The following is a 57,671-nucleotide window of genomic DNA, read 5'->3' as shown; positions in this document are numbered from 1 at the left end:
CAGACTCCAAGCCATGCTCCCAATGCAGCGAGCAGCTTGAAGTCTCCATTGCCCATACCATCTTTGCCCGTAACCAGCTTGAAAAGCAAGCAAACAGACCATAGTGACAAGTAACCCACGATGGCACCGAGAACGGATTGTGCAAGAGGCACATTAATGACGCCTAGCCAAGCTGCCAAAATGCCTGCCCAAAGCAAGGGCAGGGTCATGTCATCAGGCAATAAGGTCGTGTCCCAGTCAATCATGACTAAGGCAATGATGACAGCGCAAAAGCCGGCCCACGCGGCACCTGTATAACTAAGCCCCCAGCGGTGCCCACAGTATGCGAATGCCAAACCTGTAACGATTTCGACCAAGGGGTAACGCATCCCAATGGGGGTGCCACAGCCTCGGCATTTTCCACGCAGCACGAGGTAGCTGAGCACGGGAATGTTCTCAATGGCTGAAATGGCATGTCCGCACTGACGGCAACGGGATCGTGGAACCATCAGGTTAAAGCGCGGCACTTCTTCTTGCGATACCTCTTCGAGCTGAAGCCCTTGTTCTCGCAGGAATGCGATGCTGTCGCGCTTCCAAGCACGCTGCATGATGACCGGAAGGCGGTAGATCACAACATTGAGAAAGCTGCCGACCAGTAAGCCCAATAAGCCCAGCAGTGTGGGCTCAAACCATGTATCGATGACCATTTAGACTACTTGTCCCAACTTGAAGATTGGCAAATACATGGAAACCACAATGCCGCCAATCAATGTGCCCAAGACCACGATGATGATGGGCTCCATTAAAGAGGATAGGCCCTCAACTTTTGTATCCACTTCAGATTCGTAATAGTCAGCTGCTTTGGAGAGCATGTGGTCTAAAGAGCCAGACTCCTCGCCAATAGCTGCCATTTGCAAGACCATGGAGGGGAATGCGTTGGTGTTGCCCATGGCGGCAGTTAAGGCTGTTCCTGTCGCAACCTCTTTTTGAATGTCATCGGTTGCTTTTTTGAATTTGTAGTTACCAGCAGCCCCGCCCACCGCATCTAAGGATTCAACCAAAGGCACTCCAGCTGCAAACATGGTGGACAAGGTCCGTGTCCAGCGCGCGACGCTCGACATTTCGACCAATTCACCAAAAACCGGCAGATTGAGCATCATTTTGTCGACAAAAATCTGAAATTTTTCATTTCGACGCCATGCTTGCAGCAAGAAGTAGCTGCCCGCGCCAAGCACGATCGCGATCAACCAAAACCATTGCACCACAAAGTCGCTGATACCCATCACGATCAGGGTTGGCGCAGGCAATTCTGCACCGAAGTTCATGAACACTTCTTTGAATGCCGGAATCACCCAGAGCATGATCACTGTCAGTACCACTGCCGCCACGACGATCACTGCGACTGGATACATCAAGGCTGATTTCACCTTGGATTTGATGGCCTCGACTTTTTCCATATATGTGGCCAAGCGGTCAAGCAAGTCTTCCAAGATCCCGGCGGCCTCACCCGCTTCTACCAAGTTGCAATACAAGTTGTCAAAGTACAGCGGGTATTTCCTGAAGGCGCCACTGAGTGATGTGCCGGTCTCTACGTCTGCACGGATATTGGCAAGCAACTTGGTAACGCTAGGGTTGGGGTTGCCGCGGCCCACAATATCAAAGGCCTGCAGCAATGGCACGCCTGCGCGCATCATGGTGGCCAATTGGCGGGTGAAGATGGCAATATCACGGCCTTTGATTTTTTTGCCCGCTTTGATGCGGTTTTTCTTGATTTTGGTGGCGTAAATGCCTTGGCGGCGCAGTGTGGCGCGTACCTGGTTTTCGCCCGCAGCAGACATTTCTCCACGCACAATGCGGGCGTTGCGGTCTTTGCCTTCCCAAGAGAAAACGGACAGCTTCGTCCCTTTATTGGATGATTTGGTACTTGCAGTGGAGGTGGCCATAGAAAACTCTTGAAATTATTTAAATGGATTTATTCGTTGGTGACCGCTAACACTTCTTCTAATGAGGTCACGCCGATTTTGACTTTTTGAAGTCCTGATTGACGCAGAGTGCGAACACCCTCACGCTGGGCTTGCTCTTGAATCTCAAGCGCAGAGCCATCGCTGAGGATGATGCGCTGGATTTCTTCGCTGATGGGCATCACTTGGTAAATCCCAACTCGACCTTTATAACCATTGTTGCATGCAGCGCAGCCAACAGGTTTGTAGGGTGTCCATGATCCATCCAAATCATCGTAGGTGAAGCCAGCCTCGATCAGGGCGTCAACAGGAACATCAGCCGGCTCTTTACAGGTATTGCACAAACGCCGTGCCAAACGTTGGGCGGTGATCAAAATCACGCTGGAGGCAATATTGAATGGGGCAATGCCCATATTGCGCAAACGCGTCAGCGTTGTGGGGGCGTCATTGGTGTGCAGTGTTGAGAGCACCATGTGCCCTGTCTGGGCGGCCTTAATTGCAATGTCGGCTGTTTCCAAATCGCGAATCTCACCGACCATGATGATGTCGGGATCTTGACGCAGGAAGGATTTCAGGGCTGCTGAAAAAGTCAAACCCGCTTTGTCATTGACGTTGACCTGATTGACACCTGGCAAATTGATTTCGGATGGGTCTTCTGCTGTTGAGATGTTGACGCCAGGCTTGTTGAGCAGGTTCAGGCAGGAATAAAGCGAGACGGTCTTACCTGAGCCTGTTGGTCCTGTCACCAGTACCATGCCATAAGGCCGCTCAATGGCAGTCAGCAGGCGCTCTTTTTCGATAGGTTCATAACCCAAGGCATCAATACCAACCTTGGCGTTGCTGGAGTCCAGAATACGGATAACGATCTTTTCGCCAAATAGCGTGGGCAGCGTGCTAACGCGAAAGTCAATGGACTTGCCAGCGATCCGCATTTTGGTGCGGCCATCTTGTGGAATGCGCTTTTCCGCAATGTCCAGACGAGAGATCACTTTGATGCGAGAGGCCAGTTTTTCTTTGATTGCGGCTGGTGGCGAGGCAATCTCACGTAATTCACCATCAATGCGAAACCGTACGCGGTAGTTGAACTCATAGGGTTCGAAATGCAAATCTGATGCACCCATGCGGTAGGCATCAATGATCATTTTTTGCAGAAACTTGACGACTGGCGCGTCATCCGGCTCGTTTGTGCTGGCGGTGGAATTGCTCTCTTCTTCAGAAATTTCCTCCAGTTCACCAAACTCGAAATCCGAAGATCCTGTGTCTAAAGAGTTGGATTTCGCAATGTTTTCCAGAATGGTGGAAATTTGGTCACTTTTAGCGACCACCCATTCGACAGGAGCTTGCGTTGCAAATTTAATTTTTTCTGCAATATCGCGATTGCTGGGGTCTGCGCTGACAATCAGCAGCCGATTCTGGCGCTTGCCCAGAACGATGACTTTATAGGTGATGCACAGTTTCAGATCCAAAAGATTCTGAGGCAAACGCATGGCATCAATGGCATCAAGGTCCACGTAGGGGACGGCAAACACCTCCGATAGCGTTTGCGCCACTGCTGCGCTGGAGACCACCTTGGTCTCTAACGCAACCTCCAGAAACTCACGCCCTTCTGTCTTGCCTTTTTGTAGAACGGTGTCAACTTGTTCTGCTGTCAACAGCTTGGCGGCCACTAATGCACGAGCAACAGTGGGAATGGGCAGAGCTGTGGAGGCTTTTTTAGCAATATCTTCGGTGGCCATGGACGTTTTCTAGCGGGAAAGCAGTACTTTAAATGCCGGTGCCTGCGCGGCTTAGTGCGTGGTTGCAAGCTGGCATGCGATTTTTAGCATGTGTAGCATAGGAGATACCGCTTGGTGTTGACTGCAATGCAGAGATGTCTGAGTGGGCTGCTTGGTCGCTTCTCGTATTTAGCAATCAGTGGTTATTCATTATGCCTCTGTCGCAAGGGAGATTCTATACATGTGGTTACGAATATCGCTCTAACGCGTTACTTGATCGTCAACGATGATCAAGTAACGTGGCGCATCACATATTGCATGTCGCCCCCAACCAGGGAGGGACGTCAACGTTATTGGCCTTTGCATGTGGGCTGTCATGCACGAGAACAGGATTTGAAGTGGTCAAAAGATGCGGTCTCTAGTGTGCAAATTTGCCCGGCTGTGTCAACTACCTTCATATCAAGGCTGGCCAGCACTTCTCCGATGCGGGTAATGCCAACACCTAACTCCTGTCCCAATTCCGTCAAGTAGGCGCGAAAACCTGGGTGGGCAGTAAACAGCAATTCATAGTCATCGCCTCCGGCCATGGCAAAGGCGATTTTTTGGGTTTCGGTCCATGCACTGGTCTCCGCGCTCATCCATAAACGTGGGGCGGTGCTGAGTAGGGCGTTGCCATTAATACGGGCCCCCACCTGAGATGCTTTGAGCAAGTGACCCAAATCACCTCGCAGACCATCACTGAGGTCCATGGCACTGCTGGCGACGCCGCGCAAATGGTGGCCAATCGCGAGGCGTGGTGTAGGGGCTTCCAGCCTGCGAATCAGATGGTCGCGCAAAGGCTTGTTGTTGCATTCCCAACGCTTTTCCAGCAGATGCAGGCCTGCACGGGCTTCCCCAATGGCTCCGGTGACATAAATGTCGTGTCCGACTTTGGCGCCACTGCGCAGCAATGCTTGGTCTTGTGGGATTTGTCCGAAGACCGTGATGCTGATGGTCAGTGGCCCACTCGTGGTGTCGCCTCCAACGAGTGGGCATGCACTGTGCTGTGCTAGGGCGAGCATGCCTTTGGAAAAGGGGTCGAGCCAACTCTCGTCAACCTTGGGCAGTGCCAATGCCAGGGTAAAGCCAAGTGGGGTAGCGCCACAGGCGGCTAAATCACTCAGATTGGTGGCCAGTGCTTTGTGGCCCAGCCGGTAGGGATCGGTGTCCGCAAAAAAGTGGCGGCCTTCTACCATCATGTCGCTAGAAACCAGCAACTGGGCATTGGGTGCAGGTTGTAAAACGGCGCAGTCATCACCAATGCCTACATGGACGGCGGGTGTGTAAAGCGCCTTGGCAGGTTGCGTGAAGAAGCGGTCAATCAGGTCAAATTCACCCATGTCAAGCTCGTGGTGTTGAAGAGTCAAATCTGTATGTCTTGATAAGGCGTTCCGCCTAGACCGCAATGCGGTTGCGCGCGCCTTCACTAATGCAGCACGCGTGCTTCTTGGTTGGGGCTGTGGATTTCAGCTACGTTGTCTTGCGCCGTGGTGTTGAATTCAAATGGGGCGATTGCGCACTCGAAGACATCCCCTTCGTCGGTGACGCAGAGATAGTGCCCACGCATTTGACCCTGCGGTGTTTGCAAGGCGCAGCCGCTGGTGTATTCGTAGGTTTCTCCAGGCTCCAGCAGCGGTTGTTCGCCAACGATGCCCAGCCCTCGCACTTGTTCTGTGCGGTTGTTGGCATCTTCAATCCACCAGTGGCGGGCGATGATTTGCGCCGCTTGTGCGCCTTGGTTGGTAATGCGCACCGTATAGGCAAAGCGATATTGACTTTGGGCCGGGCTCGATTGGTGCGGCAAATAGTGGGTGTGCACGTCAACGTGAAGTGTGGGGTGTTGCATGGTCTGCATGGTAGCGCGTCTCACGAATCAGGATGGGCGGCTGTCGGTTGATTCTGGCATTTTTTGCGACAATGGCGCCCTATGAGCCAAAACCAACGCCCCCACTACCGCATTGCCCCTTCGATCTTGTCCGCCGACTTTGCCCGCTTGGGTGAAGAGGTGAAAAGCGTCATTGACGCTGGAGCCGACTGGATTCACTTCGACGTGATGGACAACCATTACGTGCCCAACCTAACTTTCGGGCCCATGGTTTGTAAAGCACTACGCCCTTACGCCAAAAAGGCGGATGGTACGGCTGTTCCCATTGATGTGCATTTGATGATATCGCCTGTGGATGCATTGGCTGCTGAGTTTGCCGATGCAGGTGCGGATTTGATCAGCTTTCACCCAGATGCCAGCGCCCATGTGCACCGCAGCGTTCAGGCTATCAAGGCCAAAGGCTGTCAGGTGGGCTTGGTGTTCAATCCGGCGACACCGTTGGATGTGCTCGATTGGGTAATTGATGATTTGGATTTGATTCTGATCATGAGCGTCAATCCTGGCTTTGGCGGACAGAGTTTCATTGACTCCGCTCTACGCAAACTCGAGCAGGCCCGCAAACGCATTGATGCGACAGGCAAAGACATTCGTTTGGAGATCGATGGCGGCGTCAAAGTCGGCAATATCCGCCAAATTGCTGATGCAGGCGCAGATACTTTTGTGGCAGGCAGCGCTATTTTCAATACACCAGACTACCAAGCCGTGATTGCACAAATGCGCGCAGAATTGGCGTGATCTTTGGGGGCAGGGCTGTCTGAGGCGCCCCTCAAAAGAGGTTTTACGGCATTTTGGGGCTATTCAGCAGTGGCTTTTGAGCCAGCTGCACAAGGGGCTGGTCGGGCTTTCAAAACCATGGATGGCGCTGAAATGGTTTTCCTCGTTCTGGCGCAGCAGCGTGCCGGTATTGCCTGCAGATTGCCATTGCGACAAAAACGAGGTCGATTGGCGCTCAAACTCGCTGCTTTCCAATCCGCCCCATGTCAGCAGCACTGGTGCTGTGCATGGACGGCAGCCAAACATCGGCGAGTTGCGCTGAATCACGCCTTCATTGAGTTGCAGCATGGGCTGTAAATAGCTAAAGCGCAGTGGGGCAATGTCGAAAATACCGCTGACCAGCAGCCCAGCATGCAGGGGCTGTGCTTTCAGGCCGTAGTCCGCTTTCCAATCGGTTTGCAGGCACATGGCGGCCAGATGCGCCCCGGCGGAATGCCCTGCAATGGTGATGCGGTTGGCGTCGCCGTTGTATTGTGCAATGTTGCGCACTACCCAGGCTACGGCGGCTCGGGCTTGTCGGGTGATTTCGTCAATGGTGACTTTGGGGCATAACGAGTAGTCGATGGACACGACCGTCATGCCCAACGCACAGGGCCCTAGGGCAATGCCACTGAAATCAGCCGCACTCAAGGCGCGCCAGTAGCCGCCGTGAATGAACACCAGCACAGGTGCGCCCGGCTGCTGCGCAGGAAAGATATCTAGCGTTTCATCCAGTGTTGGGCCATAAGGCACCTTCGCGATGTAGTCTAGGCTGGCGCGTGCGTGTTGCGCTTGCTTGGTGTAATGCTCCATGATGGCGTTGTTGTCCAGGCCAAGGGATGGGTTGTATGCCTCATCAATGGCCGCCTGCGTGGTGAAGTTTCTGTACAAAGTGGGCATGCTGTCAGTAATGCAGTTAGACAAGAGGAAGAGCTTTTATACGCCAACGTAGCGTTGCCATAGCGCAGGCTGTTGTGCCAAGGTCTGCGATGGGCCTTGCCAGACGACTTGACCGCGCTCAATGATCGAGTGCTGGTCGGCCAGTGCAATGAGGCGCTGTACGTACTTGTCTATCACCAAGATGGTTTGCCCGTGGGCGCGCAAGTTGCTCAGGCATTGCCAGATTTCTTCTCGGATTAAGGGTGCCAAGCCTTCTGTGGCTTCATCCAGAATCAGCAGGTAAGGGTTGGTCATCAATGCTCGGCCTATCGCCAGCATTTGCTGCTCTCCACCCGACAGTTGGTTGCCCATGTGCCGGTGGCGCTCTTGCAGACGCGGGAATAAGGTGTAAACACGTTCCAGCGTCCAAGGCTGTGGATGTTGGTTGCGGTTGGCGGAAAACGCGAGCAGGTTCTCGCGCACGCTGAGGTTGGGAAAGATCTGTCGGCCTTCAGGAACAACGGCCATGCCCATACGGGCAATGCGATCCGGGCGGAGATGTTCAATGCGTTCTCCGCGAAAACGGATGCTGCCATTGCGTGCCGGGGTCAGACCCAAGATGGAGCGCACGGTGGTGGTTTTGCCCATTCCATTGCGGCCGAGCAACGTGGCAACTTGTCCTGCTGTGATGTGCAAGTCCATTCCGAACAGCACTTGGCTGGCGCCATAGGCCGTATCAAGCTGTTGCACTTCGAGCAAGCTGCTCATGCCGTAGCTCCTTGCTGGTGCACGTTCTGAGTTTCGTTTCCCCCGTCGCTGTCGCCTAAGTAGGCTTGCTGCACATCAGGATGCTTGCGAATGGTGTCTGGCGTGCCTGTCGCAATGACTTTGCCAAAGACCAAAGCGGAAATGCGATCGGCGAGTTGGAAAACAGCATCCATATCATGCTCCACTAGCACCATGGTGGTGTGGCTTTTCAAGGTCAATAGCAATTGCACCATACGCTGAGATTCTTCAGCGCCCATGCCGGCCATGGGTTCATCCAGCAGCATCAAGCGAGGTCGCAAGGCCAGCACCATGCCGATTTCCAGTTGACGCTGCTCACCGTGTGACAGTGCGCCTGCTTGGGATTGAATTTTGGAGCTCAGCCCCACTTGGTCTGCCAGTGCCCTGGCTTGTTCGTACCGCGGCGCATCGGAGCGTGCCGAACGGAAGAACCGCATGCTGCTGCCGTTTTTGCTTTGCAACGCCAGTGCCAAGTTATCAAGTACAGACAGCCGCTGGAAGATACTGGTGATTTGGTAGGAGCGCGCCAAACCAGCACGGGCGCGTTGGTGCATGGGCATCGCGGTAATCTCTTGCCCGGCAAAAACAATGCGGCCAGCGTCGGGCGGCAATGCCCCTGACAATTGGTGAATCAGAGTGGTTTTACCTGCGCCGTTGGGGCCAATGAGTGCGTGCAGTTCACCTTGCTCAACCGACAAATTGGCGTGGTCGGTGGCCATCAACCCGCCAAACTGTTTAACAAGACCATGAACTTGGAGAATCGCTGTCATGTCCGCCCCTTGGTGGTACGCTGGTGCCAGCGTGTTGGCAAGCTCAAGATCCCATTGGGTGCGACCAGTACAACCGTCAGCAACACCGCTCCCAGATAGAACTGCCAATGGATGGTGTAGGCCACCAGTACCTCTTCCATCAACAAGAAAGCAGCAGCCCCCACCAAGCCCCCATACAAGTAACCAACGCCACCGAGAATCACCATGATCAGCAGCATGCCAGACTGACTCCACTGCATGGCCGCCGGACTGACGTAGCCCGATTGGTTGGCCAGTAGGGCTCCTGCTAGCGCAGCCAGTGCACCGGCCAGCACAAAGGCGGTGAGTTGGTAGCGGTAGACGGCGTAGCCCAGCGCCTGCATGCGCGTCTCATTTTCTCGAATACCTTGCAGGGCATGGCCAAAACGGGCATTGAGCAGCTTGGCCAGACCGGCAAACACCAGTGCAAACAATGCCACTACGACGTAGTAAAAGTGGATGTCGTTGCTCAAGTCCAGCCCTAAGCCGATGTTTGAGCGCTGCATCAGCGACAAGCCATCTTCTCCGCCATAGGGTTTGAGGGAGACCATAAGATAAAACAGCATTTGTGCGAAGGCCAGCGTGATCATGATGAAGTACACGCCGCGTGTGCGCAGGCTGATGGCGCCCATGAAGGCAGCGAAAATGGCTCCCATCAACATGGACAGGGGCCAACTGAGCCATGCAGACGTAATGCCCGATTGCATCAAGATGCCCACGGTGTAGGCGCCAATGCCGATGAATGCGGCATGCCCAAAACTGACCATGCCGCCAAACCCTAAGATCAAATTCAAACTGGTCGCCGCCAATGCAAAAATCAGGATACGACTGACCACGCCAATGTAGAAATCATGGCCCGTGGCTTGCAGCAACCAAGGCAGTACAAGCAAAGCGATCAGCGTCACGCAAGAGGGTATAACGCGTAACTGATGGTCAAGCAGGCTGTGGTGGGCAGACATGGCTTAGCCTTTTGCGGGGAAAAGCCCGTTGGGTTTGAAAAAAAGTACGGCGGCCATGAGCACGTAAATCATCAATGAGGCCACGGCTGGACCAGCATTGGCTGCCATGTCGGGGGCCATGATCTGGCGGAAAAAAACAGGAATGAGCGTGCGCCCAGCGGTATCTACCAACCCCACCAGCAAGGCGCCCAGCAGCGCGCCGCGAATGGAGCCAATGCCGCCAATGACAATCACCACAAAGGCCAGAATGAGAATGCTCTCGCCCATGCCGACTTGCACTGAGAGCAGTGGCCCCAGCATGCCTCCGGCTAAGGCGCACAGGGCCGCGCCAAACGCAAACAAGGCACTGAATAACCAACGGACATTGGCGCCCATGGCCAATGCCATCTCGCGGTTGGATGCACCTGCGCGCACCTGCATACCGAGGCGGGTGCGGGTGATCAGCAGGTACAGCAAACCGGCAACCAATAGCCCCACCGCAATAATAAACAGCCGGTAGGCAGGGTACGCAAAGCCGGGAAACAACTCGATCGGGCCAGCTAAAGCTGCAGGGGGGGAGAGTTGAATGGGCTGCGGGCCCCACACCATGCGGACCGCTTCATTGGCCATCAGCAAAATGGCAAAGGTGCCCATGACTTGAGATAGATGGTCACGTTTGTAGAGCCGAGCGATCACCGTGGCTTCCAGTACAAGACCAATCAGTGCTGTGGCCACTATGCCGCCTGCCAAACCCAGCCAAAAAGAACCTGAGGCCGTGGCGATGGAGGCGATCAAGTACGCCCCGATCATGTACAGCGAGCCGTGGGCGAGGTTGATCATGTCCATGATGCCAAAGACCAGAGTCAGGCCTGCGGCGAGCAAGAACAGCATCAGACCAAACTGCAATCCGTTGAGCAATTGCTCCAAGAGCAGGATCGTATTCATGGGGGGAGACGGAAACAATGAAAAAAAGAGGGTGTGCGCAAGAGGCCATCAAAATCGCACCTGCACAGGGTAAGCGCAGGCACATGCTCTGGTGTGTACTGCTGCAGCGGGGCATGGAAGCCGCGTGCAGCGTGTTATTTGGCGGCGCAGCAGCCCTTATGCAGGGCTGCTGCGAGGTATCACATCTTGCAGGCGCTGGCGTACGCGTCCGCATGGTTTTCAAACACCGTGCCAATGAGCTTGTTGGTCACACGGCCTTGGGCATCTTTGATCACTTCGCGCAGGTAGTAGTTTTGAATGGGGTAGTGGTTGGTGTTGAATTTGAAAGGCCCGCGTACCGATTCAAACTGCGCCGCTTGCAATGCCTGGCCAATCGCTTCTTTGTTTTTCAAGTCCCCTCCAACGGCCTGTACAGCAGAGCCAATGAGCTGGGCCGCGTCGTAGCCTTGCGCTGCGTATAGCGTTGGCAGGCGGCCATATTCTTTCTGGAAGTCGGCGACAAAACGCTGGTTAGCGGCATTGTCCAAATCGTGTGCCCACAACGAGGAGTTGAACATGCCCACCATTGGTTCGCCCACGGCGGTGATGACGTCTTCATCGGCAGAGAAACCGGGGCCAAACAAAGTCATGTCCTTGCCCAAACCAGCCCCGTTGAATTGCTTGATGAAGTTGATGCCCAGCCCGCCGGGCAGGAAGATATAAACCGCATCAGCGCCTGACGCACGCATTTGCGAGAGCTCTGCCCCGTAGTCCAACTGCTGCAGTGGTGTGTAAGCTTCCATCGCCACTTCGCCCTTGTAGTAGCGTTTGAAGCCTGCCAAAGCATCTTTGCCAGCTGGGTAGTTCGGGGCGAGCAGGGCGACTTTTTTGAAGCCCCTGTCTTGTACGGTTTGACCGACCGCTTCGTGCAGATTGTCGTTTTGGTACGAGGCACTGAAAAAGTAGGGGGTGCACTGCGCGCCAGCCAATTGGGAAGGTCCCGCGTTGGAGCTGATGTAGTAGGTTTTGTTGGCAAACACCGGTGGTGCAATAGCCAGCATGATGTTGGAAAACACCACGCCCGTCATGAAATCCACTTTGTCGCGTTTGAGCAGGCGGTCGGTGGTTTGTTTGGCCGCATCGGGGCTTTGCTGGTCATCCACCACAATGACGTTGGCTTTGATTCCGCCCAAAAGTCCGTTGTGTTGTTTGACGGCTAAATTGAATCCATCGCGCGTATCAATACCCAGTGCAGCACCGGGGCCCGATAAGGTGCTGAGCAGGCCAATCTTGACTTCGCTGGCGGCATGGACGGTTTGCGTTGCACACAGGGCGGCAACGGCTGCCAGCACGGCAGGGGCAAGGGCGCGGTGGAGGGGATGCATGCTCAAAGACTCCTTGTAGTGAAGAACAGTTGGATGGTGCGTGAGGCGGGAGATTACCAGCATGCAAGCAAATCGAGGGCCAATTTGCTTTGATTGCGCGTGAAAAGGACAAAAAATGCGTTGTTTATTGCGCAGCGGCAGGGTCAATGTGGCGCTGCGAGGCCTTCAGGCATGGGAATGCGCTGTAAGCCCAGTGCGGGGTGCAGGGACGCCAAACGTTGCACATGGGCCAGTAGCGATAACCGCGCCACAGGCCAAAGCGCTGGCGGTGTATCCGCGTAAGCGGTGGCCAGCCAATCCTCTACCGTGCCTTGAGGTGCTTGTTCAATTGCGCGCAGTACTTTGGTTTCGCGTCGCAAGCGGTGCGCTTTGAGCTGGGCGATTACTTCGGGGGCGCAGTCGAGCACGTGGCCATGAGCAGGCAGGATGAAGCTGATGTCCCATCGCTGGCATGCGAGAGAGAGTTGGTCAAGTGAATCCAGAAAGTCCTGCATGCCCCCGTCTGGCGGGATGACCACTGTTGTGGAACCACCCAGAATATGGTCGCCACTGAAGAGTAGGCCGTCTTCTTGCAAGACAAAGCACAGATGGTTTGCCGCGTGGCCTGGGGTGTGTAAGGCGTGCAGTGTATGGGTAATGGAGTCGCCATTGGCACGCTGCCCTTGCAGTTGCACCGTATCTCCGGTACGCAGTTCATGGTCGGGCGTGAACTGGCTGTCTTGCCGCGCAAAGGGGCCAGAGGACATGCCGTAAATACCGGGCACGGCATGCCCACAACCTTGCACCATCGCTTGCAAGGGCGCTGCGCCGGGTGAGTGGTCGGGGTGCGAGTGCGTGCAGACAATGTGGCGGATATCTCCTCCCGTGTGTTGCATGATGCGCTGCAGATGCTGGGGCTCTATTGGGCCGGGGTCCATCACGATGAAGCCGGTGCTGGGCTCACCAATCAAGTAAGTGTTGGTTCCAGGGCCGGTCATCATGCCAGCGTTGGGGGCCGTGAGGCGCTGGATATGGCGCAGCAATGGCACAGGCCGCTCGTGTTGCCATGCGATGTCGTGTGCGGGTTCACCGTTTGGGCACACCAGGTGCAATTCACCAAAGCCAGGCTCATGCTCCATCAGTCGGATTTCTTGTCCCTGCGAAAAGCCTACCCGTGGGCAACTGGGGGGCATGACTGGGCCGTTTTGGCACGCCTGCAATAGCGCATCTGCACTGCGATAGAGGGCCAGTTGCTCCAGTGTGCGAATGGTCGGGTACACCAGCAGCATGTGGCCTGCTGCATGCTGTTCCAGCGCTTGTGCGGGTGTCAGCCAGAGCGCATCGAACTGCTCCGCTCCATCGGCCACCGCTATTTGGTCTGATGGTGCGTGAGCAACCAAAAATGGTACGTCAAAGCGACGGGGGTAATCGCGATCGGTGATCCAGTGGGCAAAAGGGTAGATGCCATCCAGAGCCAAATGCCAGCCATGGTGGTGCAACTGCGCAAGCAATGGCCCACTGCGGTCAAGGTGGGCTTGTTCCAACATCGTGCGATTCACCATGTTGCCTTCGGTATCGCGTGCGAACAGCAGGCCTAACTCTTCAAAGCATTCACGGGCCGCCGCTGCGGCCAATGTGGCGTTGTTCAGCGAGGCTGCTGGGCGAAATTGCCCTTGTTGCGCCAGTGCGGCATCGTCTGTTTCCAGCCGGCCACCGGGAAAAACATACGCGTTGGGCACAAAGCGTGCTTGGGCTGAGCGGCGTGAAAGCAAGACTTCCATGCCGCCTTGTTCTCGATCACGCACCACAATCAAGGTCACGGCAGGTTCTGGCGTGACAGGCGATAGGCTTGGGTGGAGAAAGGTGTCAGGGCGAATCATGCAGGTGACCAAGGCTACAAAGGACTGACTCTTATACCAGCCTACGCGCAAGTATGCTGTCGTTTCTGGCACTGGCGCAAGATCCCAAACGAGCCAGTGGGCGCAGTCAACCACGTGCCTTGGGACTCCCCTAAAATGGTGCCATCTACGCTATCGAACAGAGGACCCTCGCCATGACTGAGCCATTACTGATTGCGAAAAATCAGGATACCGATTGTGTATTGTTACCTGCATTGGCTAACCGCCACGGGTTGATTACGGGGGCTACCGGAACGGGTAAAACGGTGACTTTGCAGGCCATGGCAGAACAGTTCTCGCGAATTGGCGTGCCTGTGTTTTTGGCTGATGTGAAGGGCGATCTCTCTGGTATCAGTCAGGCCGGCAGCATTGGCGAGAAGATGGCCGCCACTTTGGCCCAGCGCGGTATTGACCAGCCAGCCCCTTATGCCGCGCCAACCATGTTTTGGGATGTGTTTGGCAAAAGTGGGCACCCGGTGCGGGCGACAGTGTCTGACATGGGCCCTTTGTTGCTGGCGCGCATGATGGGCTTGAACGAGACCCAAAGCGGCATTCTTAATATCGTGTTCAAAGTGGCCGACGACAGTGGTCTGTTGATTCTCGATATGAAGGACTTGCGAGCCATGCTGCAGCACGTGGCAGACAATGCATCTGAATACCGTACCACGTACGGCAATATCAGTGCCGCCAGCGTTGGGGCGATTCAACGTGCGCTGTTGCAGATTGAGCAAGAGGGGGGCGACTTATTCTTTGGCGAGCCCATGTTGGACATTGCAGATTTCATGCAAACGGACGCCAATGGCCACGGCTATATCAATATTTTGGCGGCAGACCAGTTGATGAATGCACCGCGCTTGTATGCCACGTTCTTGCTGTGGATGCTTTCAGAGCTGTTTGAGCATCTGCCAGAAATTGGTGACCCTGAAAAACCCAAACTGGTGTTCTTTTTTGATGAGGCGCATTTGCTTTTCAATGATGCCCCTAAAGCCTTGCTTGAGCGTATTGAGCTGGTGGTGCGACTGATTCGCTCCAAAGGGGTCGGTGTCTATTTTGTGACGCAAAACCCTACCGATATTCCGGACACCGTCCTGGCGCAGTTGGGCAACCGTGTGCAGCACGCTTTGCGCGCTTTTACGCCCCGTGACCAAAAGGCGGTTAAGGCCACCGCGCAGACCATGCGACCCAAACCCGGTTTGGATATTGAGCAAGCCATTACCGAGTTGGCTGTGGGCGAAGCCCTCGTCAGCTTTTTGGATACCAAGGGCAGCCCTGGTATTACCGAGCGTGCTTTTGTGGCACCACCCGGCAGTCAGATTGGCCCCATCACTGCCGAGCAGCGCCAACAACTGATGCAAAAATCATTGGTTGCTGGCGTTTATGAGAAGGTGGTGGATCGCGAGTCCGCTTATGAAGTGTTGGCAGCGCGTGCCAATGACAAAATGGAGCAGGCGCAAACCCAGTCGCAAGAAAGCAGTGGACTGGGTGGTATGGTTAATGACTTTTTGTTTGGTACCACGGGCCCTCGCGGCGGCAAAAAAGATGGTTTGGTGCAATCGGTCCTCAAATCCACCGTACGCACGCAGGCTAACCGCATGGGGCGCGAGTTGCTGCGCGGTGTTTTAGGTGGATTGCTCGGTGGTGGTAAATCGCGCAAATAAATCGTCAACTCGGCTTGGTGCATTGGGCGCTCTTGCGTGGTCACTCGCGTGGTTTTTGTCGGTTCAGGCCTGAAAAACAACATTCTTCTGTCATGATGATGCCCCCGCTTGGCTCAATGCGTCCAACGTTGCCTTAGGCGAGGCTGGGCCAACACGACTGACTATTGAAAAATCCAAGGAGACGACTTCCCATGACGACATTCAATCGCCGTAAATGGCTGGGTTTGGGTTTGCAAACGGCTGCAGTTGCCGCTGCGGCTGCGCAATGGCCGATGGCGTTCGCACAATCGAGCCGACCAGTGAGCATTTTGGTGGGATTCCCCCCCGGAGGCGGCTCGGATGCGTTGGCACGTTTGTTGGCCGTGCATTTGCAAAAAGAAATGGGTATGAATTTTGTCGTGGACAACCGTCCTGGTGCTGGTGGGCAAATTGCAGCGCAAGCACTGAAAGCTGCTGCGCCTGACGGGAATACGGTTTTTTTCTCGCATGACCATACGGTCACTATCGTGCCCAAAGTGGTCAAAGTTCCGGGCTTTAACACGGAAGCTGACTTTCAGGCCGTTGCCGGTGTGGCCACGTTTGTCAACGCCTTTGCGGTCACCGCATCGCACCCGGCAAAAACCTTTCACGAGTATGTGGAGTGGGTTAAGGCGCAAACCAGTGCACCTATGCGTGCAATTGGCGTGCCCGCGCCCGCCTCGACCTTGGAGTTCATTGCCAAGGTGCTCGATAAGAAATACGACTTGGATATTGAGACCGTGCCATACCGCGGCAGCGGCCCCATGCTGGCGGACTTGATGGGCGCGCAAATTCAAGCAGGCTTTGCGACCTTGCCTGAGTTGATTGAGTTGAACAAGTCCGGCCGGGTGCGTATTTTGAATGTTTTGGGCAGCAAGCGCCAAGCGGTGCTGCCCGATGTGCCGACCTTTGCGGAGATTGGCGTGGCAGGATTTGAAGATCCTCCGTTCTATGGTTTTTTTGCTCCAAAAGGTATGCCCGCAGAAAAAATTGCGCAATGGGAGCAAGCCACGCAAAAAGTGCTTCAAATCCCAGAAGTGCGCAAACAACTTGAAGACTGGGGCATGACCGTGGATTACATGAACCACCAGCAATTGCACGATGCCGAAGCGGCATACAGCAAAACCTGGGGGCGCATCATCAACGATTTGGGCTATGTTCCGCAGTGACGGGGTGGCCCAGCCATTGGACTATTTGACTTGAAAGAACAGGCGGCTTTGACATGCTGATGTACCCCGAAATCAACCCGATAGCGCTACAAGTGGGCCCGCTGGCGGTCCATTGGTATGGATTGACTTATCTGGTGGGCTTCATCCTTTTCATGATTTTGGGGCGCCAGCGGCTCAAGCAGCCGCCTTATGACCGCTTGGTCCAGCAAGGGGTGTGGCATACGCGTGATGTAGAGGACTTGCTCTTCATTGGGGTCATTTGCATCATTTTAGGGGGGCGCCTAGGCTATGTGCTGTTTTACAAGCCTGGTTACTACTTGGCCAATCCGCTTGAAATCGTCATGATCAATAAAGGGGGCATGGCGTTTCATGGTGCCTTGATTGGCTCTATCGTGGCGATGGTGTGGTTTTGTGTCACGCGCAAGCGATCGTTTTGGCAGGTGGCCGATTTTGTTGCGCCGTGTGTGCCTTTGGGCTTTGCTGCTGGCCGCATAGGCAACTTCATCAATGGTGAGTTATGGGGCCGTTTTGCCCCATTGGATTTGCCTTGGGGCATGGTGTTTCCGCAAAGCGGTAGCTTGTTACCGCGCCATCCGTCACAGATTTACCAGTTTCTACTTGAAGGGGTTCTGCTTTTTATTATCTTGTGGCTGTTTGCCCGTAAGGAGCATGCCCAAGGCCGTGTGGCGGCTGTATTTTTGATGGGCTATGGCGCATTGCGTTTCATTGCAGAGTTTTTCCGTGAGCCGGATGACTTTCTTGGCCTGTTGTCGCTGGGCATGAGTATGGGGCAATGGCTGTGCGTTCCCATGGTGTTAGCCGGCGTGGCTGTTTGGGTATGGGCAGGCAAGCGTGCCACGATAGCACCATAACAAGCGATAAGCGCAAAACAAAAGCCCCGGTCAATAGACCGGGGCTTTTGTTTGGGGACTGTCAATATTGCCTGCGTGGCTGCAACTCCGTAATGGGCAATGGGCGTGGGCGGCCTTGTTCATCAATGGCGACATAGGTCAGTGTGGCTTCGGTCACTTTGACGTATTGATTGCCTAAGGCTCGGCGTTCGGCAAAAACTTCGACCAAGACCTGCACGGAGGTGCGCCCCAGTTTTGTGACTTTGGAGTAAAACGACAGCAAGTCACCAACCTGCACGGGTTGTTTGAAGATGAACTCATTGACCGCAACGGTGGCCATTCTCCCGCCTGTATAGCGTGCAGGTAGTACTGAGCCGGCTAGATCAACCTGGGCCATGACCCAACCGCCAAAAATGTCACCATTGCTGTTGCTGTCCTTGGGCATGGGAATGACTTTGAGGACCAGCTCCATATCAGTAGGAAGGGAGACGGTAGGAATGGAAGACATGTGCAAGACCTGTGCGTTGGTTCGTTTCAAAGGGGACTATTTTAGTGCGCAGACAGCTTGTGTTGCACCTGTGCACGTTGCCACGACCATTGACCTAAAATGGCCCACGCTCGCGCGCCGCGCAGTAAAACTGTTGCACCACGCATGACCACCAACTGACTGTAGGGAACACGCCATGGATCGTATTTTGAACCTTGTTCGAAACCAATTGATTGAAGTCATTGAATGGACAGATGACTCGCGAGATACCTTGTCTTTCCGTTGGCCTGATGAGGACAAGGAAATCAAAAATGGTGCGCAGTTGATTGTGCGTGAATCACAGCAAGTGCAATTTGTGGCAGCAGGCCAATTTGCAGACTTGTTCAATCCCGGCAAACACACGCTGAGTACAGAGAATATTCCGGTTCTGTCGACGATTTTGGGCTGGAAGTACGGTTTTCAATCGCCTTTCAAGTGCGATGTGTATTACCTCAATACGCGACTGTTCACGGGCAACAAGTGGGGCACATCGAATCCGGTGATGATGCGTGACCAGGATTTTGGCGTGGTGCGCCTGCGTGCTTTTGGGACGTATGACTTCCGTATCGTCGATGCACCAAAATTTTTAAAAGAGGTCGCAGGTACGGATCAGAATTTCCGTTTGGACGAGTTCAATGACACCATGCGCTCGCGCATTGTGAGTGTCTTTACCGAGGCGTTGGCCAAGGCGCACGTACCTGTGCTGGATATTGCCCAGCGTTACAGCGAATTGGGTGATGCGCTGCTGCCCATCATCAACCCGGTGATTCAAGACAAGTATGGACTGGAGGTCAGCAGCTTTATTCTCGAAAACGTCTCCGTCCCGCCTGAGGTGGAGCAAGCCATTGACAAGCGTTCGAGCATGGGGGTGATTGACAACCTCAACGATTACGTGAAATACCAAATGGGTGTTGCCATGGGACAAGGTGGTGAAGCTGGCGCTGCGGCCACGGTGCCAGCGCAAATGGCCATGGGTTTTGGCATGGCCCAAGAGATGATGAAGAGCATGCAGTCCCCTGCTTCTGGCGCACCTGCTGCAGGCACCTTAGGTGCGTCGGTGGCCCCTGCTGCGAGCTTGGACGTTTTGACTCCTGAACAGGTGGCACAGGCGTTGGGCGTATCGGTTGAGGATGTCATGGCCTCGATTGAGGCCGGCGATTTGAAGGCGCGCAAAATCGGTAGCGCTTGGCGCATTGCCAAGAGTGCATTGGAAGAATTTTTGCGGGGCTGAGTGCGGCTTGTCTGAGGTTAGGGGACGCGTTCGATTTCCCCAGAGATAGACCATGAATACACCAGCTTCTGACCCGGCCTCTTTGATGGCATCGCCCTCCAAACCGGCAGCGCAGCCCAGGCAGACACGCCAAACCCAGGCGGTAAGCAAGCATCCGTGTCCGGAGTGCGGTGCCAATTTGGAATGGAGTCCTGCCAAGCAGGCGCTGGTATGTCCCTATTGTGGAACGACGGCTGCGTGGAGTCCTTCAGATCTGTCTGCGGGTGATGGTAGTGAAGTTGCTGCGGTAGCCGAGCAAGACTTGGAAGCCGCTTTGCGCGATCCTCGCAACCAACGGGGCTGGACTGACCAGCGGCGTGAAGTTAAGTGCCAGAACTGCCATGCGATTTCGGTGTTTACCGATGGGCGAGTAGCACAGCGCTGTGATTTTTGTGGCTCACCAGCCATCGTGCCACATGAAGAATTTGAAGATGCCATCACTCCGCAAAGCATACTGCCGTTCAAAATAAGCGATACACAACTGCGCGATCGCGTGCGTAAGTGGTATGGCTCACGCTGGTTTGCACCCAACAAACTCAAGTCCGCGGCCCTGACAGACACCCTCAAGGGCGTGTATTTGCCATACTGGACGTTTGATGCCCATGCGAAGGCACGCTGGCGTGCCGATGCCGGGCATTATTACTACACCACGCAGACTTATCGCGATGCCAATGGCAACACACAAACGCGGCAAGTGCAGCAGGTGCGTTGGGTGCCCGCTGCTGGCGAGGTGGCCCATTTCTTTGATGATGAGTTGGTGCCAGGAACTGTGGGGGTGCATCCAGCGCTGATGCGCAAAATCGAGCCTTTTCCTACCGTGACCAACTTGGTGCCTTATTCGCCTGAATATGTGCGTGGCTGGACGGTGGAGCGCTACCAGGTGGACTTGCGCAAAGCCGCTGGTGTTGGCCAGCAACAAATGCAAGAGAAATTGAGGGCGCTGTGTGTTGCGCGAATTCCCGGCGATACCTACCGCAATTTGATGGTCGACGCGCAGTACACAGGGCGTACTTTCAAACATGTTCTGGTGCCCGTTTGGCTGATTAGTTACACCTATGGGCGGAAAAACTACCAAGTAGTGGCCAATGGGTATACCGGACAAATGGCTGGTGAGCAGCCCTACAGTTGGGTCAAAATCACGTTGGCAGTCATGGCGGTTTTGGTCTTGCTTGGGCTATTGCTGGCGTATTCTGGCCGGTGAGCCGTTGGCATTGTCGGCGACGCCCTGGCGAATGCCATTGACCTTGGTGAATGTATGCCGGGGGGCGCATGGACGGATGGCTCATGCGCTACGCGAGGGAGGCGTTTGTGCTTTTTAATGAACAATCCCGCTCATTGCGTAGATAATCATTTTTTCTGTGTGCGGAGACGGCGAGTGAGGGGCCGGCTGCGCAACAGCCTGAAGCACGTGTGCCGTTGGCACTTTGCTTTGTGTGCTACTGAACTTCATTTCAATTCTGTGAGCCTTGAGATCGCAATGGCATGAATAAGCGTTCCTACAGTCTGCAAACGCATCTGCTGGCTTTGCTGGCTGTTGCGCTATTGCCGGTTTTGTTGGTTGGGGCGGTGGCAACGGCTTTGGGCTCTAGGCAGTTGCATGAGTCGGCACTGCAGCAATTGCAAGACAATGCGAGCGCATTGACTGAATTGGTGGACCAGCGTTTTGTCAGTTATGCGCAAATTTTGCGTTTGATGAGTCGCGATAGGTCAGCGGCGATGGTTGGCAATGCTGCTGTCAGCCATGCAGATTTGACTTTGGTGGATCTGCGCAAACCTGAGCAGCGGATGATCTTGCCTTCTGCGTTTCTGGAAAAGCTCGATGCTGGTCAAGACATTGCCGTTTCAGATTTAATAACTTCGCGTGCGCCTGGGCCATTGCATGTGGCGATTGGTCTGGCCTCTGATGCTTCGGATGGTGCGGCATCTTTTGCAATGATGGTGCCTTCTACGGACATTATTGATTTTGCGAAGATTTCTATGCTGGAGGCTCCTAAAGCATCTCTGATTGCGGTGGTCGATAGCCAGGGGCGCATTGTCGCGCGTTCACGCGACCAAGCCCAGTGGCTTGGGCAAGAAGCGCCTGACTGGGGCACACTCCAAGTCATTGATGCAGATTACGGGATTTTTTCTGCATCTTCGGCTGAAGGTCGCTCGGTCAAAATGGCATTCAAACGGCTCAAGGTGGCAACGGGCTGGGCCTTGATTGTGGGTGAGGACGAGGACGTTCTCAATGCCTCTTGGCGCGTTCCATTGCGTGGTATGTTGCTGGGGGCTCTGGTGACAGCCATTGTTTCTTTGTTGCTTGCGCGTTGGGCAAGCCGCAGGATATTGCTGTCTTTGAAAACAGTGCAAGGAAGCAGCCGTGCAGTGGTTGCAGACAGTGAGGCGCCACGGGCACAGGATCAGCAAAGTGGCGCCACCATACGGGAGTTTGATGAGCTCAGTGATAACTGGCTGCAAGCGCAAGGCTTGTTGAAAGACCAAGCGTATCAAGCCAAAGCATTGGCAACGCGCTTACAGCGCAATGAGGCGCGCCATCGTGCTGTGGCAGAAGTGGGGGCTTTGGTTTTTTGGCAAGCCAGTCCGAACTGGGAAATCAAGCAGTTGACTGGTTGGCGAGAGTTGACGGGGCAATCAGAAGCACAGGCATTAGGCGGTGGTTGGCAAAGCAGGGTGCATCCTCGTGACTTGACCACCATGGAGGCCAACTGGCCTGAAGGTGACGATGTGGATCTTGAGTTTCGTGTGCTGGATGTGCACGAGCGATGGCATTGGGTTCGTGCGCGTGGCGCACGCATTGGTGACTCGTATAGTGGTGAAGCTGAATGGGCAGGGGTGTTGGAAGATGTGGATGCGCGTATGCGGGCGCAAGCGCGCATTGGCTACTTGGCTAAATATGATCCACTGACTGGACTGGCCAACCGCAGTTATTTTCATGATGTCTTGGCTGCTGCGTTATCGCGCGAGGAACCACGTTGGGCCGCAGTGTTGTGCATGGGACTTGATCGTTTCATTCAAATCAACGACACCCTTGGGCATTCAGTGGGAGATGAGCTTCTGCAACGTGTGACTGCGCGTCTGATGGGTTTATTGCCACAAGATGGCCTATTGGCGCGTTTTGGTGGGGATGAGTTTGCTTTGCTGTTCAAGACGGCGATGCCCTTGATTGACTCCCAGCAACTGGGGGAGCAGATTCTGACTGCATTTCAAGAGCCATTTCTGATTCATGACAACAGCATCAACGTCAATTTGAGTATTGGTATCGCGTTGAGCCAATCCGTGACAGACAGTGCAGAGCAGCTCATGCGCCATGCAGACATGGCCTTGCATCGGGCCAAGGCTGATGGACGGGGACGGTTGCGTTTTTTTGAACGTGCGATGGACCAGCAAATTCAACACCGTCGTGAGATGGAAGTGGATTTGCGAAAAGGCATTGAAAAAGCACAATTTCATTTGGTTTACCAACCCGTTGTCAATCTAAGCTCTTTGCAATTGGTTGGATTTGAGGCACTGCTGCGTTGGCAACACCCCTATATGGGAATGCTTGATCCTGGACGTTTTTTGCCTATTGCCGAGGACATCGGCTTGATGGAGCCATTGGGTGCGTGGGTGTTGAAGCAAGCCTGCCTTGATGCGTGCTGCTGGCCTGATGCTTCTTTGTCTGTAGCAGTCAATGTCGCGGCCAGTCAGCTCCATGGTGCATTGCTTCCTATGGTGGCAGGCGTGCTGGCGCAAACTCATTTAACGCCGCATCGTTTAGAACTTGAAGTTACAGAGAACGCATTGATGGCCCATATCGAAAGTGCCGCCAAAGGCTTGTTGGAGCTCAAAAGCCAGGGGGTGGCCATTGTGCTGGATGATTTTGGAACGGGCTATACCTCGCTGAGCCATCTGCGTGCGTTTCCTTTTGACAAAGTCAAAATAGACAAGGCTTTTGTGCAAGACCTTTCCAGTGCTGCGCATGAATACGATGGGGCAGCCATCATTGCTGCTATTGGTCTGCTGTGCAAACGTCTAGGGATTGTGGCGGTGGCCGAAGGGGTAGAAACCATCCAGCAAATGAACCAAGTGCTTGGCTACGAATGCCAGCAGGCGCAGGGTTTTTTGTTTGGTCGCCCGCTGCGCCAAGAGGAGGTTTGCCAACTGATCGTTGATTGGCCTGCTATTCGGCAACGCATTGCTTTGCTGCAAACCCCGCAGAACCTCCACTAGCGGTACACATTTTTAGATCACTTGCCTAGTCGTCTGGCAATTTGTCCGACCAGATCGGTTTGCATATCGGTGAATAGCATTTGCTCTTCAGCCTCTTTGGCAATGGCAAAGGTTTCGTCGTAGGTCAAGTCTCGTGTTTGCAGCAACTCCACGATTTCGCCTGGTGTTTGACTCAAGGTCGGGCGCAACCGGTAGCGAACGCGCAAACGCAGTTGCAATTCACGCACTCCCCCTGTGGCCGACTGGCTGATGACGGCGCGTTCATGCTGCTCTTGGAGCAGCTCAAACACCTGTTCTGTCAATTCTGGATTATTGGGTGCGCGCAGGACGGTGATGTTGGAGGCCTCGAGCGTGCGTTGCAGTTGACGCGCCAAAGGGGAGGCTTCTGCTGCTTGAATGAAGACCGACTTGAAAGGAAAGTTCGAAGAACCGCGTAAGGCAAAACCGCACCCTGTTAGGGCACTGGCGGCGATGGATGCAGGCAAAAGAGAAAGAAGGCGACGACGTTGCATGAGACAAAAGAGTAGGGGAGTGCAAAAAGGCGTTGAGAACTCGCCTCGATCAGACCCGAAAATCATACAGCCGTTCACGTCAAATGAAAAAAAGGCCGTATGACCCTAAATGTAGGATAAGGCCTGTGAATTGATAGGAGACAAAACCAACTCCAGTCATCGTGAAGAGGTTCTGGAATCATCAATGCGCACTAAAGGCGATGCCCCTTCTATGTCGAATGCAGACGGTATTCTGTTTACGTTGTGTGATAGAGCAGCGTTTGGCTGCACTATCAGGACGCTCGCGGTGCGCGCCGCCATGCAGCTAGGCCCAGCATGCTGATGGCTGCTAGCAAGCCAATGGGTGTGTTGACTGGGACAGGGTGCACCCCTGATGTGACCTCTGGTGGGTTGTTTCCACCAGTGCTCACAAACTGGCATAAGTTACGGAAGAGCTGTTGCTCGGCTAAGCTGGCATTCGAAAGCATGAAATTCACGTCGAACACAACGGTTAAAGAACCTTTTGGGGCTTGATTCAAGGAGCCTATCGCCCACGCTACCGCTGTGCCGCCATTGCTGTTGCTGGTTGCAAAGACACCTGTCCCAGCCGTGGTGGTGCCTCCTGCTGCAACAAATGCAAGGCTATTGAGTCCGCCGGTATCGAAGGGGGGGGTGATTGTTTGCGCTTCGTCGCCCATTGGATAGAAGTGCAAGCTGCCACCACCCAGCATATCAATCAATGTGAGCAGAGAATCGTTGCGTGGCGCAAAGCCGCTGTTTTCACCCATTAGAAACATGCGCCCACCGGCCTCTAAGTAGTCTCGGTATCTCTCTTGCGTTGCAGGCAGTAATGCGTCTTCATCGTCGTAACGGATATCCCAAATTTGGGCATACCCAGTCAGATCGGTCGGAGGCGTACCGACTACTGTGTATTGATGTTGTGTTCCGCAAGTTTGCGGCAATTGGGCGGTGATGTCGGCGCTCACCTCTGGCTCAGATGCCGTGCTTGCACTATTGATGACCAAAATGCTATCGGCTGCTGCAATAGTCGATAGGCTTAGAGCCAAGGCTATTGCAGCCATTTTGGCGCATGCTTTTACTGTCATGACAGACTCTCCTCTCGTTGATAACACTCTCTTCTTTTGAATTGAATGTAGTGTTGGAGAGAAGGCTTGTGGGGTGCGCTTTGTTAAGAAAGCTGCACTGCACCTTTCAGAAAGTTACTGCTTAGAGTGCTTAGCCATGGAGGAGGCAGGCAAAAAAATGTAAGCGATCTGTCGCATAATTTATTGATTTATTTGTTTTTTTTGACGTAGAAGCGTACTGGCCATGTTCAACATGGCATGCATAGGAATGCCATGACATCTTGATGTGGAGAGACAAAGGTTGACTTTGTGGTGCATGCCATGTCTCGTTTATGACGCACTGCGAAGAGCAACGATAAAGTCAAGGAAAAAAATGCGCCGCTAATTGATCAGTTAGCGGCGCACATGTAGGCGGGATGTAAGTTTTTTTTACACCACGATGTTGACAAGTTTTTTAGGAACCACAATGACCTTTTTCGGCGCAGCGCCTTCGGCTTGCTTGATGAAGGCATCGGTAGCTAGCGCCGCGGCCTCGATGGTGGCTTTGTCTGCCGAGGCGGGGACGGTGAATGAGCCGCGCAACTTGCCATTGATTTGCAGCATGTATTCGAGCTCGTCTTGCTCCAGCGCTTTGGCATCGACCTTGGGCCAAGGGGCGTCGAGCAGTTCGCCAAAGCCTTTCGCGTAGCCCAGCTCGTCCCATTGCGCATGGGTCAAGTGCGGGGTGGCAGGGTAAATGATGCGCAGCAAAATGCCAAAGCTTTCGGCCAGTGCCAAGTGGTCTTCAGCACTTTCCGGCTTGAAGGCTTCGAGCGCGTTGAGCATCTTCATCGCGCCAGACACCACGGTGTTGAATTGAAGGCGTTGGTAATCGAAATCCACTTGCTTGAGCACGCTGTGGATTTCCAAGCGCAAGGCCTTGGCGGTTTTGCCAAATGCGGCTGTGGGGGCGGCGGTTTTGTCTAGCTGGGCAATCGCGGCGGCGGCTGGGGAATCGGCCAGTTTTGCACCGAAATTCCACACGCGGCGCAGGAAGCGGTAGCTTCCCTCCACGGCGGAATCGTTCCACTCCAGCGTCAGCTCGGGCGGTGCGGTGAACATGGTGTAGAGGCGGGCGGTATCGGCACCGTATTGCTCGATCAGGTCTTGCGGGTCCACGCCATTGTTCTTCGACTTTGACATGGTGCCCACGCCTTCGTAGTCGATTGGCGTGCCCACAGGCAGCAGGCCGTCGGCGCTGTCCACGGCGTTTTTCAGCTTCGCACCGGTGATTTTGCCGCCCTCGTCAAAGGTGTTTTCCACATCCTTTGGCCAGAAGTATTCCTTACCGCCTTTGGCGGTGCGGCGGCTGTAGATGTGGTTGAGCACCATGCCTTGCGTGAGCAGCTTGGTGAAGGGCTCGTCGAATTTCACCAGTCCCAAGTCGCGCATGACCTTGGTCCAGAAGCGGGCGTACAGCAAGTGCAGGATGGCGTGTTCTACACCACCGATGTACTGGTCCATCGGCATCCAATAATCGGCACCGGTATCGACCATTTTTTCGGCGTTGGTCGGGTCGCAATAGCGCATGAAGTACCACGACGAATCGACGAAGGTGTCCATCGTGTCGGTCTCGCGGCGCGCAGGTTTGCCGCAGCATGGGCAGACCACTCCTGCGTGGAACACTTCCGATTTGACCAGCGGGTTGCCAGAACCATCGGGCACCAAATCTTCGGGCAGCACGACGGGCAGGTCTTTTTCAGGCACGGGCTGCGCGCCGCAATCCTCGCAATGGATGATCGGGATCGGCGTGCCCCAATAGCGTTGGCGGCTCACACCCCAATCGCGCAAACGCCAGGTGGTTTTCTTCTCGCCCAAGCCTTTGGCTTCGACCAATACCGCCACTTTTTCCAGCGCATCTTTGTAGCCGAGACCATCGAGATCGCCGGAGTTGACGCACACGCATTTTTGCTTGTCGGCAGACCATTCAGACCAAGCATCGGTGCTGAAGGTCTCACCTTCTACGGCAACCACTTGTTTGATAGGCAAGTTGTATTTCTTGGCAAACGCGAAGTCGCGTTCGTCGTGCGCGGGTACGCCCATCACGGCGCCATCGCCATAGCTCATCAGCACGTAGTTGCCGACCCAGACTTCCACTTGTGCGCCGGTCAACGGGTGGGTGACGAACAGGCCGGTGGGCAGGCCTTCTTTTTCTTTGGTGGCTAATTCCGCCTCGGTGTTACCGCCTTTTTTGCATTCTTCGATGAAGGCCGCGAGCTTTTCATTGCCAGCAGCCGCATGCGCAGCCAGTGGGTGCTCCGGCGCGACGGCGCAGAAGGTCACGCCATAAATCGTGTCTGGGCGGGTGGTGAAGACGTACATGCGGCCGTCTTGAATCAGCGAGCCGCTTGCATCTTTGATGTCGTGCGTGAAGGCAAAGCGCACCCCGCTGGATTTGCCAATCCAGTTCTCTTGCATCAAGCGCACTTTGTCGGGCCAGCCGGTTAGTGTGGCTTTGTCGTTGCCGATTTGCACGTGGTCGAGCAATTCTTGCGCGTAGTCGGTGATCTTCAAGTAATAGCCGGGGATTTCGCGCTTTTCCACCAGCGCGCCGGTGCGCCAGCCGCGTCCATCAATCACCTGCTCGTTGGCCAGCACGGTTTGGTCGACTGGGTCCCAGTTGACCACTTGGGTCTTGCGGTAGGCGATGCCTTTTTCCAGCATTTTCAAGAACAGCCACTGGTTCCATCGGTAGTACTCGGGCTGGCAGGTGGCTACTTCGCGGCTCCAGTCAATCGCCAGCCCCATCGCCTGCATCTGCTTTTTCATGTAGGCGATGTTCTCGTAGGTCCACTTCGCAGGCGGCACTTTGTTTTTCAGCGCGGCGTTCTCAGCCGGCAGGCCAAATGCATCCCAGCCCATGGGCATCAGCACGTTCTTGCCTTGCATGCGCAAGCTGCGCGTGATCATGTCGTTGATCGTGTAATTGCGCACATGGCCCATGTGCAGCTTGCCGCTGGGATAGGGCAGCATGGAGCAGGCGTAGTACTTGTCTTTGCTGGCTTGCTCGGTCACGCGGTAAGCGTCAGTGGCTGTCCAATGGGCATGGGCGGTTTTTTCAACCGCGTGGTGGTCGTATTTGTCTTGCATGGCTAGGCGAGGATGGGGGCGGCGTGTGCCCGAATCCGGTATTTTATCGGGCTAGCGCGGCTCTTGTCGTTTGGGGCGTAGTTCTGTCTCTGAACTACGCATTTAGCCTGCCTGCTTTTGCCTCGCGTCACTCCTAAATTGGAGTCAGGCAGAGGTCTTCGATGGCTTCATGCACTCAATGCCGCACCGGAAACACCAGGCACGTCGTAGTTGCATGGGCGTAAAGTGTGCCATCGGGGCCGTAGAGCCTGCCCTCTGCTGTGGCCAATTGTTTGCCGCTGTGGATGATCTTGCCTTCTGCCCGCACGCGTGGCACTTTTGGGGTGATAGCGCGCACCATGTTGATGCTCAATTCGGCTGTGGTGTAAGCACTGCCAACGGGCAAGCTGGAATGCACAGCGCATCCCAATGCGGAGTCGAGCAAGGTCGCAAACCAGCCACCATGAATGGTGCCTAAGGGGTTCAAATAAGCTTGTTGTGGCTCTCCTTGGAATAGGGCGTAACCATGTTCTACGGCAATTAAACCAAACCCTAGAGTTTTAGCAATTTCTGCATATGGGAGTTCACCTTTGAGCATGCCTTGCATGATCTCTAGCCCGCTTTTTCCTACAGTTTGGTCTGGCCGGGCTAGGCCAGGCCCAGCGCCTTGGTGAATGAGGCTGTAGATACGGTTTTCTTCTTCGATCCACTGGTTGATTTCATTGCGTGTGGCTGTGGGGTTGTGCATAAGTCTCCTTGTATGGGTGTTTGTGATAAATTAATTGTATATACAATGATTGTATGTACAATAATTAAATATGAATTCATTAACTGTTTCTTCCAATGCTCAGCCATTAAAGGGCTGTACGAATTTCAAACTGCACAAGCTTGCCCGCTTGGTTGGGCGGCGTTATGACGCGCAGTTGGCACAGGTAGGTTTGACGACGGCGCAGTACGCATTAATGAATCATGTGCATTATTTGGGGCCGATGCGACCGGTTGATTTGTCGCAAGCTATGGGGCTGACACCGTCGACTTTGACTCGCAATGTGCAGCCGTTGATTGCCCAGGGGTGGTTGTACATGCAGGCTGGCGCAGATGCTCGGAGTCGTCAAATCGGTTTGACTGAGCAAGGCTTGAGCAAGCGAGCAGAGGCACAGAAGAGTTGGCGCAAAGCGCAGCAAGACATGAATACCTTGCTGGGTGTTGAGCAGGCAGCGCAATTACATGGTTTGTTAGATGCCTGCACTAAGGCATTGACCGAGAGCATGGCTGATGAGCCAGTCTTGTAGTTGCAATAAGTCTTACTAAAGCACAACAGGAGATGTGATGACTTCAACGCCATTGCCCCTTGATGACGGTTCTGAACAGCGCAATGCCTGGCTGTGGGTGGTACTGGCCGCTGCCAGCGTATTTGCGTTGACGATGGGGGTGCGACAGACAATGGGGTTGTTCATGTCCCCGTTGAACACCAGTACCGGTTTAGGGGTGGCCAATATCAGTTTGGCGTTTGCCTTTGGGCAATTGTGGTGGGGGTTGACGCAGCCATTTGCGGGCGCCGTAACTGATCGCATTGGCGCTGGTCGTGTTTTGGCGCTGGGGCTTTTCTTGGTGGCGTTGGGAACGGTGCTGACTCCTTACATGCAATCGACCTTCGGCTTGATTGTGGCAATCGGTATTTTGGCTGCCGGGGGCGCAGGTATGGCGGGGCCTGCTGTTTTGATGGCGGTGACGACGCGTATGGTGCCAGTGCAGCGGCGTGGAGTTGCTAGCGGTGTGGTCAATGCGGGAGGTTCGTTTGGTCAATTTGTCATGGCTCCCTTGGCGGCTGGCTTAACGGCTTGGCTAGGCTGGCTGCTATCAATGCAGACATTGGGCTTAATGGTTCTGTTGGCATTACCTGCTGCCTGGTTGCTGCGCAATCGCATACCGAAAAATCAAAACGACAGAAAGATTGGGCACAACGCTGATTCGATGGCGGGACCTGGGATTGAACGTATGCCATTGAAAGCGGTTTTACGCCAGGCATGGGCGCTGCCCAGTTACCGTTATTTGTGCTTGGGCTTTCTGGTGTGCGGTTTTCACGTGGCATTTTTAGCAACGCACTTGCCAGGGGTTGTCGCTGCATGTGGCTTACCGCCTTCGGTCGCGGCATGGTCTTTGGGGTTGATTGGGTTGTTCAATATCGTCGGCAGCGTCGCAATGGGCTGGGCTGTAGGGCGCTGGCGCATGAAGTCGCTACTTTCATTGGTGTATGCCACACGAGCGATTGCCGTTGTGCTCTTCGTGCTGGCACCCAAAACAGCTGGGGTCATGCTGGTGTTTGCCGCAGTAATGGGCGTCACATTCTTATCTACCGTGCCACCCACTGCGGGTTTGGTGGCCAAGTTTTTTGGACCGCAGAATATGGCGATGCTGTTTGGTGTGGTGATGTTGGCCCACCAAGTTGGTGGGTTTATGGGCGCTTGGCTGGGCGGGCAAGTGTGGGAGATGACCGGCAGCTATGACTGGGTCTGGATGATCGATATTGTGCTTGCTCTAGGAGCTGCCTTGGTGCATTTGCCTATTCGAGAGTCTGCTTTGGCCGTTGTCAACCCACTGCCTGATGGTGCACGCGCGGGTTAAACGGACATGGATGGGGTGGCTCGCCTAACACGCGAGCCTTGGGCTAAGCGCTTTAGAAAGGCAGTTTAGGAAAGCCGCCACCGCCCATCAAGGCCTTGGCACCACCAAGCTTTTTCATCATTTTCATCATCCCGCTGCCCTTCATTTTTTTCATCATGCCTTGCATCTGTTCAAACTCTTTGAGCAGGCGATTGACATCTTGCACCTGAACGCCGGCGCCAGTTGCAATACGTTTTTTGCGTTGTGCTTTGATGAGGGCAGGGTGTTTGCGTTCTTTGGCCGTCATGCTGCAAATGATGCCTTCTTTACGGCGAACGTCTTTTTCGACGCGGTTCATATCGACCTGACCTGCTTTCTCAGCCAGTTCACCAGGAAGTTTTTCCAGCAGGGAGGACAGGCCGCCCATTTGCTTCATTTGCTGCAACTGCATTAAAAAGTCGTTCAGGTCGAAACCATCACCGCTTTTGACCTTCTCCGCCAGTTTTTGGGCTGCCTGCATGTCTACGCCTGCGGAGACTTGCTCGACCAAGGCGACGATATCTCCCATGCCCAGAATACGGCCAGCATGGCGTTCTGCGTCGAAAATCTCGATGCCGTCAATTTTCTCGCTTACCCCGGCGAACTTAATGGGCGCGCCGGTGATTTGTTTGACTGACAGAGCGGCACCACCGCGTGAATCGCCGTCGAGTTTGGTCAGCACAATGCCGGTCAGGGGCAGGGCTTCCTTAAAGGCTTTGGCGGTGTTGATGGCATCTTGCCCTTGCATGGCATCGACCACGAACAAAGTCTCAGCCGGATTGATGGCTGCGTGCAGTGTTTTGATTTCCTCCATCAGCACTTCGTCAATTGCGAGGCGGCCTGCTGTATCGACGATCAGCACATCAAAGTAGTGCTTTTTGGCGTAATCAAGTGCGGCACGGGCGATATCCAGCGGCTTCTGGTCTGGCGTGCTTGGGAACCACTCGGCTCCTGCCTGAGCGCTCACAGTTTTGAGCTGCTCGATCGCTGCGGGGCGGTACACGTCGCCGGAGACGGTCAGCACTTTTTTCTTCAGACGCTCTTTGAGGAGTTTTGCGATTTTGGCGCTGGTGGTGGTTTTACCAGCACCTTGCAGGCCGGCCATCAGAATCACGGCAGGCGGCTGCACGTTGAGGTTGAGCTCAGCTTGGCCGTCCCCCATGGTGGCTGCCAACTCCTTGTTGACAATGCCAACCAAGGCTTGGCCTGGCTTGAGGGAGCCGACCACGTCCTGCCCCAACGCCTTTTCTTTCACACGGGCAATGAAGTCGCGCACGACGGGCAAGGCCACGTCAGCTTCGAGCAAAGCCATGCGTACTTCTCGCAGCATGTCTTGTACGTTTGATTCGGTGATGCGGGCTTGGCCGCGCATTTCCTTGACAAGGCGCGAGAGTTTGTCGCTCAAAGCGGAAGCCATGGGGTGTTCTCCAGTCGGAAGTTCAGGGGCTGCAGCCGCCGTCGGTAGCGGGCGGTGGCTGCATTCAAATCAGTAGATGGTGCAGTGGTGCCTTTGGCATGGGCTTCAAGGGCCACGTTGGCTATGTGCTTCAGTTTGGGCAAGGCGGTGTGATTCACAAGGCCATACCAAGAAAATAAGGCCAGGCTGGGCCTCACAAACCCACTGAGCCGAGCATGTTGCTGTTACCCCTGCCACGACCGTGGCAGTTCACAGCAGCGGCCAACACCCAGCATGGAGCCAGTACACTTGCCGCATGATTGTACCTAGTGCATTTGATCCTCCTGTTCTGTTGGCTGTAGCCGCCGCACTCTTTTATGGGCTTGCTGCAGCTTTGTATTCGCACGCCTCGCCACATCCGCCGCGTTTGGCGCTGTTGGCGGCATGGTTGCTGCATATGTTGGCCATTGGTGCGGCGTTAGCCGTGGATGGCGCGCGCTTTGGCTTCGGGCCTGCGCTTTCTGTGACTTCTTGGCTGGTCATTACGGTGTATGGGATTGAGTACCACATCTTGCCGCGCTTGCAGCCGCACTGGCCACTGGCCTTGATTGCTGCGGCAGCGGCTGTGATTGGCGCGGTGTTTCCAGGCCAGCTATTGACGGCCAGCGCAGGCCCTTTGCTGGCGATTCATCTGGCCCTCGCAATTGCCTGTTATGGGCTGTTTGCCATGGCGGTAGTGCATGGCTGGCTGATGCTGCGGGCGGAAAAGCAAATGCGCAACGCATCGGCCGCTGCGCTGGAGAGCTTGCCCTTGTTGTCGCTGGAGCGGCTGACCTTTCGCTTCGCATTGGCAGGTTTTGTTTTGCTGACCGCTACGCTGATTGCCGGCTTGTTTTTTGGCGAGGAGTTGTACGGTCGTGCATGGGCTTGGAGCCACAAAGAGGTCTTTTCGGTGTTGGCCTGGTTGACGTTTGCCGGGCTTTTGCTGGCGCGCTGGCGGCAAGGTTTGCGTGGCCGCAAAGCGGTTCGCATTCTTAATATCGGGGCGGTGTTGCTGCTGTTGGCTTACGTGGGCTCGCGCTTTGTGGTTGAGGTGGTGCTGCGATCATGAGCAAACTGATTTTGACGGTGGTAGTGGTCGCTGTGGCCATTGGCCTCTGGAGGCTGACGCGCCAGTCTGCACGGCAGGCTCAGCAGCGCAAAGCGGCCAAACCTTTGCGCATTCGCCAGATGGTGCGCTGTACTGTGTGCGGGGCCCAAGTAGATGACCAGTTCACGGTGATGGGGCCCAAAGGACCCCAGTGTAAAGAACATGGCCTGTCCAAAGGGTCTGCCAGACACAAGGCCAAACCATGAGTGCTGCGCTGATGCGTTTATGGGGGTTGACGGCAGCCAAAGAGGCTGCGTTGGGGCCATTTCAGCGTTTATGGCGGGGGTTTCTCACGGGTCGCGTGATGCTGTCGTTTGCGCTGCTGTTCCTTCTGGTAGCCGAACGGTTGATTACGCAAGGGGTGAGCTCTCGGGTTTTGTGGCTGACCGCGAGCTATTTTTTTGCCGCTGCTATCGTGCGTTTGGCCTTTGGGCCGCGCAAACCCAGCCGGGCCCCTGCATTGCACTGGGTATTCACGCTGGGGGTGGACATGTTGGTGTGTGGCTTGCTTATGCAGTGGCACAGCACAGCCGATATCAGTCTGATTCCTTTACTCGGCCTGCCTGTGTTGATGGCTGCAGCACTAGGTAACTTCACCGTTTTGGTGGGGGCCGTACTTGGCGTGTGCGCCACGTTGGCCTGGGTGACTTTGTGGCCACTGGGCATGCACGTTAATCCGCAGCAGGTGCTCCAGTCCGTATTGGCTGGCATGGGCTTTTCGGTGCTGGGTTTGCTGGTGTACCAAATGTCCCAGCGTTTGTCTGGTGAAGAGCAAGAGGGCAAGAAAAGCCGCGCTGCCGCGGTGATGCAAAGCCAGGTCAATGCGCTGGTCATCAGCAAGCTGACTGACGGTGTTCTGGTCGTGGACCATGACATGATGGTGCATTCTGCCAACCCGGCCGCGTTGGACATTCTGGGGCTGGATGTGCAAGCCAGTTTGCCTTTTTCGCTGGCTTGCGAAGCCTTGTGGCAACCGCTGTTGGTGATGGCTAAAGTGACCATGCGACGCGCCAGCCCGCAAACCGCAGACCTGACCCTGCTGCCATCGGGGGCCAGCCCTATCGGAGTGCATGTGCGTTCGTGGCTGACTTCGGCGGCTGAGCACTCGCGCCGTACCGATACCAGCAAAAGCCATTGTGTGATGTTTTTGCAGGACTTGCGCACAGTGCAGGCGCAAATTCGTACCGAAAAGCTCGCCTCCATGGGGCGCATGTCGGCAGCGGTGGCGCATGAAATTCGCAACCCCCTGACGGCGATCATCCAAGCCAATACCTTGCTTGCAGAGGATTTGAACGACCCTGGCACGCAGCGTTTAACGCGCATGATTGAGCATAACGCGGACCGATTGCGCCGCATTGCCGAGGACATTCTCGATGTAGCCCGCGTTCAGCGTCAGACCGATGTGGCCGAGCATGTGGAGACACTCCCCTTGGATGCATGGACGGCTGAGTGCATCCATGATTGGTCACAGCAAGACCCGCTGCGCCGGCTAGTGTTGCAGCACCTCACAGCCAAAGAGGTATCGGTTGGCTTTGATCGCGACCACCTAAGGCGCATTCTGGTGAATTTGCTGGACAACGCCATGCGTTACAAAGGGCCGCACCCTGATTCGTTGCAAGTCACCACGCGTTTGGGCGCCAACGGCCAAGCGTTGCTCACGGTTTGGAGTGATGGCGCTCCTTTGGAAAAATCAGTTGAGCAGCATCTGTTCGAACCATTTTTCTCTTCCGAAAGCCGCTCCTCGGGGTTGGGGCTATTTCTCTGCCGCGAATTGTGTGAGCGGCATGGTGCCAGCATTGGTTACCAACGGATTGAGCATGTGACCGAACGCGGTTCAGTCAGCGGCAATGCCTTCACGGTGCTTTTTCGCCGGCCTGTGAAAGCGCATGGCAGCCGCCAGTCTGGCGTCGATGAATTGGTGGTTTAGGCCGTTGGGCAGGCCGACGCGCTGTTTTCCGCTGTGGCAGATAGGCAGCCGCCGCACCAGCATTCCAGCGCGGCAGTGCCTTCAATGCAAACGTGAGTTACTGGCGGGATGGGAATACTCCATTGACTACGATGCACCAAGTCATCCCCAAGTAGGGGTTGCGAATTTTCACCTCTTGCCCGCCACCAGAGGGGGCGGTTTCAGAGGCTATTGCAGAGGCGGCTAAGGTCGTATCTGCTTCGCTCGCTGCAACGTAGCCGCCCGCATTCATGGTTTGGGCCGGCACTCGAGTTGGGTTTGGGGTGGTATGTGTGGCAGGCTTGGTGCTTGCGGTAGGGCTGTTGGTTGCCGCGATTGTGTGGCTATGCAGCGGTAATTGAGCGGTCGATAATGTGACCTGCTCAGATCCTGCTTTCTGGCCCAGGGCAATGTTAGAAAGGCCGGGACCCTGTCCCGCTCCAATGGGGCTGCGGCCTTGTAAATCAGGCAGTGCAAAATTGGTTGTTCCATTTCCACCATAAAATGTGCCCAGTATTGCAAACAATGCAGCATTTTGCTGGACTGGTATCAGTGCCCCATTCGCCACCATGGAGCCTTGGGGGCAGAAATTGCTGGCAAATAAAAATACTTCCCCTAGGTATTTTTCTTGTGCTTGTGCAAAGGCTTGGTTGCCTAAAATCAAGCCTAAGGCACAGGCAGCGACTACGGTGGTTTGACGCAGCAGTTGAGTCGGGCGCATAGTGCGCGATGGAGTCGGAGTCGGTTGGTATGTGGCAGGCCCGCGCACAGTAGGGGTGGTCATGGCGTGTATTCCTTCAAACGGTTTTTACAGTGCGGTAATAAAACAAATGCTGTCGATGCGATTGGCTTCTTCGGCGGCCAGCCAGCCAATCGTGAGGGTGAAGCCTTGTGCGGTAGGATTGCTGATTCTGGCTGCCAGGCTACGGCCTTCGGTGGTGCGCGCATCGATGAGGGCGCTGTAATGGGCAGTGGCAATGGGGGCGGAGAAGGAAATGGTGTATGCCAAGTTATTTGGAGTGACAGTGAAGTTTGTCCCCCGTGTGGGCGAGCCTGCTGCGTCAAAACAGCCATGACGAATGTCTGCAACACCGTTGATGGATGTTCCGGCAGGGCCTACAGGGCCCTGTAGGCCTTGAGCGCCAGGAATACCTTGAATACCTTGCGGACCTCGATCACCCTTTTCCCCTTGGGCGCCTTTATCCCCTTGTGCTCCCGTATCGCCTTTTTCACCTTTTTCACCTTTTTCACCTTGTGGCCCAACAGGGCCTGGTGTGCCATTCACAACCAATGTATCAGGGCTGCAGGTTTGCAATGCACCGCTACTGTCTTGGCAAATGAGGGAGTCAATCTGCCCAGTAGCGGGAAGGTTGGGCAGTTGTACCTGCGCGTCAGGAGTGATCCGCAGGGCGATTGCGCCATCGGATGATTTCAGGCTGATGCCTCCATCTGGTGGTGGCGTCAGGGTCATGTCTGCGGCATGGGCCGGCAGACTCAGGGTGGCAGCCAGCAGACCAGGTGCCAGCAATAAGGCGTGTTTCATGAATGTTCCTGTGAAATACGAATGTGTTGGTGGAGTTGGCTCACGTACGTGCGTTTGGGATGTGGGCTAAAAGGCTTAGGTTGGGGCGTGTCCAGACCAGCCATGCCATCAGTAAACTCAGCACGATAAGCAACGTGCCGTTCAGGCCAGGCACTGGCGTGGCCGTCTGTGTGTGGGGCGTGTTGCCGGCAAAAGGGTCAATGGTGCCTAGCGGCCCTTTGGCCGGGTTGCTTGGTCCGCCGTCAACACGGGTGACACTGCCGCCGCCTTGGTTGGTGACCTCGCCTTGGTTGCTGTAATCCTGTGACAGTGTGATGGTTGCGCCCGTGATATCCAGTTCGCCACCGTTGGCAATAACCAGATTGCGGATACCCGTAATGTGTGCGCCATTGCTGAGGATCAGCACGCCTTCGACGACCAGATCTGTCCCGGCCAAGTCAATGTAGCCGCCATTGAGTTCAAAGTAGGAACCCGGTGGTGAGCTGATAAACGCCCAAGCGGAGCCCAGCGGGATGCATAAGGCCAGCATCAGCACGACCCGTTTTGGGGCACTGTAGATAGGCGAGAGGTGCAGGCGTAACCAAAGGGTCGCAGCAGCAAATGTTTGCATGGCAGAAATGGTCAATAAAAGTTAATTGACGCGATTATTAGTCTGCCTCTTCCCCTCCGTCTATACCTGAAATTGGGTAATTTGAGGCTGAAGACAAAAAAACTTGGCGATGGCGATGGCGATGGCGATGGCGATGGCTGATAGTTGTTGGTTGATCAAACCCTGTTATCGGGGGGCGACTCGGGTGCAGCTATGCATCGGTGCGGCTCTTTCGTGTATCCACGCGGACGGGCCATGCGCGGCATTTGTGATCGCCTTTTCCTGAACCCACCTACTGCCTGAACGCATGTGTTCTTGTGTTTGTCATTTCAATGTCACATATTTTTTTGAGAATGGCGCGTTTCGCCTACCCCTTCAAGAAAATTTATGAAGTCCCCGCATTCCACTGCCCCTGTACCTGTTTCACGTGCGTCCTCGTTTGCGCTATGCGCGCTTGCCTTGGCTGCCATGCTGGCGTTGACCGCCTGCGGAGGGGGCTCTGATGATGGTGACGGCGATCAGCCTGAAACCATTGTGGTTCCTGCTGCACCGGTTGGCTTGGGGCGTGTTGACACGGCACCAGCGCCTGCCGCCACGATTCCGGTTGGTCGCACTGATGTGCCGTCACACCGTATCCATGCCGCTGTGGATGGTTCCAAACGTGGGGCCGTCAATGCGGGGGTGAATGTGATCGATGCGGCGACCGGTTATGCATTGAATAATGCGGGCTACCCGTCAGGATCTGGAGATTCTTGTTATGCAGATGAGACAACCAATCTCAGCATCCGCCCATTGAAAGGCTTCCTGGAGATATGGCAGCCGGTTACGCCGTATATGGATGCATACCAGAACCCACTGCCCGAAAGCAGCGTCACCACCAAGGAAGGGGTGACGTTCACCTGCCCATCCATACCGGTCACGAGTTGGAGCGGTATTCCAGGTGACGGTACAGATGGCGTGGTACTCAATGCCGCCTTGCATCAAGCTAATTTGGAATACTCGGGGCGGGTGACTGCCGCTGCGTACCGCACAGAAGACAAAGCGTTGGCCGCGTATCTGGATGATGTCCGTGGTAAAAACTATAGCGTCAGCACTGGGTTGGGCCCACTGGCTGCGCCTTGGCATGCGCTGGCCAAACAGCAATCCTATGTGGATACGATCCCTTCCTCTGGTTCTTGCCCCGATGGAAGCGATGGTCGCTATCCGTTTTGCAGTGCACCCGATGACGAGAAGTACAACGTTGGTGAAGGAGCAAGCCATAACATGGCCGATTCTGCCGCGCACAATCCAGAATTCGGCTTGGTCACCAATTTCATGCTGCGCGTAACCAATGACGGCACGGCATCGACCAATCCCGGTAAGTATTTTTACAAGTACGCCCGCCCATACCGTTGGTATGACGCAGGATTGAGCCCTGTGGCCATTACCGTTTCGCCCGGTTTGGAAAACGCCCGCAAGATACCAAGCAACAGCAGCGCCAACGACATCAGGAAAGACAGTGACTTCCCTAGCGGCCATACGGCAGAAGGGGTGCGCGGCGCCTATGCCTACGCTTACTTGGTTCCTCAGCGCTTTCAGCACATGCTGGCGCGTGGGTTGGAATTGGGTGATAACCGCATTGTGGCGGGAATGCATTCGGCATTGGCCGTTATTGGCGGGCGCATCAACGGGGAAATTGCTTCCTTGAACTTGATCAACCGAGTGCCGCAGCAAGAGCGTGAGGCTGCCTATGCCCAAGCACAGCAACACTTGCGCGCAGCAGTGGCTGCGGCCAACGGTGGCAACGCCAGTTTGATGACTGATGCAGGGTTTCTGGCTTACGCGCAGTCGAACGCGGGGAGCGGCGATGCCGGCCCGTTTGAGACACCTTATGCAAGCCATGCAGAAAACAAGGCGGAGTATCGCCGTCGTTTGACTTTCGGATTTACCCAGGACATGAGCAAAGCTGGCCGCCCTGCTGTGGTGCCTGAGGGCGCGGAAGTGTTGTTAGAGACGCGTTTGCCTTACTTGAGCGCTGAACAACGCCGAGTCGTGCTCAAAACCACTGCACTGGATTCTGGCTGGCCAGTACTGGACGATGAAGAAGGGTTTGGACGTTTGAATTTTTTCGATGCCGCTGATGGCTACGGTGCTTTTGATGGCGATGTGACAGTCCAGATGGATGCAAGTCTAGGAGGTTTCCATGCATCCGATACCTGGCGCAACGACATTACGGGTGTCGGTAAGTTGACTAAGCTGGGCTCAGGCACATTGGCGCTTGCGGGGAACAATCGTTTCAGTGGTGGCTTGATTGTTAGCGAGGGCGTTTTACAAGCGGCTGATGCGGATGCTTTGGGCGCCGGCATGGTATTTTTGAATGAATCGGGAACGCTTCGCTTGGATGCGGAGGGGGCTGCGGTCAAGGTCAATACTGATTATGTTCAAACCGGCCAGTCCACTTTGGAGGTCGTTCAGCGCAGTGGCCAGGAGCCTGCCTTGCTTGTGAATGGTAAGGCCGTGTTGGATGAAGGCAGTACGCTGCGAGTTCATTTCCCTGCAACAGTGCGTGCGGGCCAGAGCGTTCGTATTCTGTCAGCGGCAACCGTGCACGGGAAGTTCGGCAAGATTGAGCTCCCTGCTGGCATTGAGGCTACCGTGGCTTACGATGCAACTGGTGTGAGCATGAACATCAAGTAAGGTCGCGCATAAAAAAACGGGCGATGGTTGCCCATCACCCGTTATGAGATTGTTGTGCATCAACAGCGTTATGCGCCTGTTTGTGCAAACTGGAACTGCCCTGGTGCGTTGACCGGATCGACAGTCACATGGATCTCGCTCTTGGGCGGAAATTGGCCTTGCAGCAATGCTTTGGAGAGCGGATTTTCAATGCGCTGCTGGATGGCCCGTTTAAGTGGGCGGGCACCAAATACTGGGTCGAAGCCAACTTTGGCCAACTCAGTCAGTGCAGCATCCGAGACTTGCAAATGCAAGTCCATTTTCTCCAGGCGCGCTTGCAAGGTTGCCAGTTGAATGCGCGCAATCGACTCGATGTTTTTCGCATCCAGCGCGTGAAAGACCACGGTCTCATCAATGCGGTTGAGAAACTCTGGGCGGAAGTAATTCTTCAGCTCATCCCAGACGGCATCTTTGACTTCCTCATACGGCTGTCCACTCATCTCTTGAATGCGGTGCGAACCGATGTTGCTGGTCATGATGATGACGGTGTTCTTGAAGTCAACGGTGCGACCCTGTCCATCGGTCAGGCGTCCATCATCGAGCACTTGCAGCAGTACGTTGAAGACATCGGGGTGGGCTTTTTCCACCTCGTCGAGCAGCACCACGCTGTAGGGTTTGCGGCGCACGGCTTCGGTCAGGTAGCCGCCTTCGTCGTAACCCACATAGCCTGGCGGCGCGCCAATTAAACGGGCCACGGAGTGTTTCTCCATGAACTCGCTCATGTCGATGCGTATCAGGTGGTCTTCACTGTCGAACAAGAACCCTGCGAGCGCCTTGGTCAGCTCGGTCTTGCCCACGCCGGTGGGGCCTAAGAACAGGAACGAGCCCAGCGGCCGGTTCGGGTCAGACAGGCCCGAGCGCGAGCGGCGGATGGCATCGGCCACGGCATCCACAGCTTCGTTCTGGCCTACCACGCGCTGGTGCAGCGCATCTTCCATGTGCAGCAGTTTTTCGCGCTCGCCGGTCATCATTTTGCTGACCGGAATACCGGTGGCGCGGCTGACCACTTCGGCAATTTCTTCCGCGCCGACTTGCGTGCGCAGCAGCTTGTGAGCCACGGCAGTGCCATCGGCCGCATCTTCTTTGGCTTGGGCTTCGGCGAGTTGCTTTTCCAACGCGGGCAGTTTGCCGTATTGCAGCTCTGCCACTTTGTTGAAGTCGCCTTTGCGGGTAGCTTCTTGAATTTCAAAGCGCAGCTGGTCAACTTGTTTGCGGATATCGTCCGTGCCTTGGGCACTGGCTTTTTCGTTCTTCCAGATTTCGTCCAGGTCGGCGTATTCGCGCTCGGCGCGCACCAGCTCTTCCTCGATCAAGGCCAAGCGTTTTTGCGAAGCGTCGTCCAGCTCTTTCTTCATCGCTTCGCGCTCAATCTTGAGCTGGATGATGCGACGGTCGAGCTTGTCCATCACCTCCGGTTTGGAGTCGATTTCGATTTTGATCTTGGCTGCCGCCTCGTCGATCAAGTCAATGGCTTTATCGGGCAAGAAGCGGTCCGTGATGTAGCGGGCCGACAATTCAGCCGCCGCGACAATCGCAGGATCGGTGATGTCCACCCCGTGGTGCACTTCGTACTTCTCTTGCAGGCCGCGCAAGATGGCAATCGTGTCTTCCACCGAAGGCTCTTCGACCAGCACTTTTTGGAAGCGGCGTTCCAACGCAGCGTCTTTCTCGATGTACTTGCGGTATTCGTCCAAGGTAGTCGCGCCAATGCAATGCAGCTCGCCACGCGCAAGCGCAGGTTTGAGCATATTGCCAGCATCCATTGCGCCCTCGGCTTTGCCCGCACCGACCATAGTGTGGATTTCGTCGATGAAGAGGATGATGCGGCCTTCTTCTTGCGCCACTTCTTTGAGCACGGATTTGAGGCGCTCTTCAAACTCGCCGCGGAATTTGGCGCCCGCGAGCAAGCCTGCCATATCTAGCGACAGCACTTGCTTGTCTTTGAGCGTGTCAGGCACTTCGCCGTTGACGATGCGCTGTGCCAAACCCTCGACGATGGCGGTTTTGCCCACGCCGGGCTCACCGATGAGTACGGGATTGTTTTTGCTGCGGCGCTGCAGTACTTGAATGGCGCGGCGAATTTCGTCGTCGCGGCCAATGACGGGATCGACCTTGCCTTGGCGTGCGCGTTCGGTCAAATCGAGGGTGTATTTCTTCAATGCTTCGCGTTGCCCTTCTGCATCGGCGCTGTCTACGCCTTGGCCGCCGCGCACGGTCTCAATGGCCGCTTCCAGTGCTTTGCGGGTTAGGCCGTGTTCCTTGGCAATTTTGCCTGCGTCATCTTTGCTGTCGGTCAGCGCCAGCAAGAACAGTTCACTGGCAATGAATTGGTCTCCGCGCTTAATTGCTTCCTTTTCGGTGGCTTGCAATGCTTTGGCCAAGTCGGGGCCGACTTGCACTTCGTCTTGACCACTGACTTGTGGCAGGCGCTTGACGGCGGCATCGGCTGCTTGGGTCAATGCATTGACGTTGACGCCTGCGCGTTGCAACAAAGCGCGCGGGCCATCGTCTTGCTTGAGCATGGCTGCCAGCAAGTGAGCGGGCGTGATGTACTGATTGTCATTGCCCAAAGCCAACGATTGTGCGTCGCCCAAGGCCTCTTGAAATTTAGTGGTGAGTTTGTCGAGTCTCATGGATGAAAATCCTCCTGTAACTGAAGACAAAAATAAGGGTGCGTTGCTTACGATTCAAGTGAGTGAGTGGAAAAATAAGCGGATGTATGGACTGCTGGAGATCGAGCTGGCGCCCAGCTGAATGGAAAACGCAGCTTTAACATCCCCTCACTGTTTTGTTAGGAATCAAGTCCCTGATGATCAGTGATGTTCAGCGACGTCGTTCATATTGATGTGGGCATGATTTGGAACTGTGTTTCGGCAGAAAAACAAAATAGTTACAAAAAATAACAATTAAATCCTTGCCATACACTGGACGATGATTTTTATTGCAATCAAAATGCCAAAATACAACTGAATATCGCAACTTGATGGGTTAGCCAAATTCATCAATACCGATTTTGGATTAATTTGTTAAAAACTTCTGCATTGCGACGCAGTAAATAAATAGTTAATCACTCAATAGGTTTGTTGCTTTCACTGTTTGTATTGCATCGTCTTGATGGATTACCTCATTTATTAGTCTAGGAGAGTTAAATGGCAACCGCGAAAAAAACTGCTGCCAAACCCGCAACAACCAAAAAGGTCGCCGCTAAACCCGAAGTGACCAAAAAGAGCGCTGTCAAGGCGGAGGTAAAAGCCCCAGCGAAGAAAGTCATTGAGAAAAAGGCTGCTCCAGCTAAAAAAGCGGATGTGAAGAAAACAGAAGTGAAGGCCGTTGCGAAAAAAGTAGCTGCTAAAAAAGCCACTCCAGTTGCAGTCAAGGCTGCTCCAAAGAAGGCCACTGCTGCAGTGAAAAAGGCTCCTGCTGCTAAAGCTCCTGCCGTGAAAAAACCTGCAGCTAAACCTGCTGCCGCGAAAAAAGCAGTGGCAGCCAAGTCTCCAACCAAACCTGTTGCTAAAAAAGCAGGCGCGGTAAAGACAGCTGCAGCTGCTAAGGCAACTACAGCACCAGCCAAGAAAGTGGTCGCCAAAAAGGCCCCGACTGCAACGAAAGCTACGCCGGCTAAAACTGCTGCAAAGCCAGCCGCTAAAAAAGTGCCCGCCAAACCTGCAACTACCAAAGCGCCTGTTAAAACGCCTGCTAAGGCTCCAGTGGCGAAGAAAACACCCGCTGTGAAACCTGCGACTAAAGCTGCGGGTAAGCCTGCTGCCGCTAAAAAGCCAGCGACTGCCGCCAAACCAGTCGCCGCAGCCAAAAAGGCGGTAGCGGCTAAGCCTGCTGTTGTAGCTAAAAAACCTGCTGCTCCGAAAGCCACCAAATCAGCCGCCGCACCTAAAACCAAGCCTGCGGCCAAAACAACTTTGGCGACACAGGCTGCATGGCCTTTCCCTACAAGCAGCACCAAGCCCTGATCGCTTTTTTTGCTGGATGAACTAAGCCACCTTCGGGTGGCTTTTTTTGTTGCAAATCAAATGATTGGATAAATCACAGACGGTTGTTAATGCGTATGTAGTTTGAGTGCGATACGCGTTTAGTTGTGATTTTTTTCATCTAGGCTCTTGAAACTGTGCAATCCGGCCGTATCATTAGCACTCATAGCAGACGAGTGCTAGCAGCGCATCCAGCGAAGCATTAGCTGCTGATTCAAGAGGTCTGGACCCATGGGGACAAGGACCGTTTCATTGTTCAATTTTTATTTTGTTCTCAGGAGAGAAAAATGGCATTGCGTCCTTTGCACGATCGTGTGATCGTCAAGCGTTTGGAAAATGAAACCACCACAGCCTCTGGCATCGTGATCCCTGACAATGCAGCAGAGAAACCAGACCAAGGTGAAATTTTGGCTGTTGGCCCAGGTAAAAAGAACGACAAAGGTGATGTGATCGCTTTGGGCGTGAAAGTCGGAGATCGTGTTTTGTTTGGCAAATACAGCGGTCAATCCGTCAAGGTGGACGGTCAAGAAGTTCTGGTTCTGAAAGAAGACGACATTTTCGCTGTCGTTGAGAAGTAATTCAGCCTTTCTCTTTTAAGAATTAAACGCTGGTGCTTTAAAACAGTCGACAGGACAGTTGCAGCAGCGTGATTGTGAAATCAATATTTGGAGCTATTCAAAATGGCAGCTAAAGACGTAGTTTTCGGTACCGATGCACGTACACGCATCGTTGAAGGTGTGAATATTCTGGCTAACGCTGTGAAAACCACTTTGGGCCCTAAAGGCCGCAACGTGGTGTTGGAGCGTTCTTTCGGCGCCCCTACTGTGACCAAAGACGGTGTGTCCGTGGCTAAAGAAATCGAATTGAAAGACAAGCTGCAAAACATCGGTGCGCAGTTGGTCAAAGAAGTGGCCTCCAAAACCAACGACATCGCTGGTGACGGTACAACTACTGCGACAGTGTTGGCTCAAGCCATCGTTCGTGAAGGCTTGAAATACGTGGCAGCAGGCCACAGCCCAATCGAAGTTAAACGTGGCATTGACAAGGCTGTGATCGCTTTGGTTGAACAACTGAAAGCACAATCTAAAGCCATCACCACGTCCAAAGAAATCGCTCAAGTGGGTTCCATCTCCGCCAACAGCGATACCGATGTGGGCACCATCATTGCCGAAGCCATGGACAAAGTGGGCAAAGAGGGCGTGATCACTGTGGAAGAAGGCAAGTCGCTGCAAAACGAACTCGATGTGGTCGAGGGTATGCAGTTCGACCGTGGTTACCTGTCGCCTTACTTCATCAACAACCAAGAAAAACAAGTGGCTGTCTTGGACAACCCATTTGTTCTGTTGTTCGACAAGAAAATCAGCAACATCCGTGACTTGCTGCCTACTTTGGAACAAGTGGCCAAAGCCAGCCGTCCATTGTTGATCATTGCTGAAGACGTCGAAGGCGAAGCCTTGGCTACTTTGGTGGTCAACACCATCCGCGGTATCTTGAAAGTCGTGGCTGTTAAAGCCCCAGGCTTCGGTGACCGTCGTAAAGCTATCCTGGAAGACATCGCCATTTTGACTGGCGGTAAAGTGATCGCTGAAGAAGTGGGTCTGTCTTTGGAAAAAGTGACTTTGGCCGACCTGGGTCAAGCCAAAACCATCGAAATCGGCAAAGAAAACACCACCATCATCGATGGCGCTGGTGCAGCTGCTGACATCGAGGCACGCGTCAAACAGGTGCGCATCCAGATCGAAGAAGCCACTTCTGACTACGACCGCGAAAAACTGCAAGAGCGCGTGGCCAAACTGGCCGGCGGTGTTGCCGTGATCAAAGTGGGCGCAGCCACTGAAGTCGAAATGAAAGAGAAAAAAGCCCGCGTGGAAGATGCTCTGCACGCCACTCGCGCTGCGGTGGAAGAAGGCGTTGTGGCCGGTGGTGGCGTGGCTCTGCTGCGTGCCAAGGCTGCTGTGGCTGGCTCCATCAAAGGCGACAATGCTGAGCAAGAAGCCGGTATCAAGCTGATCTTGAAAGCCATTGAAGCGCCTTTGCGCGAAATCGTTGCCAATGCTGGTGGCGAGCCATCTGTGGTGGTGAACAAAGTGCTGGAAGGCTCTGGCAACTTCGGTTTCAATGCTGCCAACGATACGTATGGCGACATGCTGGAATTGGGTATTTTGGACCCAACTAAAGTGACACGTACAGCGTTGCAAAACGCCGCTTCTGTGGCGTCCCTGTTGTTGACTACAGAAGCCGTGATTGCTGAGGCGCCAAAAGACGAAGCAGCAGCTCCTGCTATGCCTGACATGGGCGGTATGGGTGGCATGGGCGGTTTCTAATCAGCAGCTAGCAAGATGGATGCGGTTATCTTTCGCATCTTTCATGCCTGTTCCCAAAGAAAACCCAGCCAGAAATGGCTGGGTTTTCTTTTTGTTCACCCATTTCGTTATGAGATGGATGGACGGGGGCGGCTAATTTTTTTCGCGGGCCAAATCAAACCCCATTTGCCAAAAATCAGCTTCTAACTGTGAAGCTTTGGAAAAAATAGCAACGATATCCAGAAAGCGGGCTTCAGTCAGTGCCCGGTCGGCGAGTTGTTGCATGTGGTTGATAGAGGCTTGAGCTGCTTGTTGAAAGCCTTCGCTGGCATATTCGCTGATCCATTCGCGGTATGGATGATTGGGATTTGCAGCTAGTGCTGGCGCGAGACGCCTTCCAATTTCTGCATAGCCAATCATGCAGGGTGCCAAAGCAACATGCAAATCAAGCAAGTCGCCACGCTGCCCACAATCGAGCACGTAACGGGTGTAGGCAATGGTCGCAGCATGCTCTGGGGCAGCGATTAGATCTGCCTTCTTTAGACCCCACCCTTCGCACAGCCGTATATGTAAATGCATTTCTCCCAAAATGGCATTGAGTCCGCCCTGAGCCAATTGCATGTCCTCAAGGGTTGGACTTTTGTAAATCGCCAATGCGTAGGCGCGGGCATATTGAATCAGGAATAAATAGTCCTGAATGAGATATTGCTGAAAAACGGCTTGAGCAAGGGTGCCGGCTTCCATTTGGCGGATGAATTCATGGTCAACATACCGTTGCCAATCTTCAATGGCTGCAGCCTTGATGCGCTCAAAAATAGCAGATGTATTCATGCTTTGTGCCCTGTTAATAGAGTGTTCTGGGTTTAATGGGGCACTTGGTATGCTTGGTCAAAAAAATTCAGTTCTAGGCCAACTGCTCGGCCAAAGAAATCGTGTGCGATGGCCTGTTGAGTCGGGCCGACGCGGTCCAGTTCGCTGCGCAGAAAGGCGACAAAATCATTGAAGAAAGCGTTGTCATGCAAGGTTACCCATTCGGCATGCACAAAGTCTTTGGGCAGCGGTTTGGTACCACGTGTAGCCCAATCCTGATACAGCCACTCGGCCACATTCAGAACAGCCAAAATGGCTGCATATTCGCGTGTTGCAGCAGCTTCGCGCATGATGGCCGAAAAGCCCTGCGTGGATGTTGTATCTGGGGTTTGCTCGCGCTGCGTTGGGGTTACACCAAGTGCTTCAAACGCACGTAAGAAGTAGGTGTTCTCATCGCCTGAAACCATGCCCGCAAAGCGGCCAAAGCGCAGGCGTGCTTCAAAGGTGTCGGCGGTGGCAATGGCCCCACCCAGAAGGGTCAAGAAACTGTCAAGGAAGCGATGGTCTTGAATCAGGTATTGCGCCATCACAGGCTGCGGCACTGTGCCTGCAAAAATCTCTTGTACAAACCGATGCCCAACGGCATCTTCCCATGTTTGAAAATTGGCTTGGCGCAATTGTTCGGTGAAACGCTGGACAGTGGTGTTGGGCACGGCTGGCTCCTAGAAGGTGGTTGAATGGGTTCTCAAGAACCTTCTCAGAGGAGCATGCAAAGCCAAAAACATTGGGCCTAGCTGGGCTAGTCCATTGGTGCAATTTGGCAGTAAAGGGATGCGGTCGCGTGGTGAACATCCGTCCCTTCGCCGGCATGATCCGGAGCAGGTTCAAAGGGTCACTGTGCTGCGCGGCCATGTGCGGCTGTGGTGCGTAACAGTCTCTCAGCCCCTTGGCGGGACTCCCCTCGGTTGGTGCGTTGGGCCTTGGCGCAGCGCTGGACGATCATACCGCAGAGCAGAGGTTGCATAGGCGACTGAGGATTCTTGTTGCGCAAGCTACGATGGTACTTTCATTCTTGTTCTGGGTAGGTTGTCACCATGTCTTTGCGCAACACTTTGAGCTTTCTTCTCTACGATTGGCTGCAGGTTGAGCAGTTGAGCCAGCGCGCGCGCTATGCAGACCATTCGCGCGAAACCTTTGAGGCAGTTTTCGACACGTGTGAGCGCATTGCTGTAGAGAAATATGCGCCATTTAACCGTTTGGTTGATACCCAAGAACCGCACTTTGATGGTGAGAAAGTGGTGCTGCCACAAGCCACTTATGAGGCTCGTAAAGCCTATGCGGAATCAGGCATGCTGAGCGCTGCACAGGACTACGAATTGGGGGGTATGCAGTTGCCATTTGTGGTGGATTCTGCGGCAAACACTTTTTTTGCCAAAGCTTCCATCAGCATTGGCTCCAACATGCTTACAACAGGTAATGCCAACTTGCTGATGGCCCACGGCACGGCACTGCAAAAACAAGTATTTGCGCACAACGAATTCAATGGTCGATTCACTGGCACCATGTGTTTGTCCGAACCCCAGGCAGGCTCCTCACTTAGTGATGTGGCAACCCGTGCAGAGCCTGATGGACCAGACTACGAAGCTGACCCCTTAGGGCCACGCTACCGTTTGCGTGGCAACAAAATGTGGATTTCCTCTGGCGACCATGAGCTGTCTGAAAACATTGTTCATTTGGTATTGGCTAAAGTGCCCGATGCCAATGGCAAGTTGGTGCCAGGCGTCAAGGGCATATCTTTGTTTGTCGTGCCCAAGAAAATGGTGGATACGCAAGGGCAGCTCACGGGGGAGCGCAACGATGTGGTCTTAGCCGGTTTAAACCACAAACTAGGCTGGCGTGGAACGACAAATACTTTGCTCAATTTCGGTGAGGGCAAATACCCAGTACGCGGTGCAGCAGGGGCGATTGGTTACCGCGTGGGTAACGTGGGCGATGGCTTGCGTTGCATGTTCCATATGATGAACGAGGCGCGCATTGCTATTGGGATGGCCGCGACCATGCTGGGTTTTGCAGGTTACGAGGCCAGTTTGGAGTACGCCAAGAACCGTCCTCAGGGGCGGCCGCTAGGGGCTGGCGGCAAAGATGCAGCTGCGCCGCAAGTGCCCATCATCGCCCATGCTGATGTGCGCCGTATGTTGTTGGCGCAAAAGGCCTACACCGAAGGGGCTCTGGCGCTGAATTTACTGGCCGCGCGTTTGGTGGATGAGCAGCACACTGGAGATGCTCCAAGCGCTGCAGAGGCGCAATTACTGCTGGAAGTATTGACCCCCATTGCTAAAAGCTGGCCAAGCGAATGGTGTTTGGAGGCCAACTCGTTGGCCATTCAGATTCATGGCGGCTATGGCTATACACGCGACTTCCCGGTGGAACAATATTGGCGCGATAACCGCCTGAACATGATCCATGAAGGGACGCACGGCATACAAGCCAATGACTTATTAGGGCGCAAAGTGCGCATGCAAGACGGTGCTGGATTGAAGCTGCTGACACAGCGTATGAAGGCCACTGCCGAGCAGGCTAAGCAGTGGCCTGCATTGGCCGATTTTGCAGGACAGTTGACGCAAGCATGGGATCAAGTGTTGCACACCACAGCGTTGGCATGGCAATGGAATGACGCCAATCGTAGCTTGGCCAATGCGGTGCCCTATATGCAGGCCTTTGGTCATGTGGTGCTGGCTTGGATTTGGTTGGATGTGGTGTGCGCAGTGCAGACGCGTTCAGATGCTCAGTTAGATGCAGCCGCGCAAGGGCGTATGGCATGCGCACAATTTTTCTTTCATTACGAGCTGCCAAAAATTGGCGCGTGGCTACAAGTGGTACAAACGGGCGATACCACTTTTGTAGACCTGATTGAAGAAGGATTTTGAACCATGACCACCCTCAAACACATTGTGATGTGGAAGTTGCACGAACACGCCGAAGGCGCAGACAAGGCTACTAATGTGCGTCTGATGAAAGACAAGTTGCTGGCTTGTGCCCAGCTTTCTTCTGGCACTTTGCGTTTTGAGGTGGTGACTGCGCAAGAGGCGCATGCGCAGGGTTTGGAGGCCACTTACGACATTGTGTTGTTCAGTGAATTTACCGATAAGGCTGCACTGGATGCTTATGCGGAACATCCACAGCATGTAGCTTTGAAGGGCTTTATTGGCGCCATTCGCGAATCGCGCCAGTGCATGGATTGGGAGTCCTGATCCATGTATTCATAAACCATGTGTACAGCGCCAGTGCACATGGTTTGTTGATGGCCCGCATTTGATTTTGACAATGACAAGGAGACACAAATCATGACCCATCGTACTGTTCAGCAGCTATTTAACCTCAGTGGCAAAACTGCCTTGGTGACAGGGGGCTCGCGTGGCCTGGGGCTGCAAATGGCGCATGCCTTGGGCGAAGCCGGGGCCAAGGTGCTCATCAGCTCGCGCAAAGCGGCTGATTTGGAGGAGGCTACTGCGGAGCTCAAAGCCGCAGGCATTGATGCACAGTGGCTGGCTGCTGACGCGGCCAAACCGCAGGATATTGAGCGCCTGGCCCGGCATGCCAAAGACCAGTTGGGCGAGATTGATGTTCTGATCAACAATGCAGGTGCGACATGGGGGGCGCCTGCAGAGGAGCATCCACTCCAAGCTTGGGATAAGGTCATGAACCTGAATATTCGGGGCTATTTCTTGCTTAGCCAGCAAGTGGCCAAACTGAGCATGCTGCCGCGTCAATCGGGGCGCATCATCAATTTGGCTTCGATTGCGGGACTGGGCGGCAACCCGCCGGAGATGCAAACGATTGCCTACAACACCTCTAAGGGGGCGGTTCTGAATTTCACCCGCGCGCTGGCGGCGGAGTGGGGCGGACGGGGCATTCGCGTGAATGCGATTTGCCCAGGATTCTTCCCCAGCAAAATGACGCTCGGCACGCTCAAAGCCATGGGTGGGGATGAGGCTGTTGCAGCGAAATCCCCGCTCAAACGTTTGGGCGATGACGAAGATCTCAAAGGTATTACGCTGCTGTTTGCATCGGATGCGGGCAAGCACATCACAGGCCAATGGTTGGCCGTTGATGGTGGGGTAAGCATCCTCAGTGGCGGTTAACAAAGGAATTTTAGGAATGAGTGCTGCGCGCGGTTTGACAGTCCCTTTTATTGACCATTTAGGCATTGAGTTTGTGCGTTATGGGCAAGGCGAATCGCATTTGCGTATGGTTCCCAAGCCAGAACATTTCAATGGCTTTGCCATGGCCCATGGCGGTGTAGTGATGACGCTTTTGGATGTGACGATGGCGTTTGCTGCGCTTGAGCCCGAGCAGCCTGATGTGGGCGCAATTACAGTGGAGATGAAAACCACGTTTTTGCGGCCATCAAAAGGAACGTTGAATGGGTATGGCAAGGTGGTTCACCGCACGAAAAGTTTGGTCTTCATTGAGGCGACTGTCTGCAACGAGGCCGGCGATATCAGTGCCAAAGCCAGTGGCACCTTTGTGCTCAAACAACGCCCAGCCAGTGCGTCAGCAGCAGCTGTGAGTAACCATTAAGTACGCAAAGGCTATTCGATGACAGTCCAAGAAGAAAAAGTGACGCCTTGCGTTGTACTGGATCATATTGCCGTTGCTGCTCCCTCTTTGGAGCAGGGTGTGCAGTGGGTGGAATCAGTTCTAGGGGTGCGCCCACAACCTGGCGGGCAGCACCCTCGTATGGGTACGCACAATGCATTGTTGCGGTTGGGCCCAAGCCTATACCTCGAAGTCATTGCCCCCCAAGCGGGTGTTCCTGCACCAGCGCAGCCGCGTTGGTTTGCACTTGATACGTTGCCATCAGATGCGCCTCCCCGACTGGCCATGTGGGTGTTACGCACAAATGCAATTGCGCAAACTATCGGTGCCGCCAGCGAGCCATTAGGGCCTGTGCAGGCCATGAGTCGTGGCGAGCGTCGATGGCAGATCACGATTCCGGCTGATGGCTCCATTCCTGTCGATGGTGTGGGGCCTGCCGTGATTGAGTGGGAGGCCGGCCTGCCGCACCCAGCCGAAGGCTTGTCTGACCAAGGGTTGTCCTTGCAAAGGTTGCGCATTGCACACCCTCAGCCGCAGCGTTTGGCGCACTTGGCCCAGTCCCTTGGGCTGCAGCAAGACAGTGCGATGCCAGTGCTGACATGGGAGGCGTGTGCGCATCAGCAGCCCTTTTTGACAGCAGAGATCATGACCGCGCAGGGCCTGCGCGTAATGCGTTGTGCTGTTGGTAGCGGGCATTGATGCGAAGTCGGCTGTGTTTATGTTTTTTCTCGTTTGATTCTCTTCCCTTTTAAGGAGACACCCATGCCTAAAAATCGCCAAATGTTGCTGGACAACCGCCCTCAAGGTGAGGCCAGCGCCAGTAACTTCAAACTGGTTGAGACAGACACACCGGCCCTGCAAGAGGGGCAGGTGTTGGTGCGCCACCATTACCTGAGTCTGGACCCCTACATGCGCGGGCGCATGAATGAATCGAAGAGTTATGCCGCTTCGCAGGCATTGGGGGAAGTCATGATTGGTGGCACGGTCGGGGAAGTGGTGGAGAGCCGCCATCCTGACTACGCCGTAGGCAACCACGTGGTGGGCATGGGCGGTTGGCAAGAGTACAGCGTGGTCAATGCCAATGAACCCGGCATGATGCGTAAAGTGGATACCAGCCGTGTGCCCTTGTCCGCCTACTTGGGCGCAGTGGGCATGCCTGGCGTGACCGCCTATTACGGCTTGGTGCACATCATTGATCCCAAACCTGGCCAAACAGTGACAGTGACAGCGGCATCGGGGGCTGTGGGGAGCGCCTATGCGGCACTGGCGAAGGCGCGCGGTTGCAGAGTGGTTGGCATTGCAGGAGGGCCAGACAAATGCCGCTATGCAGAGCAAGAGTTAGGTTTTGATGCCTGTCTCGATTACCGAGCTTACAACAGTGATGTGTATGCCTTGGCCAAGGCACTGAAGGAAGTTTGCCCCGATGGTATCGATGGCCATTTTGAAAACGTGGGCGGATGGATCATGGATGCCATCATGCTGCGCGCCAATGCCTTCTCGCGCATAGCGCTGTGCGGCATGATCGCAGGCTACGATGGCCAACCTATTCCCATGGCCAACCCCGCGTTGATGCTGATCAACCGCATGCGGGTAGAGGGGTTCATCGTCAGTGAGCACATGCAGGTCTGGCCTGCGGCATTGAAGGAGTTGGGTGAATTGGTGGCTACCGGCAAGCTGCGCGCCCGAGAATCTATTGCACAAGGGCTGGAGTCTGCTCCAGACGCATTCCTGGGCATGCTCAAAGGCCAGAACTTTGGCAAGCAATTGGTCAAGTTGATCTGACCGCATCCGGGAGAGGTTCCCGTGTGCATTGAGACAAACAACAGGAGACAAAACACATCATGCAGAATTTTCAAGGAAAAACAGCGGTATTGACGGGTGCAGGTTCAGGCTTCGGGCTTGAGTGCGCGCGCATTGGGGCTGCACGGGGCATGCACCTGGTGCTCCTGGATGTACAGCAAGATGCGCTAGACCGGGCCGTTGCCGAGTTGCAACTTATCGTGGCTGCCTATGGCGGCACTATTTTGGCGCGGGTCGTAGATGTAGCCAATGCGGCTGCCATGCAGGCCTTGGCACAGGACGTGCAGTTGCAGCTGGGCGCGCCGCATTTGGTGTTTAACAACGCAGGCGTATCGGCAGGTGGTTTGGTCTGGGAAAACACCCCCGCTGAGTGGAGTTGGGTAATGGGGGTGAATGTGATGGGTGTAGTGCACGGGGTGCATTACTTCACCCCCATGATGCTGGCTGCAGCCAAAGCCGATCCCCAATGGCAAGGGCATATCGTCAATACCGCCAGCATGGCTGGGTTACTGACACCGCCCAACATGGGAATTTACAACGTCAGCAAACATTCTGTGGTTGCTTTGACCGAGACTCTGTACCAAGACTTGAAGCTGGTGACAGACCAGATATCGGCCAGCGTGTTGTGCCCTTATTTCGTGCCAACCGGCATTGCCAATAGTGAGCGTAATCGGCCACACACGTTGGCGGGCCAAAAGCCCACACAAAGCCAGTTGGTGGGCGATGCCATGGGTAAAAAAGCAGTGCAGTCCGGCAAGGTCACTGCGGCTGAAGTCGCGCAGAAAGTGTTCGATGCGGTAGAGCACCGGCACTTTTATATCTACAGCCATCCTCAAGCTTTGGGGGCCGTGCAGGTGCGGCTCGAAGATGTGGTGCAAGGGCGCAACCCTACCGATCCTTTCGCACACAAGCCTGAGTTGGGCGAGCAATTGCGCCAGCAGTTGCGTAGCTGAGGGCGTGTCAAGGCCAGCCCACAAGCGTTTGAGCGCTAATGTATGTACTCAAGGTGTAGCTAGTGCCTTGAGTTGCGCACGCAGTTCGGTTTTGTCCAGAATTTCCATCATCACCACAGGGGCTTGCCCGGGCATATGCAGTGCATAAGTTGGCACTCCTGTGCGCCCCAGCGCATTCAGTGCTTGGGTGATGGCCGGGTTTTGCCGCGTCCAATCGGCGCGTAGCAATAGTACGTTGGCAGCGGCAAAGTCTGCCAATACGTCGTTGTCGGCTAGCGTGGTCATTTTGTTGTACTGGCAAGTAATGCACCAAGTGGCGGTGAAGTCCACGAATACAGGCCGTTGGGCTGCCAAGCTGTCAGCTTGGGTCTGCGCACTCCAGTCTTGCCATAACCCCTGTTCGCTGGCTGCTGAGGCTGAATGCGTTGAGGGCGCGTTCTGGGTGAGCGCGAAATAGCGTCCACTCCATGCCGCTATGGCCAAAGGCAAGGCCAGCACAGCCAGCCATAGCACCTGCAGCCCGACATTGTGCTGGCCTGCGGGACGCTTGCCGATCAGCCACAAACTAAAACTCAAGGCCCATAGCACCGCCAGCCAAGCCACCATGGCATTGATACCGACTTGATTGGCCAAGACCCACAGCAACCACACCACCGTGGCAAACATGGGGAAAGCCATGGCATTGCGGAACGTTTCCATCCAGGCTCCCGGCCTTGGGAGTCGGTTGATCAGTTGAGGGAACCAGACCAATGCCATTAAAGGCAGGGCCATGCCGATACCCATAACCAGAAAGATGCCCATGGCTGCAGCGACAGGGAACGACAAGGCGGCCCCTAAGGCCGCACCCATGAATGGCCCTGTACATGGCGATGCGACCAGAGACGCCAACACGCCGGAGGCAAAGGCGGCAGAAGCCCCTTGGCTTGCTCCTGCGCTACGCCAGCGTTGTGGAACCCAAAGCCCGAATTGCACGGCTCCTGCCAACGCTAGCCCCATCACTGTGAACAATAAGGCCAGCGCTGCAACAAACCATGGTGACTGGAGTTGAAATCCCCAGCCTAGTTGTGCGCCTGCGCTGCGCAGAGCCAATACTGCTGCCCCCATGGCCGCAAAAGACACAACGACACCAGCGCCATAAGCCCAGGCGCTGCGGCGCTGACTGGTATGGCTGTGGTTGCTTTGGACTATGGAAAGGGCTTTGATGGCCAGAACCGGAAATACACAAGGCATCAAATTCAACAGCGCGCCGCCTGCAAAGGCAAACAGCAACATCCAGGCCCATTCGTGCAAGCTCCATGTTGTCTGCGTGCTGGCGACTACAGGTAAGCCGGATTTCTCGCTTGTGCGATGGGTGCTGGCCGCTTGCGCGTTGTCTGCCAGCGCCTGCAATAGGGCGGGGCTGGGCTGGGCTTGCAAGGTGGCGGGCCAGCCGGTAGTGATGGGCACTTGCAATTGCCACCCCATGGCGTCATTAGTGCTGCGTGCTGTTGGATCCCAATCACCCCCTTCGCTTTGCGATAAACGTGTGATAACGATGTTGAGGTGTTTGCCGCTGGCTTGGCGGTCCAGCGCCAGGGGAATGTCTGCCTGCCATGCTGTGCCGTCCCAGCGCTGTTGCCATTCTTTCTGGGCCCGCGCACCGTGCGTAACGACCTGTGGCTCGTCAATGAACAATTCAAGCTGCTGGCCCTGCAGGTGCTCAGGCAGGCCCTCTATATGCACCATTAACCGATCGCCTTGGGCGTCGGCATGGCTGCCATGGATAGACTGGGTAATCTCTACAGGTATATCGGACCAGGCATTTTGAAAGTCTTGGGCGTAGAGTCCTGTGGACGTTTGAGTTGGCAACGTGAGGGTAAATTGCCCAGACTCAGGAATGCATTCGAGTTTGCAGACCAGCCAGTTGGCTTCTAACGCAATGGTGACTTCGTCTGTTCTGGCAAAGGTGCCATGGTTGGTATCAGGCGTCCAGTCGGCAGGAATGGTAACTGCCACGGGCAGCAGGGTGCGACCTTCGTACCCATAGTTGGCCAGTTCACCAATGCGTAGTTTCAGCGGTGTGGGCCATTGAATGGCTCCAGCTTGCCAGCCACTTGGCAGTTGCCAGTTCAGCTCGGTAGGCAAGCCAGAATCACCAGGGTTTTTCCAGTAAGTGTGCCAGCCCGATGCGTGTTCCAGCAGTAAGCCAAGATGGATTGTGTCGCCTGCAGCAATGCCTTCGGGCGCCAGTGCGACCAGTTCTGCGCGCACCTGCGGCGTTTGCACCACTGCACGGTTGCTAGCGGCATGGTTACTGCTGAGTGGGTTTGGGGCAGAAAAGAGGTTTTGCCCAATGGCAGGAGAGGCAATCCACAGGAACTGCCACAGCAAGGCACAGACAAGCGCTAACTTGCCTACCACCATGGCCACACGTGTAAAACTTTTGGCGACGTGATTGGCGGGGTGCGGTGATGCGCTATGGCGTTCAGTCACACGATTGAATGAATATGGCATGAGAACAAAAAGCCAGTCGCACATCGCATAATCCCGTGATGGGCAGGAGATGACGAAAGACAAAAAAGCAGGACAAGAGGATCGTTTCCTCGTATGTAAGAGTGCGGAAAAACCATGATTATGAGAGATGGCCCGGCAAGAGGTTCCCTCGCGTGGCCAGAGCCCCTGTTGTGCAGCAGCAGTTTCGCACTTGCAACTGTGTATGCCGTTCAGACAGCGCCTGCATAATGCCGCTATGGCTGATACCACCACTTCACACGTTTCTTGGCCCCATTGGCGTTGGGATGCATTGAGTACACGCGACTTTCAAGCGCGCGCGGACACCGCACTGATGGCGCGCACGGTAGCTGTTTTGCCGTTGGGGGCGACCGAGCAGCATGGCCCACATTTGCCTTTGTGTGTGGATACGGCCATTACTGAAGGAATCATCGATGCGATGCAGGTGCACT

Annotated in this window: 51 protein-coding genes and 1 riboswitch (2 of these 52 cut by a window edge); of the genes, 24 read left to right on the top strand and 27 right to left on the bottom strand. The window is 54.8% G+C overall.

The window, feature by feature from the left end:
* From E9531_RS11065 to apaG, 5 genes are all read right to left on the bottom strand, one after another.
* A protein-coding gene (locus tag E9531_RS11065; protein ID WP_136573820.1) for a prepilin peptidase crosses the window boundary here: on the bottom strand, positions 1–686 show its 5' portion. 196 nt of this gene lie to the left of the window's left edge; the window shows 686 of its 882 coding nt (coding positions 1–686); it begins with the start codon at positions 684–686; its stop codon lies beyond the left edge, outside the window.
* Positions 687–1,922, bottom strand: a complete 1,236-nt coding sequence (locus tag E9531_RS11060) for a type II secretion system F family protein (RefSeq protein ID WP_136573819.1) — start codon at positions 1,920–1,922, stop codon at positions 687–689.
* 29 nt (positions 1,923–1,951) lie between these two features.
* The gene (pilB, locus tag E9531_RS11055) at positions 1,952–3,676 is read right to left on the bottom strand and encodes a type IV-A pilus assembly ATPase PilB (protein WP_136573818.1); all 1,725 of its coding nucleotides are present in this window, start codon (positions 3,674–3,676) and stop codon (positions 1,952–1,954) included.
* Between the two features lie 353 nt (positions 3,677–4,029).
* The gene (gene thiL, locus E9531_RS11050) at positions 4,030–5,034 is read right to left on the bottom strand and encodes a thiamine-phosphate kinase (protein WP_136573817.1); all 1,005 of its coding nucleotides are present in this window, start codon (positions 5,032–5,034) and stop codon (positions 4,030–4,032) included.
* A gap of 86 nt (positions 5,035–5,120) precedes the next feature.
* Positions 5,121–5,540 (bottom strand): Co2+/Mg2+ efflux protein ApaG, encoded by a 420-nt coding sequence (gene apaG, locus E9531_RS11045; RefSeq protein WP_136573816.1) that lies wholly within the window; start codon positions 5,538–5,540, stop codon positions 5,121–5,123.
* An 81-nt stretch (positions 5,541–5,621) separates the two neighbouring features.
* Here apaG and rpe point away from each other — a divergent pair, with 81 nt between their 5' ends.
* The gene (gene rpe / locus E9531_RS11040; RefSeq protein ID WP_136573815.1) at positions 5,622–6,314 is read left to right on the top strand and encodes a ribulose-phosphate 3-epimerase; all 693 of its coding nucleotides are present in this window, start codon (positions 5,622–5,624) and stop codon (positions 6,312–6,314) included.
* 63 nt (positions 6,315–6,377) lie between these two features.
* Here the strand turns inward: rpe and E9531_RS11035 are convergent, their stop codons facing one another.
* The 7 genes from E9531_RS11035 to E9531_RS11005 form a co-directional block, all read right to left on the bottom strand.
* Complete coding sequence (locus tag E9531_RS11035; protein ID WP_136573814.1) at positions 6,378–7,232, bottom strand: alpha/beta hydrolase; 855 nt, start codon at positions 7,230–7,232, stop codon at positions 6,378–6,380.
* A 36-nt stretch (positions 7,233–7,268) separates the two neighbouring features.
* Positions 7,269–7,979: an ABC transporter ATP-binding protein gene (locus E9531_RS11030; protein WP_136573813.1), complete on the bottom strand. Its 711-nt coding sequence runs from the start codon at positions 7,977–7,979 to the stop codon at positions 7,269–7,271.
* Positions 7,976–8,767 (bottom strand): ABC transporter ATP-binding protein, encoded by a 792-nt coding sequence (locus E9531_RS11025; protein ID WP_136573812.1) that lies wholly within the window; start codon positions 8,765–8,767, stop codon positions 7,976–7,978. The genes E9531_RS11030 and E9531_RS11025 overlap by 4 nt, the downstream gene beginning before the upstream one ends.
* Complete coding sequence (locus tag E9531_RS11020; protein WP_136573811.1) at positions 8,764–9,744, bottom strand: branched-chain amino acid ABC transporter permease; 981 nt, start codon at positions 9,742–9,744, stop codon at positions 8,764–8,766. Before E9531_RS11020 ends, E9531_RS11025 begins: the two co-directional genes overlap by 4 nt.
* A gap of 3 nt (positions 9,745–9,747) precedes the next feature.
* Complete coding sequence (locus E9531_RS11015) at positions 9,748–10,668, bottom strand: branched-chain amino acid ABC transporter permease (protein WP_136573810.1); 921 nt, start codon at positions 10,666–10,668, stop codon at positions 9,748–9,750.
* Positions 10,669–10,847: 179 nt separating this feature from the next.
* Positions 10,848–12,032, bottom strand: coding sequence for an ABC transporter substrate-binding protein (locus E9531_RS11010; RefSeq protein WP_136573809.1), 1,185 nt, complete (start codon positions 12,030–12,032; stop codon positions 10,848–10,850).
* A gap of 143 nt (positions 12,033–12,175) precedes the next feature.
* Positions 12,176–13,963 carry an MBL fold metallo-hydrolase gene (locus tag E9531_RS11005; protein ID WP_342210858.1) on the bottom strand — a complete coding sequence of 596 codons (1,788 nt, stop codon included), beginning with the start codon at positions 13,961–13,963 and terminating at the stop codon, positions 12,176–12,178.
* A 101-nt stretch (positions 13,964–14,064) separates the two neighbouring features.
* Between E9531_RS11005 and E9531_RS11000 the strand changes: the two genes are divergently transcribed.
* The 3 genes from E9531_RS11000 (at position 14,065) to lgt (ending at position 17,626) form a co-directional block, all read left to right on the top strand.
* Positions 14,065–15,567 carry a helicase HerA-like C-terminal domain-containing protein gene (locus tag E9531_RS11000; RefSeq protein WP_136573808.1) on the top strand — a complete coding sequence of 501 codons (1,503 nt, stop codon included), beginning with the start codon at positions 14,065–14,067 and terminating at the stop codon, positions 15,565–15,567.
* A 191-nt stretch (positions 15,568–15,758) separates the two neighbouring features.
* Positions 15,759–16,754, top strand: coding sequence for a tripartite tricarboxylate transporter substrate-binding protein (locus E9531_RS10995; protein WP_136573807.1), 996 nt, complete (start codon positions 15,759–15,761; stop codon positions 16,752–16,754).
* A 53-nt stretch (positions 16,755–16,807) separates the two neighbouring features.
* Complete coding sequence (gene lgt, locus E9531_RS10990) at positions 16,808–17,626, top strand: prolipoprotein diacylglyceryl transferase (RefSeq protein ID WP_136573806.1); 819 nt, start codon at positions 16,808–16,810, stop codon at positions 17,624–17,626.
* Positions 17,627–17,687: 61 nt separating this feature from the next.
* Here lgt and E9531_RS10985 read toward each other — a convergent pair whose 3' ends face one another.
* The gene (locus E9531_RS10985; protein WP_136573805.1) at positions 17,688–18,113 is read right to left on the bottom strand and encodes an acyl-CoA thioesterase; all 426 of its coding nucleotides are present in this window, start codon (positions 18,111–18,113) and stop codon (positions 17,688–17,690) included.
* 175 nt (positions 18,114–18,288) lie between these two features.
* Between E9531_RS10985 and E9531_RS10980 the strand changes: the two genes are divergently transcribed.
* From E9531_RS10980 to E9531_RS10970, 3 genes are all read left to right on the top strand, one after another.
* Positions 18,289–19,362 (top strand): SPFH and helix-turn-helix domain-containing protein, encoded by a 1,074-nt coding sequence (locus E9531_RS10980; protein ID WP_136573804.1) that lies wholly within the window; start codon positions 18,289–18,291, stop codon positions 19,360–19,362.
* A 52-nt stretch (positions 19,363–19,414) separates the two neighbouring features.
* Positions 19,415–20,602, top strand: coding sequence for a zinc ribbon domain-containing protein (locus E9531_RS10975; RefSeq protein ID WP_170181422.1), 1,188 nt, complete (start codon positions 19,415–19,417; stop codon positions 20,600–20,602).
* A gap of 281 nt (positions 20,603–20,883) precedes the next feature.
* Positions 20,884–23,613 (top strand): EAL domain-containing protein, encoded by a 2,730-nt coding sequence (locus E9531_RS10970; RefSeq protein WP_136573803.1) that lies wholly within the window; start codon positions 20,884–20,886, stop codon positions 23,611–23,613.
* A 17-nt stretch (positions 23,614–23,630) separates the two neighbouring features.
* Here E9531_RS10970 and E9531_RS10965 read toward each other — a convergent pair whose 3' ends face one another.
* The 4 genes from E9531_RS10965 to E9531_RS10950 form a co-directional block, all read right to left on the bottom strand.
* Entirely contained in the window at positions 23,631–24,125 is a 495-nt protein-coding gene (locus E9531_RS10965) for an LPS-assembly lipoprotein LptE (RefSeq protein WP_136573802.1), read from the bottom strand.
* A 272-nt stretch (positions 24,126–24,397) separates the two neighbouring features.
* On the bottom strand, positions 24,398–25,210 hold the full coding sequence (locus E9531_RS10960; RefSeq protein ID WP_136573801.1) for a hypothetical protein: 813 nt from the start codon (positions 25,208–25,210) through the stop codon (positions 24,398–24,400).
* A gap of 408 nt (positions 25,211–25,618) precedes the next feature.
* On the bottom strand, positions 25,619–28,318 hold the full coding sequence (leuS, locus tag E9531_RS10955) for a leucine--tRNA ligase (protein WP_136573800.1): 2,700 nt from the start codon (positions 28,316–28,318) through the stop codon (positions 25,619–25,621).
* Between the two features lie 175 nt (positions 28,319–28,493).
* Complete coding sequence (locus E9531_RS10950) at positions 28,494–29,045, bottom strand: PaaI family thioesterase (protein ID WP_136573799.1); 552 nt, start codon at positions 29,043–29,045, stop codon at positions 28,494–28,496.
* A gap of 70 nt (positions 29,046–29,115) precedes the next feature.
* On the opposite strand from E9531_RS10950, the gene E9531_RS10945 reads away from it, so the two are divergent.
* Both E9531_RS10945 and E9531_RS10940 read left to right on the top strand, forming a co-directional pair.
* Positions 29,116–29,589 (top strand): MarR family winged helix-turn-helix transcriptional regulator, encoded by a 474-nt coding sequence (locus E9531_RS10945; protein WP_136573798.1) that lies wholly within the window; start codon positions 29,116–29,118, stop codon positions 29,587–29,589.
* Positions 29,590–29,626: 37 nt separating this feature from the next.
* A complete protein-coding gene (locus tag E9531_RS10940) occupies positions 29,627–30,922 on the top strand; it encodes an MFS transporter (RefSeq protein WP_136573797.1) in 1,296 nt (431 codons plus the stop codon).
* A 52-nt stretch (positions 30,923–30,974) separates the two neighbouring features.
* Here E9531_RS10940 and ffh read toward each other — a convergent pair whose 3' ends face one another.
* Positions 30,975–32,357 (bottom strand): signal recognition particle protein, encoded by a 1,383-nt coding sequence (gene ffh, locus E9531_RS10935; RefSeq protein WP_136573796.1) that lies wholly within the window; start codon positions 32,355–32,357, stop codon positions 30,975–30,977.
* A complete protein-coding gene (locus E9531_RS17495) occupies positions 32,342–32,515 on the bottom strand; it encodes a hypothetical protein (RefSeq protein WP_158291766.1) in 174 nt (57 codons plus the stop codon). The genes ffh and E9531_RS17495 overlap by 16 nt, the downstream gene beginning before the upstream one ends.
* A 137-nt stretch (positions 32,516–32,652) precedes the next feature.
* Here E9531_RS17495 and E9531_RS10930 point away from each other — a divergent pair, with 137 nt between their 5' ends.
* Genes E9531_RS10930 through E9531_RS10920 form a run of 3 tightly spaced genes read left to right on the top strand, consistent with a single transcriptional unit; the run spans position 32,653 to position 35,413 of the window.
* Positions 32,653–33,447: a cytochrome C assembly family protein gene (locus E9531_RS10930; RefSeq protein ID WP_136573795.1), complete on the top strand. Its 795-nt coding sequence runs from the start codon at positions 32,653–32,655 to the stop codon at positions 33,445–33,447.
* Positions 33,444–33,692: a hypothetical protein gene (locus E9531_RS10925; RefSeq protein ID WP_136573794.1), complete on the top strand. Its 249-nt coding sequence runs from the start codon at positions 33,444–33,446 to the stop codon at positions 33,690–33,692. The genes E9531_RS10930 and E9531_RS10925 overlap by 4 nt, the downstream gene beginning before the upstream one ends.
* Complete coding sequence (locus E9531_RS10920) at positions 33,689–35,413, top strand: sensor histidine kinase (protein WP_244610077.1); 1,725 nt, start codon at positions 33,689–33,691, stop codon at positions 35,411–35,413. Before E9531_RS10925 ends, E9531_RS10920 begins: the two co-directional genes overlap by 4 nt.
* A gap of 97 nt (positions 35,414–35,510) precedes the next feature.
* Here the strand turns inward: E9531_RS10920 and E9531_RS10915 are convergent, their stop codons facing one another.
* Genes E9531_RS10915 through E9531_RS10905 form a run of 3 tightly spaced genes read right to left on the bottom strand, consistent with a single transcriptional unit; the run spans position 35,511 to position 37,584 of the window.
* Positions 35,511–36,215 carry a phage tail protein gene (locus E9531_RS10915; protein WP_136573793.1) on the bottom strand — a complete coding sequence of 235 codons (705 nt, stop codon included), beginning with the start codon at positions 36,213–36,215 and terminating at the stop codon, positions 35,511–35,513.
* Between the two features lie 24 nt (positions 36,216–36,239).
* Entirely contained in the window at positions 36,240–36,974 is a 735-nt protein-coding gene (locus E9531_RS17925) for a collagen-like protein (protein WP_136573792.1), read from the bottom strand.
* A gap of 40 nt (positions 36,975–37,014) precedes the next feature.
* Positions 37,015–37,584 (bottom strand): hypothetical protein, encoded by a 570-nt coding sequence (locus E9531_RS10905; RefSeq protein WP_136573791.1) that lies wholly within the window; start codon positions 37,582–37,584, stop codon positions 37,015–37,017.
* 366 nt (positions 37,585–37,950) lie between these two features.
* Between E9531_RS10905 and E9531_RS10900 the strand changes: the two genes are divergently transcribed.
* Entirely contained in the window at positions 37,951–40,239 is a 2,289-nt protein-coding gene (locus tag E9531_RS10900) for an autotransporter-associated beta strand repeat-containing protein (RefSeq protein ID WP_136573790.1), read from the top strand.
* Between the two features lie 68 nt (positions 40,240–40,307).
* Here E9531_RS10900 and clpB read toward each other — a convergent pair whose 3' ends face one another.
* Positions 40,308–42,911, bottom strand: coding sequence for an ATP-dependent chaperone ClpB (gene clpB / locus E9531_RS10895; RefSeq protein WP_136573789.1), 2,604 nt, complete (start codon positions 42,909–42,911; stop codon positions 40,308–40,310).
* On the opposite strand from clpB, the gene E9531_RS17920 reads away from it, so the two are divergent.
* A complete protein-coding gene (locus tag E9531_RS17920; RefSeq protein WP_280177191.1) occupies positions 42,910–43,032 on the top strand; it encodes a hypothetical protein in 123 nt (40 codons plus the stop codon). The genes clpB and E9531_RS17920 overlap by 2 nt on opposite strands.
* A gap of 391 nt (positions 43,033–43,423) precedes the next feature.
* Here the strand turns inward: E9531_RS17920 and E9531_RS17915 are convergent, their stop codons facing one another.
* Positions 43,424–44,239, bottom strand: a complete 816-nt coding sequence (locus tag E9531_RS17915) for a hypothetical protein (RefSeq protein ID WP_158291765.1) — start codon at positions 44,237–44,239, stop codon at positions 43,424–43,426.
* 312 nt (positions 44,240–44,551) lie between these two features.
* Between E9531_RS17915 and E9531_RS10885 the strand changes: the two genes are divergently transcribed.
* Together E9531_RS10885 and groL are read left to right on the top strand one after the other, a co-directional pair.
* Positions 44,552–44,842: a co-chaperone GroES gene (locus tag E9531_RS10885; RefSeq protein ID WP_136573787.1), complete on the top strand. Its 291-nt coding sequence runs from the start codon at positions 44,552–44,554 to the stop codon at positions 44,840–44,842.
* 102 nt (positions 44,843–44,944) lie between these two features.
* Positions 44,945–46,588: a chaperonin GroEL gene (groL, locus tag E9531_RS10880; protein ID WP_136573786.1), complete on the top strand. Its 1,644-nt coding sequence runs from the start codon at positions 44,945–44,947 to the stop codon at positions 46,586–46,588.
* 132 nt (positions 46,589–46,720) lie between these two features.
* Here the strand turns inward: groL and tenA are convergent, their stop codons facing one another.
* Positions 46,721–47,398, bottom strand: coding sequence for a thiaminase II (gene tenA, locus E9531_RS10875; protein WP_136573785.1), 678 nt, complete (start codon positions 47,396–47,398; stop codon positions 46,721–46,723).
* Positions 47,399–47,430: 32 nt separating this feature from the next.
* Positions 47,431–48,090 carry a TenA family protein gene (locus E9531_RS10870; RefSeq protein ID WP_136573784.1) on the bottom strand — a complete coding sequence of 220 codons (660 nt, stop codon included), beginning with the start codon at positions 48,088–48,090 and terminating at the stop codon, positions 47,431–47,433.
* 125 nt (positions 48,091–48,215) lie between these two features.
* Positions 48,216–48,349: riboswitch (TPP riboswitch) on the bottom strand.
* Positions 48,350–48,471: 122 nt separating this feature from the next.
* Here E9531_RS10870 and E9531_RS10865 point away from each other — a divergent pair.
* The 7 genes from E9531_RS10865 to E9531_RS10835 all read left to right on the top strand — a co-directional run bounded on the left by E9531_RS10865 (position 48,472) and on the right by E9531_RS10835 (position 54,729).
* Positions 48,472–50,304 (top strand): acyl-CoA dehydrogenase, encoded by a 1,833-nt coding sequence (locus tag E9531_RS10865; protein WP_136573783.1) that lies wholly within the window; start codon positions 48,472–48,474, stop codon positions 50,302–50,304.
* Positions 50,305–50,307: 3 nt separating this feature from the next.
* On the top strand, positions 50,308–50,628 hold the full coding sequence (locus E9531_RS10860) for a Dabb family protein (protein ID WP_136573782.1): 321 nt from the start codon (positions 50,308–50,310) through the stop codon (positions 50,626–50,628).
* A 93-nt stretch (positions 50,629–50,721) separates the two neighbouring features.
* Positions 50,722–51,519, top strand: a complete 798-nt coding sequence (locus E9531_RS10855; protein ID WP_136573781.1) for an SDR family oxidoreductase — start codon at positions 50,722–50,724, stop codon at positions 51,517–51,519.
* Positions 51,520–51,535: 16 nt separating this feature from the next.
* Entirely contained in the window at positions 51,536–51,958 is a 423-nt protein-coding gene (locus E9531_RS10850; RefSeq protein WP_136573780.1) for a PaaI family thioesterase, read from the top strand.
* 18 nt (positions 51,959–51,976) lie between these two features.
* The gene (locus E9531_RS10845) at positions 51,977–52,675 is read left to right on the top strand and encodes a VOC family protein (protein WP_136573779.1); all 699 of its coding nucleotides are present in this window, start codon (positions 51,977–51,979) and stop codon (positions 52,673–52,675) included.
* A 63-nt stretch (positions 52,676–52,738) separates the two neighbouring features.
* A complete protein-coding gene (locus E9531_RS10840; protein ID WP_136573778.1) occupies positions 52,739–53,758 on the top strand; it encodes an NADP-dependent oxidoreductase in 1,020 nt (339 codons plus the stop codon).
* A 56-nt stretch (positions 53,759–53,814) separates the two neighbouring features.
* Entirely contained in the window at positions 53,815–54,729 is a 915-nt protein-coding gene (locus E9531_RS10835) for an SDR family oxidoreductase (protein ID WP_136573777.1), read from the top strand.
* A gap of 48 nt (positions 54,730–54,777) precedes the next feature.
* On the opposite strand, the gene E9531_RS10830 is transcribed toward E9531_RS10835, so the two are convergent.
* Entirely contained in the window at positions 54,778–57,201 is a 2,424-nt protein-coding gene (locus E9531_RS10830; protein WP_244610076.1) for a protein-disulfide reductase DsbD family protein, read from the bottom strand.
* 256 nt (positions 57,202–57,457) lie between these two features.
* On the opposite strand from E9531_RS10830, the gene E9531_RS10825 reads away from it, so the two are divergent.
* Positions 57,458–57,671, top strand: the 5' portion of a protein-coding gene (locus tag E9531_RS10825) for a creatininase family protein (protein ID WP_136573776.1). The gene runs 632 nt beyond the window's last position; only the first 214 of its 846 coding nucleotides appear in the window; it begins with the start codon at positions 57,458–57,460; its stop codon lies off the right edge, out of view.

The organism is Lampropedia puyangensis (assembly GCF_004833285.1).
Taxonomy (GTDB): Bacteria; Pseudomonadota; Gammaproteobacteria; order Burkholderiales; family Burkholderiaceae_C; genus Lampropedia; species Lampropedia puyangensis.
The sequence above is the reverse complement of the archived record's forward strand: the minus strand, read 5'-3'. Positions and strand labels throughout refer to the sequence as shown.

What these genes read in the sequence shown, in the direction of transcription:
- E9531_RS11060 (WP_136573819.1), bottom strand. Translation starts at nt 1,922, where the DNA reads ATGGCCACCTCCACTGCAAGTACCAAATCATCCAATAAAGGGACGAAG.
- pilB (WP_136573818.1), bottom strand. Translation starts at nt 3,676, where the DNA reads ATGGCCACCGAAGATATTGCTAAAAAAGCCTCCACAGCTCTGCCCATT.
- thiL (WP_136573817.1), bottom strand. Translation starts at nt 5,034, where the DNA reads ATGGGTGAATTTGACCTGATTGACCGCTTCTTCACGCAACCTGCCAAG.
- apaG (WP_136573816.1), bottom strand. Translation starts at nt 5,540, where the DNA reads ATGCAACACCCCACACTTCACGTTGACGTGCACACCCACTATTTGCCG.
- rpe (WP_136573815.1), top strand. Translation starts at nt 5,622, where the DNA reads ATGAGCCAAAACCAACGCCCCCACTACCGCATTGCCCCTTCGATCTTG.
- E9531_RS11035 (WP_136573814.1), bottom strand. Translation starts at nt 7,232, where the DNA reads ATGCCCACTTTGTACAGAAACTTCACCACGCAGGCGGCCATTGATGAG.
- E9531_RS11030 (WP_136573813.1), bottom strand. Translation starts at nt 7,979, where the DNA reads ATGAGCAGCTTGCTCGAAGTGCAACAGCTTGATACGGCCTATGGCGCC.
- E9531_RS11025 (WP_136573812.1), bottom strand. Translation starts at nt 8,767, where the DNA reads ATGACAGCGATTCTCCAAGTTCATGGTCTTGTTAAACAGTTTGGCGGG.
- E9531_RS11020 (WP_136573811.1), bottom strand. Translation starts at nt 9,744, where the DNA reads ATGTCTGCCCACCACAGCCTGCTTGACCATCAGTTACGCGTTATACCC.
- E9531_RS11015 (WP_136573810.1), bottom strand. Translation starts at nt 10,668, where the DNA reads ATGAATACGATCCTGCTCTTGGAGCAATTGCTCAACGGATTGCAGTTT.
- E9531_RS11010 (WP_136573809.1), bottom strand. Translation starts at nt 12,032, where the DNA reads ATGCATCCCCTCCACCGCGCCCTTGCCCCTGCCGTGCTGGCAGCCGTT.
- E9531_RS11000 (WP_136573808.1), top strand. Translation starts at nt 14,065, where the DNA reads ATGACTGAGCCATTACTGATTGCGAAAAATCAGGATACCGATTGTGTA.
- E9531_RS10995 (WP_136573807.1), top strand. Translation starts at nt 15,759, where the DNA reads ATGACGACATTCAATCGCCGTAAATGGCTGGGTTTGGGTTTGCAAACG.
- lgt (WP_136573806.1), top strand. Translation starts at nt 16,808, where the DNA reads ATGCTGATGTACCCCGAAATCAACCCGATAGCGCTACAAGTGGGCCCG.
- E9531_RS10985 (WP_136573805.1), bottom strand. Translation starts at nt 18,113, where the DNA reads ATGTCTTCCATTCCTACCGTCTCCCTTCCTACTGATATGGAGCTGGTC.
- E9531_RS10980 (WP_136573804.1), top strand. Translation starts at nt 18,289, where the DNA reads ATGGATCGTATTTTGAACCTTGTTCGAAACCAATTGATTGAAGTCATT.
- E9531_RS10975 (WP_170181422.1), top strand. Translation starts at nt 19,415, where the DNA reads ATGAATACACCAGCTTCTGACCCGGCCTCTTTGATGGCATCGCCCTCC.
- E9531_RS10970 (WP_136573803.1), top strand. Translation starts at nt 20,884, where the DNA reads ATGAATAAGCGTTCCTACAGTCTGCAAACGCATCTGCTGGCTTTGCTG.
- E9531_RS10965 (WP_136573802.1), bottom strand. Translation starts at nt 24,125, where the DNA reads ATGCAACGTCGTCGCCTTCTTTCTCTTTTGCCTGCATCCATCGCCGCC.
- E9531_RS10960 (WP_136573801.1), bottom strand. Translation starts at nt 25,210, where the DNA reads ATGACAGTAAAAGCATGCGCCAAAATGGCTGCAATAGCCTTGGCTCTA.
- leuS (WP_136573800.1), bottom strand. Translation starts at nt 28,318, where the DNA reads ATGCAAGACAAATACGACCACCACGCGGTTGAAAAAACCGCCCATGCC.
- E9531_RS10950 (WP_136573799.1), bottom strand. Translation starts at nt 29,045, where the DNA reads ATGCACAACCCCACAGCCACACGCAATGAAATCAACCAGTGGATCGAA.
- E9531_RS10945 (WP_136573798.1), top strand. Translation starts at nt 29,116, where the DNA reads ATGAATTCATTAACTGTTTCTTCCAATGCTCAGCCATTAAAGGGCTGT.
- E9531_RS10940 (WP_136573797.1), top strand. Translation starts at nt 29,627, where the DNA reads ATGACTTCAACGCCATTGCCCCTTGATGACGGTTCTGAACAGCGCAAT.
- ffh (WP_136573796.1), bottom strand. Translation starts at nt 32,357, where the DNA reads ATGGCTTCCGCTTTGAGCGACAAACTCTCGCGCCTTGTCAAGGAAATG.
- E9531_RS10930 (WP_136573795.1), top strand. Translation starts at nt 32,653, where the DNA reads ATGATTGTACCTAGTGCATTTGATCCTCCTGTTCTGTTGGCTGTAGCC.
- E9531_RS10925 (WP_136573794.1), top strand. Translation starts at nt 33,444, where the DNA reads ATGAGCAAACTGATTTTGACGGTGGTAGTGGTCGCTGTGGCCATTGGC.
- E9531_RS10920 (WP_244610077.1), top strand. Translation starts at nt 33,689, where the DNA reads ATGAGTGCTGCGCTGATGCGTTTATGGGGGTTGACGGCAGCCAAAGAG.
- E9531_RS10915 (WP_136573793.1), bottom strand. Translation starts at nt 36,215, where the DNA reads ATGACCACCCCTACTGTGCGCGGGCCTGCCACATACCAACCGACTCCG.
- E9531_RS17925 (WP_136573792.1), bottom strand. Translation starts at nt 36,974, where the DNA reads ATGAAACACGCCTTATTGCTGGCACCTGGTCTGCTGGCTGCCACCCTG.
- E9531_RS10905 (WP_136573791.1), bottom strand. Translation starts at nt 37,584, where the DNA reads ATGCAAACATTTGCTGCTGCGACCCTTTGGTTACGCCTGCACCTCTCG.
- E9531_RS10900 (WP_136573790.1), top strand. Translation starts at nt 37,951, where the DNA reads ATGAAGTCCCCGCATTCCACTGCCCCTGTACCTGTTTCACGTGCGTCC.
- E9531_RS17920 (WP_280177191.1), top strand. Translation starts at nt 42,910, where the DNA reads ATGGATGAAAATCCTCCTGTAACTGAAGACAAAAATAAGGGTGCGTTG.
- clpB (WP_136573789.1), bottom strand. Translation starts at nt 42,911, where the DNA reads ATGAGACTCGACAAACTCACCACTAAATTTCAAGAGGCCTTGGGCGAC.
- E9531_RS10885 (WP_136573787.1), top strand. Translation starts at nt 44,552, where the DNA reads ATGGCATTGCGTCCTTTGCACGATCGTGTGATCGTCAAGCGTTTGGAA.
- groL (WP_136573786.1), top strand. Translation starts at nt 44,945, where the DNA reads ATGGCAGCTAAAGACGTAGTTTTCGGTACCGATGCACGTACACGCATC.
- tenA (WP_136573785.1), bottom strand. Translation starts at nt 47,398, where the DNA reads ATGAATACATCTGCTATTTTTGAGCGCATCAAGGCTGCAGCCATTGAA.
- E9531_RS10865 (WP_136573783.1), top strand. Translation starts at nt 48,472, where the DNA reads ATGTCTTTGCGCAACACTTTGAGCTTTCTTCTCTACGATTGGCTGCAG.
- E9531_RS10860 (WP_136573782.1), top strand. Translation starts at nt 50,308, where the DNA reads ATGACCACCCTCAAACACATTGTGATGTGGAAGTTGCACGAACACGCC.
- E9531_RS10855 (WP_136573781.1), top strand. Translation starts at nt 50,722, where the DNA reads ATGACCCATCGTACTGTTCAGCAGCTATTTAACCTCAGTGGCAAAACT.
- E9531_RS10850 (WP_136573780.1), top strand. Translation starts at nt 51,536, where the DNA reads ATGAGTGCTGCGCGCGGTTTGACAGTCCCTTTTATTGACCATTTAGGC.
- E9531_RS10845 (WP_136573779.1), top strand. Translation starts at nt 51,977, where the DNA reads ATGACAGTCCAAGAAGAAAAAGTGACGCCTTGCGTTGTACTGGATCAT.
- E9531_RS10840 (WP_136573778.1), top strand. Translation starts at nt 52,739, where the DNA reads ATGCCTAAAAATCGCCAAATGTTGCTGGACAACCGCCCTCAAGGTGAG.